38 protein-coding genes and 5 pseudogenes are annotated in these 43,594 nt (G+C 65.4%); 11 read left to right on the forward strand and 32 right to left on the reverse strand.

Annotated features, from left to right (window positions below):
• Positions 1–440: 440 nt before the first annotated feature.
• From QM806_RS41950 to QM806_RS41955, 4 genes and pseudogenes are all read left to right on the forward strand, one after another.
• Positions 441–527, forward strand: a pseudogene (locus QM806_RS41950) (DUF2510 domain-containing protein); the annotation flags it as partial.
• 117 nt (positions 528–644) lie between these two features.
• Positions 645–1,706, forward strand: a complete 1,062-nt coding sequence (locus QM806_RS38460; protein ID WP_283294877.1) for a hypothetical protein — start codon at positions 645–647, stop codon at positions 1,704–1,706.
• Between the two features lie 1,998 nt (positions 1,707–3,704).
• On the forward strand, positions 3,705–4,694 hold the full coding sequence (locus QM806_RS38465; RefSeq protein ID WP_283294878.1) for a hypothetical protein: 990 nt from the start codon (positions 3,705–3,707) through the stop codon (positions 4,692–4,694).
• A 323-nt stretch (positions 4,695–5,017) separates the two neighbouring features.
• Positions 5,018–7,306, forward strand: coding sequence for a zinc-ribbon domain-containing protein (locus QM806_RS41955; RefSeq protein WP_502943954.1), 2,289 nt, complete (start codon positions 5,018–5,020; stop codon positions 7,304–7,306).
• A 62-nt stretch (positions 7,307–7,368) separates the two neighbouring features.
• Here the strand turns inward: QM806_RS41955 and QM806_RS38475 are convergent, their stop codons facing one another.
• The 9 genes and pseudogenes from QM806_RS38475 to QM806_RS41960 form a co-directional block, all read right to left on the reverse strand.
• A complete protein-coding gene (locus QM806_RS38475) occupies positions 7,369–8,901 on the reverse strand; it encodes an ApeA N-terminal domain 1-containing protein (protein WP_349307622.1) in 1,533 nt (510 codons plus the stop codon).
• A 113-nt stretch (positions 8,902–9,014) separates the two neighbouring features.
• Positions 9,015–11,006: a restriction endonuclease FokI C-terminal domain-containing protein gene (locus QM806_RS38480; RefSeq protein ID WP_283294882.1), complete on the reverse strand. Its 1,992-nt coding sequence runs from the start codon at positions 11,004–11,006 to the stop codon at positions 9,015–9,017.
• 256 nt (positions 11,007–11,262) lie between these two features.
• Positions 11,263–12,405 carry a hypothetical protein gene (locus tag QM806_RS38485; protein WP_283294883.1) on the reverse strand — a complete coding sequence of 381 codons (1,143 nt, stop codon included), beginning with the start codon at positions 12,403–12,405 and terminating at the stop codon, positions 11,263–11,265.
• A 5-nt stretch (positions 12,406–12,410) separates the two neighbouring features.
• Entirely contained in the window at positions 12,411–13,496 is a 1,086-nt protein-coding gene (locus QM806_RS38490) for a hypothetical protein (RefSeq protein ID WP_283294884.1), read from the reverse strand.
• A gap of 353 nt (positions 13,497–13,849) precedes the next feature.
• The gene (locus QM806_RS38495; RefSeq protein ID WP_283294885.1) at positions 13,850–14,443 is read right to left on the reverse strand and encodes a hypothetical protein; all 594 of its coding nucleotides are present in this window, start codon (positions 14,441–14,443) and stop codon (positions 13,850–13,852) included.
• Positions 14,444–14,707: 264 nt separating this feature from the next.
• Positions 14,708–16,540: a sacsin N-terminal ATP-binding-like domain-containing protein gene (locus QM806_RS38500; protein ID WP_283294886.1), complete on the reverse strand. Its 1,833-nt coding sequence runs from the start codon at positions 16,538–16,540 to the stop codon at positions 14,708–14,710.
• Positions 16,531–17,001, reverse strand: coding sequence for a hypothetical protein (locus QM806_RS38505; protein WP_283294887.1), 471 nt, complete (start codon positions 16,999–17,001; stop codon positions 16,531–16,533). Before QM806_RS38505 ends, QM806_RS38500 begins: the two co-directional genes overlap by 10 nt.
• Positions 16,983–17,474 (reverse strand): hypothetical protein, encoded by a 492-nt coding sequence (locus QM806_RS38510; protein ID WP_283294888.1) that lies wholly within the window; start codon positions 17,472–17,474, stop codon positions 16,983–16,985. The genes QM806_RS38505 and QM806_RS38510 overlap by 19 nt, the downstream gene beginning before the upstream one ends.
• Positions 17,475–17,663: 189 nt before the next feature.
• A pseudogene (locus QM806_RS41960) lies at positions 17,664–17,765 on the reverse strand (DUF2510 domain-containing protein); the annotation flags it as partial.
• Positions 17,766–18,026: 261 nt separating this feature from the next.
• Here QM806_RS41960 and QM806_RS38515 point away from each other — a divergent pair.
• Both QM806_RS38515 and QM806_RS38520 read left to right on the forward strand, forming a co-directional pair.
• The gene (locus QM806_RS38515) at positions 18,027–18,200 is read left to right on the forward strand and encodes a hypothetical protein (RefSeq protein WP_283294889.1); all 174 of its coding nucleotides are present in this window, start codon (positions 18,027–18,029) and stop codon (positions 18,198–18,200) included.
• A gap of 9 nt (positions 18,201–18,209) precedes the next feature.
• Positions 18,210–18,524 carry a hypothetical protein gene (locus QM806_RS38520; protein ID WP_283294890.1) on the forward strand — a complete coding sequence of 105 codons (315 nt, stop codon included), beginning with the start codon at positions 18,210–18,212 and terminating at the stop codon, positions 18,522–18,524.
• A 17-nt stretch (positions 18,525–18,541) separates the two neighbouring features.
• Here QM806_RS38520 and QM806_RS41965 read toward each other — a convergent pair.
• Positions 18,542–18,637: pseudogene (locus QM806_RS41965) on the reverse strand (DUF2510 domain-containing protein); the annotation flags it as partial.
• A gap of 407 nt (positions 18,638–19,044) precedes the next feature.
• On the opposite strand from QM806_RS41965, the gene QM806_RS38525 reads away from it, so the two are divergent.
• Both QM806_RS38525 and QM806_RS38530 read left to right on the forward strand, forming a co-directional pair.
• Positions 19,045–20,022, forward strand: coding sequence for a Gfo/Idh/MocA family protein (locus QM806_RS38525; RefSeq protein WP_169694963.1), 978 nt, complete (start codon positions 19,045–19,047; stop codon positions 20,020–20,022).
• Between the two features lie 28 nt (positions 20,023–20,050).
• Positions 20,051–20,791 carry an SDR family NAD(P)-dependent oxidoreductase gene (locus QM806_RS38530; RefSeq protein ID WP_169694961.1) on the forward strand — a complete coding sequence of 247 codons (741 nt, stop codon included), beginning with the start codon at positions 20,051–20,053 and terminating at the stop codon, positions 20,789–20,791.
• 84 nt (positions 20,792–20,875) lie between these two features.
• Here QM806_RS38530 and QM806_RS38535 read toward each other — a convergent pair whose 3' ends face one another.
• The 19 genes and pseudogenes from QM806_RS38535 to QM806_RS38625 form a co-directional block, all read right to left on the reverse strand.
• Positions 20,876–21,184, reverse strand: a complete 309-nt coding sequence (locus tag QM806_RS38535; protein ID WP_249344009.1) for an alpha/beta hydrolase family protein — start codon at positions 21,182–21,184, stop codon at positions 20,876–20,878.
• A 145-nt stretch (positions 21,185–21,329) separates the two neighbouring features.
• The gene (locus QM806_RS38540) at positions 21,330–21,947 is read right to left on the reverse strand and encodes a TetR/AcrR family transcriptional regulator (RefSeq protein ID WP_169694959.1); all 618 of its coding nucleotides are present in this window, start codon (positions 21,945–21,947) and stop codon (positions 21,330–21,332) included.
• 178 nt (positions 21,948–22,125) lie between these two features.
• Complete coding sequence (locus QM806_RS38545; protein ID WP_269592818.1) at positions 22,126–22,458, reverse strand: hypothetical protein; 333 nt, start codon at positions 22,456–22,458, stop codon at positions 22,126–22,128.
• Positions 22,455–22,664, reverse strand: a complete 210-nt coding sequence (locus QM806_RS38550; RefSeq protein ID WP_249344008.1) for a hypothetical protein — start codon at positions 22,662–22,664, stop codon at positions 22,455–22,457. The genes QM806_RS38545 and QM806_RS38550 overlap by 4 nt, the downstream gene beginning before the upstream one ends.
• Before the next feature lie 763 nt (positions 22,665–23,427).
• On the reverse strand, positions 23,428–24,846 hold the full coding sequence (pntB, locus tag QM806_RS38555) for a Re/Si-specific NAD(P)(+) transhydrogenase subunit beta (RefSeq protein WP_283294891.1): 1,419 nt from the start codon (positions 24,844–24,846) through the stop codon (positions 23,428–23,430).
• A gap of 5 nt (positions 24,847–24,851) precedes the next feature.
• Positions 24,852–26,372 (reverse strand): Re/Si-specific NAD(P)(+) transhydrogenase subunit alpha, encoded by a 1,521-nt coding sequence (locus QM806_RS38560; protein WP_169694955.1) that lies wholly within the window; start codon positions 26,370–26,372, stop codon positions 24,852–24,854.
• Positions 26,369–26,518 carry an acyl-CoA dehydrogenase gene (locus QM806_RS38565; RefSeq protein WP_169694953.1) on the reverse strand — a complete coding sequence of 50 codons (150 nt, stop codon included), beginning with the start codon at positions 26,516–26,518 and terminating at the stop codon, positions 26,369–26,371. The genes QM806_RS38560 and QM806_RS38565 overlap by 4 nt, the downstream gene beginning before the upstream one ends.
• Positions 26,518–27,546 (reverse strand): phosphotransferase family protein, encoded by a 1,029-nt coding sequence (locus tag QM806_RS38570; protein WP_169694951.1) that lies wholly within the window; start codon positions 27,544–27,546, stop codon positions 26,518–26,520. Before QM806_RS38570 ends, QM806_RS38565 begins: the two co-directional genes overlap by 1 nt.
• Positions 27,546–27,998 (reverse strand): MaoC family dehydratase, encoded by a 453-nt coding sequence (locus tag QM806_RS38575; RefSeq protein WP_269592814.1) that lies wholly within the window; start codon positions 27,996–27,998, stop codon positions 27,546–27,548. Before QM806_RS38575 ends, QM806_RS38570 begins: the two co-directional genes overlap by 1 nt.
• Entirely contained in the window at positions 27,995–28,759 is a 765-nt protein-coding gene (gene fabG / locus QM806_RS38580; RefSeq protein ID WP_283294892.1) for a 3-oxoacyl-ACP reductase FabG, read from the reverse strand. Before fabG ends, QM806_RS38575 begins: the two co-directional genes overlap by 4 nt.
• Complete coding sequence (locus tag QM806_RS38585) at positions 28,756–29,415, reverse strand: HAD family hydrolase (RefSeq protein WP_269592813.1); 660 nt, start codon at positions 29,413–29,415, stop codon at positions 28,756–28,758. The genes fabG and QM806_RS38585 overlap by 4 nt, the downstream gene beginning before the upstream one ends.
• A gap of 4 nt (positions 29,416–29,419) precedes the next feature.
• Positions 29,420–30,178 carry an SDR family oxidoreductase gene (locus tag QM806_RS38590; protein WP_141474185.1) on the reverse strand — a complete coding sequence of 253 codons (759 nt, stop codon included), beginning with the start codon at positions 30,176–30,178 and terminating at the stop codon, positions 29,420–29,422.
• Between the two features lie 11 nt (positions 30,179–30,189).
• Positions 30,190–30,344 (reverse strand): annotated as a pseudogene (locus tag QM806_RS38595) (acetyl-CoA acetyltransferase); the annotation flags it as partial.
• Between the two features lie 12 nt (positions 30,345–30,356).
• Positions 30,357–31,049 (reverse strand): VOC family protein, encoded by a 693-nt coding sequence (locus QM806_RS38600; protein ID WP_269592811.1) that lies wholly within the window; start codon positions 31,047–31,049, stop codon positions 30,357–30,359.
• 293 nt (positions 31,050–31,342) lie between these two features.
• The gene (locus tag QM806_RS38605) at positions 31,343–31,801 is read right to left on the reverse strand and encodes an acyl-CoA thioesterase (protein WP_283294896.1); all 459 of its coding nucleotides are present in this window, start codon (positions 31,799–31,801) and stop codon (positions 31,343–31,345) included.
• Between the two features lie 525 nt (positions 31,802–32,326).
• On the reverse strand, positions 32,327–33,805 hold the full coding sequence (locus tag QM806_RS38610; protein ID WP_269592810.1) for an NAD-dependent succinate-semialdehyde dehydrogenase: 1,479 nt from the start codon (positions 33,803–33,805) through the stop codon (positions 32,327–32,329).
• 8 nt (positions 33,806–33,813) lie between these two features.
• Complete coding sequence (locus tag QM806_RS38615; protein ID WP_269592809.1) at positions 33,814–34,926, reverse strand: alcohol dehydrogenase catalytic domain-containing protein; 1,113 nt, start codon at positions 34,924–34,926, stop codon at positions 33,814–33,816.
• Between the two features lie 507 nt (positions 34,927–35,433).
• Complete coding sequence (locus QM806_RS38620; RefSeq protein WP_169695930.1) at positions 35,434–36,447, reverse strand: NADP-dependent oxidoreductase; 1,014 nt, start codon at positions 36,445–36,447, stop codon at positions 35,434–35,436.
• The gene (locus QM806_RS38625) at positions 36,444–36,869 is read right to left on the reverse strand and encodes a nuclear transport factor 2 family protein (protein ID WP_283294893.1); all 426 of its coding nucleotides are present in this window, start codon (positions 36,867–36,869) and stop codon (positions 36,444–36,446) included. The genes QM806_RS38620 and QM806_RS38625 overlap by 4 nt, the downstream gene beginning before the upstream one ends.
• 398 nt (positions 36,870–37,267) lie before the next feature.
• Between QM806_RS38625 and QM806_RS38630 the strand changes: the two genes are divergently transcribed.
• The 3 genes from QM806_RS38630 to QM806_RS38640 all read left to right on the forward strand — a co-directional run bounded on the left by QM806_RS38630 (position 37,268) and on the right by QM806_RS38640 (position 40,725).
• Positions 37,268–38,272 (forward strand): NAD(P)H-dependent flavin oxidoreductase, encoded by a 1,005-nt coding sequence (locus QM806_RS38630; protein WP_169695808.1) that lies wholly within the window; start codon positions 37,268–37,270, stop codon positions 38,270–38,272.
• 2 nt (positions 38,273–38,274) lie between these two features.
• Positions 38,275–39,183 carry a crotonase/enoyl-CoA hydratase family protein gene (locus QM806_RS38635; RefSeq protein WP_283294894.1) on the forward strand — a complete coding sequence of 303 codons (909 nt, stop codon included), beginning with the start codon at positions 38,275–38,277 and terminating at the stop codon, positions 39,181–39,183.
• Between the two features lie 396 nt (positions 39,184–39,579).
• On the forward strand, positions 39,580–40,725 hold the full coding sequence (locus QM806_RS38640) for an acyl-CoA dehydrogenase family protein (protein WP_169695806.1): 1,146 nt from the start codon (positions 39,580–39,582) through the stop codon (positions 40,723–40,725).
• A gap of 456 nt (positions 40,726–41,181) precedes the next feature.
• On the opposite strand, the gene QM806_RS38645 is transcribed toward QM806_RS38640, so the two are convergent.
• The 3 genes and pseudogenes from QM806_RS38645 to QM806_RS38655 form a co-directional block, all read right to left on the reverse strand.
• Complete coding sequence (locus QM806_RS38645) at positions 41,182–41,637, reverse strand: MaoC family dehydratase (RefSeq protein ID WP_169695805.1); 456 nt, start codon at positions 41,635–41,637, stop codon at positions 41,182–41,184.
• Between the two features lie 43 nt (positions 41,638–41,680).
• Positions 41,681–42,444, reverse strand: a pseudogene (locus QM806_RS38650) (SDR family NAD(P)-dependent oxidoreductase).
• 17 nt (positions 42,445–42,461) lie between these two features.
• The coding region (locus QM806_RS38655; RefSeq protein ID WP_283294895.1) for an acyl-CoA dehydrogenase family protein at positions 42,462–43,594 on the reverse strand (1,133 nt) is incomplete at its 5' end.

The raw sequence follows: 43,594 nt of genomic DNA on the forward strand, positions 1-43,594 counted from the left end.
CTTCGCTGCGCTCGTCATTCATCATCGCGTCCGTAAATAGCAGACACGCTCTAGTCCCTCGGGCCCGGGCCGCCGTCATGCTCGACGTCCCGGGTCCGTCCGACCACTACGCGACGTCGCCGTCGTCGGTGCCTGGCTGAGTGATGCCGGGAAGACTCCACTCGGCGATTGTCCATTCCGTCATGGGCGCCGCCGAATTATCCATCTGGCGTGGCATCGTCGGGTAGAAGTACGGGTCATCCCCCGGTCGAAGGTGGACCTGGAATCCCTCCCCTTGACCCGTGTCCAGCGCCTCGATGGCCTCAACGCCATTCAAGGGAGTGGCTCGGGGTTGGAAGACAACGACCTTCCCTGACTCCCCGAATTTCACCGATCCCATCCGAACCGACACAGCACCGGAACGGTCCACCGCAGAGAACAGAGTGTGCTATGTCATTCCCATGACAACTCCGGGGTGGTACCCGAATCCTGACGGCTCGAACTCCTTCAGGTATTGGGACGGGCAGGCGTGGCAACAGGTTGCGTACCCGACCCAAGCAACGTCCACCCCACCCTCCCAGCCGTCAACACCACCGACGACGACAAAGGGGTGGACACCCGAGCAGAAGCGCACGAACCTCCGCTGGTGGACTGGCCTGACAATCGTGGCGGTCCTCCTCGCGATCGGCGCAGTGGGCAACGCGATCAAAGACTCGAGCTCCGAACCCCAGCGCACTGCATCCTCGGCGGCACCAGAACCCGCACCGACCGAGGCAACCACGCCGGCCCAGGCGACCACGCCGGCCGCGGAGTCCACCTCTGCTGCCGAGCCTGCACCGCTCACCTTCTCCGAGTCGATGGTGCGCGCTCACGGGGTGACAAAGGACGACGAGGGAGGACAGTCGAACGTGCGCTTCGTCGCGGGCACCGAGGATCCGCACCAGGTCGAAGAACTCCAGAGACAGTGCGTGCAGCACTACCTTCACACCACGAAGGCCGCCTACTGCTACGGCTACGCCAACGAGGCGGACTACGCACTGACCACGGTGGAGTGGACGCCGGAGTTCGACGAGAGCATCTACGGCGGCGGCCGGCCCTGCTGGATCGCACACGGTGGTCAACCGCTCGCGGGGCCACCCGGTACCGAGACGACGAAGTCAGCCCACGAATACACAACCCTCGGATGCCCGGGCGGTGCCCGCTTCCCCGACGAGGCACCGCCGGTGCCCGCCCCGCCGGCGGCCACGGTTCCTGCTCACGATCCCTGCGCCCTGCTCGACTCCGACGTCCTGACTGCGGGCGGATTCAGCGACCGGACCGGGCAGGCCCCCGGCTCCCCCGCGACGTCCGCACATGGCGACATCCTCGTCACCTACTCGTGCGGCAACTCCGACGGCAGCGTCGTCGTCGAGGTCGATCTGCACAACAGCCCGCAGGCAGCTCGGGAGGACGCCGACTTCGCCACCAGCGCCGATCAGACGTTTTTGATCGAGGGTGGTACGCGGGTTCCGTTCGACGCCAATCGGGGTGGGGCGAAGATCATCAACACCGAACTCGGTGTCTCGAGGACGAGCTGGTCCAACGGCCCCTATGCAGTCATGCTCGAGGTCATGTCGGACCCGGTAGTTGCCGGACTGACGGCCAATCATCCTCACGAGCGCCTCGACGCCATGATCACCGCGACCGTCGACCACGCCGATGGTCGTCTCACCAACAGCAGTTGGTGAACTGCGAACCAGCGGCTCGGGTGATCACAGGAAGGCCCTGCGATCTGTGTAGCGACACGTCCCCGGACCAGCAATCGCTGCCGGAGCGGCGGTCTACTCCGCCGAGGATCGGATCGGTGCCTGTGATCTCCGCAGCTTCCGTTGTCCGCTGCACGTGAGCCCTGTCCCCCAGGTCACCAGATCATCGGGTGACTCCGTCTGCCCAGACTTCCTCGCGGTCGTGGAAAGGCGATCCATCCGACCGAGGCGCAGTTGTACCCGACGTGAGGACCTCTGCCGCGATCCGTTCGATGGTTGACCAGAGTTCGGGCGGGCTGAGGGCTTCGGCGGACACGGTCTCAGTCCAACCGTCCTCCTCGGCCAAATATGCTGGTAGAGCGAGGTCTACCCGTAGCCATCGCAGGATTCGTTGTTCTACTTCGTAGGCGTCCGCCCCGACGGTGAAGCGTTTCGTGCGATACACACTCCAGCCCTTCTTGGTCCACAGCTCGACCCTGTTGGAGTGAAGGCCGCCGATTCCGATCTTGTGCACGCCACGGAACGTGTCGGTGATCAGGTACACCTCGGCGGGTAGCGCCGGCTTGAAACCGCTGACCGCACAGTGCGGACAAATTGCACCCATCGAATCACTTGGTGGAAGGTCGGATTGACATCCAGTCCGCACACCCGATGCCTGGCGTGCCACTTGGCACTACTGCCGGGATACGGGACCAGAGGTTCAAGTCCGAGCTCTCGCATCAGTTCGGCACATTCGTCGGCATCCCGACGCCGGCCCAGTCCGCGTTTGCGTGCCGCGCAGACCCGACATCCACCATCGTCATTCTTGACAGTGTTGTAGCGGGGACTGACGAGCGAGTCACAGGTCAGACACCGACACCGCCACGGCTTGTTGCTTCCCGGATACGGATCCAAACGCTCGAGGCCGACCGCGTGCATCGCCGCGACGACATCCACCTCGGTGACCGCCCGTCTCGCACAAAACTTGCAGCCCGGGATCCCGTTCTTGACGTCATTCCACCGCTTGGTGGTCTCGCGTCCACATCGCAGACAGAGACAGCGCCACGGAACCTGGACACCGGGATAGCGCTCGAGTGGTTCGAGACCGTGCTGGCGCAGCAGCGACTCGGCCGCCAGTTCGTCGACGATGTGCCCCGAACAGTACTTACATCCAGTTTGGCTTTGCTGGACGTTGTTGTAGCGGGGCGCGATGTCGTTACCGCAGCGCCTGCAACGGCACAGCCACGCGTTCTTACTCCCTGGGTACGGGACCAACGGCTCCAGGCCCGCCGCTCGCATCACCTCGACGGCGGTGACGGGGTCCACGGCCTTCCCCGAGCAGTAGGCACACGGCCCGTTGCCCTTCGTCAGGCTATGGAGACTGGGGGTGATGGTGCGTCCGCAACGCGCACACGTACAGCGCCACGGGCGCCCCGCACCGGGATACGGATCCAGCGGCTCAGCACCCGCCGCACGCATCCGCTCTGTCGCTTCCACATCCGTCAGTCGCCGGGGCACGAACAAACAACCTAGCCGCCCACGGCCGTGCAGGTAGACACCGGGCGCTCGGTCAGAATAGAGAAACATGACATACCGACGCGGACGGGCGACTAGCTGTACTGACCACGGAGGTTGTGAACGGCGCGGCGTGAGAATGTAGGTGATTGGCCCACAACCGTGCCGGCGCGGCGCGTGATCTCTACAAGAACGCCCGATCCGCACCCTCGGGGAGTATCGCAGCACAAGCGCGGATTCGCCACGGTCGCCGCCGTCGGCGCGGATCGTGCCCTGCGCAAGAATTCGACAGCCGCGCAACACTACTGTTGGTGCGTGCGGGGAGTCGATCGTGCGCTCACATCACCTAAGCGCACCCATTCGCCGTTGCACGGCGTGGAACGATGCACGGCCGGGGCTTCGGATCTGCCACCAAACACGATGTGACGTCGACGTCGGCTAGCACACAGCCAGTACCATCACCCCATCGGGGACGAGGGAGTCGCAGTGGGATTTTGGTGGGCAAGCCAGGGGAAGAACTACCCCATTGCGATCCGTCAGGGCTCGCTATGGACGTGCCGGCGCATCGACGGGACGCTCCCCACCGATCGTGCGCTGCTCAAGCAGGTAAGCCGCGGGGACATCGTCTTTCACCACTACGACCGCTACATGCGTGCAGTGAGTGTCGTCACCGCGCCCTGGCGCGACGCGAACAGGCCGACGGGTTACCCCACTGTCTACGAGGACCTCAACGACGGGTGGCTGGTCACCGTCGACCCGATAGTAACCGGGCTCGCCATCCACTTTGAACGAGTCGCCGAACTGCTCCCTCACGGCTCCCCAGGGCCGCTCGACAAGAACGGCCGCCCGCTTCAGAAATACCTCTCAAGGCTCGCTCCCGATTGCGGATTGCGGCTTCTCGCCGAAGTCGGGCTCATCGACAACCCCCGCGAGGACACCGCCCAGCCAACACCGGCGTGGACGATCCGTGGCGCCACCGACGTCCAAGGGTCGGTGGCTCGGCGTCTCGAACAAACTGCACTCCGTGCCTACCTCCTCGAAGGCAACCCCGACGGCTGCTGCGGGCTGTGTGGCCGTACCCTGCCGGCGACACTGCTCGTAGCCGGCCACATCAAACCCCGCGCGCAATGCACCGACACCGAACGGTGGGACTTTCCGTCAGTCGCGATGCTCGTCTGCACACTCGGTTGCGACACCCTCTTCGAGCAGGGATACCTCACCGTCGATCGGACCGGCACCATCATCGGCGGCAGGACCCCGTCACACCCAGCGCTAGTCGATGTCGTCAACACTTTCGTGGGCCGACCCTGCGCGGCCTATACCGACGCCCGGGCCGACGCGTTCCGTTCACACCACGACACAACCCTCACCATCCGCAATGCTCGGGCAAGCTCCGGCCCCGGTGGAGTGATGCCCTCAACTGCTCCCGATTTCGGTCACCGCTGGACAGACTTCGGGCGCGAGTCCCAAACCTAAGTGCCGACCAACGCTGCATTCACTCGCACGGAAACGACACGCCTAGGAGGGTGCCGTTAGCGTGTGGATTGATCGGCCTGCCGGGGCCGTGTCCAGCACGAGTGCGCCCCACACGTGACCGCGGCGAATGACGAAGTCGCCGATGCCCAAGATGCTGACCTCGCCGACCTTCGGATCCGCCGCCGAAGGACCCGAACGGCGGTGGGGTCACCCACAGGCCTTCCCTCGATCGCCTTCAGTACGCCATGGAGGGTCCCGCCGAGACGGCCACTGAATCACGGCCGCTGACCCAGACTGTCGGACGTACCGCCCATACTTTCTCTATGCCCGGACCTGACCCACGTTCCTTTCTACGGGATACCTATTCGAAGGTCTTCGGTGAAGCCGTTGAGGTCGTCGGGCGACCCGACGTCGGTCTGGTCACCCTGGGCACCCACAGCAACCTGGCGGTCCTGTGGCGCTGCGCAACCTGTGGCCATCAATGGGAGGCGCCGCCGGCTGCGCGAGCGGCCGGCCGCGGCTGCCCTGAGTGCGCGAAGGCAATACGCGCACGCTCACGCGCCCAGGCGCCGCCGGGGCAGAGCCTGGCCGACCTCGATTCGACCGTCGCCGCCGAGTTCGTGCAGAACCTCACCAGACCCGACATGACACCCGCGGATCTGCGCCCAAGCTCGCAACAGCGGTGCCGCTGGCAGTGCGCTACGTGCTCTCACGAATGGGACGCGACTGTCGCCAACCGCGTCAACGGGCGCGGATGCCCGCTCTGCGCGAATGGACGCAGGAGCGAAGGACGCCGGCGGCCCACCGCCCGCACCGGCACGGCGGCGGACCACGCATCATTTCCATTGTCCGAGCTCGTCGTGAACCAGACGCACGCGGGCCGCAGCCTCGCTGACCTTCGCCCCAATTCGACAGACCGTTGCCTGTGGCGATGCACCCAGTGCCGACACGTATGGGAGGCCACCGTCGTCAACCGAGTGGTGAAACGCAGCGGGTGTCCTCGGTGCAGCATTATCCGCAGCGCTGCGACACGGGCCACCGCGCCGCGGAACCGCTCACTGCAAGTGATGTATCCCGAGATCGCCGCCGAGTTCGTCACGAGCCACCGAGCCAGCGAACATTTGCCCGATACGATCCGGCCCGGATCGAACGCGTTGTGCACCTGGCGGTGTTCTCGCGGACACGAGTGGATCACGACCGTGGCAGCGCGCGTGGCTGGCAGTGGATGCGCCCGATGCGGCGCTCGTGGTCAGTCCCGGCTGGAGTTCGAGGTGGCAGCCGTTCTCCGCGCCGCCACCGGTACAAATGTCGAACTGGATGTGCCGATTCGCGCGGCGTCGCGTACTTGGCGTGTCGATCTCGCGATCCCTCAGGTCGATTTGTACGTCGATCTCGATCCCGCCCGCTGGCATGCGAACACCGCTCGCGATCAGCGGAAGGCAGACGCCATGGAAGAACACCACTACGTGCGGATCAGGCCTGAGTCTCTCCCCCAGCTCGACAACGTCGTTACCGCCGTCGTGCGGGACAAGTCCTTCGATGCACACGAATGGGCGCTCTCACTTCAGCCCCTCTTGACTGAGCTCGGCGTGACCTGGTCGAACCTCACGGCTGATCAGATCGGCGCAGCACTAGCCGAAGCAGCCGACCGCTGGAACCAGACGCTACGGGGAAGGCCGAAGAATTCAGCCCTGGACGCGGCACCCCAGCTCCAGGACGAGTTCTTGCGCAACGAATCCAGGCCCGGGATCGACCTCGGCTGGCTCCCGCCGAGCGCAAAAGACCAGTGCTGGTGGCGCTGCACCGCCTGCGCAAACGAATGGCGCACCAGCGTGCACTCGCGAGCAGGGCTACGGTCAGGCTGCCCCACGTGTAGCATCGATCGACAGGCTCGCAATCGATCGCTCGCCCCACACGGCGAATCCCTGCTCGCACTCCACCCCTCACTTGCGGCGGAGTTTGTGCGCTGCGAGCGACAGCCCGACCGCACGCCGGGTGATCTCCGCCCCGCGAGCAACCTGCTGTGCATCTGGCGCTGCAGCTGCGGTCACGAGTACCGGGCATCGCCTGCCTCTCGCACCCGAGGGCGCGGCTGTGCACATTGCAGTCGGGTAGCCGGGGGCGACGCTCGCAGCCGCGTTCACCGCGAGGACAGTCTCGCCGCGTTCCATCCGTCACTGGCGTCGGAACTGATCGAACTCGACGACCGCCCGAACCGCACCGCGGAGGACATCGCACCCGGTTCGAACTTCCGGGCCCAGTGGCGATGCACAACCTGCAGTCACATGTGGAGTGCGACAGTCAGTTCACGCGCCCTCGGTGGCGCCGGTTGCCCAGCCTGCGGACGCCTCAAGACCGCCGCTGCCAGATCCACACCCAAGCCTGGTGAATCCGTTGCCGAGCTGCACCCAGCCATAGCGGCAGAGCTCGTCGAGAACCTCACCCACCCAGGCCGCTGCCCCGAGCAACTGCGGACAGGAAGCCACGACCGGTGCCAGTGGCGCTGCAGCCAGTGCGACCACGAATGGCGAACCACGGTGAAGAACCGAACCCGGAACCACACGGGATGCCCTGCTTGCCAACGAACTCGGTCGAGACAGGTCGAGCGCTGACGGCCCCGCCTGCGGCCATCGTCGGACGAGGCCGTGGACGGGGCTGCTCACTGTCTGTCGGGTTACCCCTGTCCTTTGTACAAGTGCGTCAGATACTGATTGGCATCGACGGCACGATCTAGAACAGGTTCAGGCAGGCCGAGTTCGGTCATAAGAACCAGACAGATCAGATACTGGGTGCGCTGCAGAAGAAGGAAGAGGTTCTCGGGCTCGCTGTAGCTCTGGTCGAGGCCGTGGGCGAGGCCGTTCCGTACATTCGTGAGCTCCTGTGCCCAGGCTTCGACGTCGGGAATGATTTTGGCGACGACTGCTTGTGGCGGCATCGACGCGACGTCATTCAACCTGTCCCGGTATTTGCACTCGTTTCGCAAGAAGCCTTCGAATCGCTTGCGGTCGTCCTCGGGCATTCTGTCGATGGCGATCCGAAGCTCACGAACCATGTATTCGAAGTCGGGGGTGGCCATCGGCACGGCTTTAGGGTCGGTGAGGCATCGGCTCAAGGTCTCTGCGGAAACGGCGGCCGTCAGAACCTGCGTCTGCAAGAACCCAGGCTTCGAGTACTTCAAGCTGAACAGCATGTTCGTCGCGCGCACGATCCGCTTTCTCAAGTCAAGCCAGCGGACGACGAGTTCTTCGAAGGGCATGTCCTGGCACGTGAACAAGAAGTCGTGGTGGTGGAGCTCTTTCTCGTCGGGGATGGCGGTGACCGTCCGACGTGCGTACACCGCGGCTTCGGGTGACTCCTCAACAATCTGTGTGCCGATCGTGCCATCCTCGTTCACGTCGGGGTATGAGACCGGTTGGGGTTGGCCAACGAGCCGTTGATTGATGACACCACATGCCCGATCGCTGGCCAGGGTCAGCAGATCGACAATCGCCATGGTGACTTCATGGAATCCCCGGTAAGACCGCGGAGTATCCGCAGTAATGGTGAGGGTCACGGCCCCCCTCGAACTGAACGTTGCTTCGTCTCGGGTGGCGGCGTAGTTGAACGGCGTTGCGGACATGTCTGCCTTGATCGTGAAGTCTTCCCACTTCACCGTAACCGGCTCGGGCGTCGTCACCGTGGCGGATAGTTCTCGGCCGTCCTCTTCATGGGTGGTCTTGTACTCGCCGATCGCCATCCACGTGCGAAGGTTCTCGAGACGGAGACGGCAGCTATCGAACACCTCCGCGTCGGCGTCCTCCAGATGGAGGCCCACGAGCGCGTACCGTGCCGAGAGCCGCTGCTCGGTAGGGGTGCCGAGGCCCATGTTGTAACGCCGGATAAGGCAGTCCAGCAAGGTTATTTCCTTGCCGGCCGTTGTCGCACCGTGAATGACATCGATACGGGTACGGCCCTCTCCGATACCGATGGAACCGTCGGGCAGCGAGGTGTACTGCTGCAGATCGAAACCTTCGATCAATTGCAGTGCCACTGTCCCGTCTGACGCGATGGTCAGTGTCCCTGGCTGCCTATTGTCTCGGTCGTCACTACACCACCAGTATCCGGAGAATGTCTGCGAGTTCATGGAATGAGAATTGCACGTGAGCATTTCGACCGATCGATTAGATCGTGTGAATGACATAACGTGCTGCCGCAGTCCGGACCACATCTGGCAAGAGTGCGTGGATGGCAAGGAGAGGAAGATGACCCTTTCGCCTCCTACCCAGCACGACAGGCGTGCGCACTCTCCCGCCTCTACGCAATCAAAGACTCGGGGCAGTCCTACTCCGCGTCGTCTCGACCGATACTCCTTGCCAGGGCCGCGATCTTCTCTGTAATCAGGGTTTTCGAGTCCACGAGATGGTAACTGGTCGTTTTCCCGCTTCCGACGGCGATTTGCTGAACGGATTCGATGAGTGGATGTTCCAGCAAGCTCAGAACACTCTCAATATCTTTTGGCGACGGGCGAGGGTCAATCTCGTCTCGGACGATCAAGTAGATCTGGTCTGCGGACAGAGCGCCGTGAGTAACCTCATCAGCTTGGCGTGCTTCTTGATCGAGGACGGCTACGACGTGAGTCAACAACTCAACACGGCGTTCGGCCTGGGACCATCCGTTCTCCAAGGCCTTCTTTGCCGTCGCGCTTGGATCGACCAGGCCGAGGTAGGTGCTGGCCGATCGCGGCGTCTTGGCATGGCGGCGTAGGACCTGGGCGAGCCGATCTGTAGTAATCAGCTCGACTCCTGCCGATTCTGCGCGGCTGCGGACTCTGCCAGACTCGAAACTCGGCCCAACGAGGGCCACGAAGTTCGCCTCGTGGCTCTTCTTGTGCTCTGCGAGAGTGTCGAAGGACACCGCGTTCTCGTTCACGAGTCCGCTGCGTGCGGCTTTGGCATCGATGATGACCCGTACCGGCTTGAGGTCAGGTCCGTTGACTGTGGCAATGACGTCGGTCTTTCCTCCCCCACCGATATGCCGCGTGTCGAAGCCCAGGGCGGCGAAGGCATCCGCGACAGCCTTTTCCAGCCGGACCGGGGTGTCAGCGGCAAGTGCTGCCTCGTGTAGTTCCTGACACAGGATGTCGGTCTGTGAGGTTGCGTCATCGGAGTCGCCTGGAACGTCAGCGACCGCGACATCGGCGTCGTACGGTTCCTGCAACGCGACGTCGTGGACAAGTCGTTCGCCGAGTGGTGTCGCCTGGTATCGCCAGTTTGCTCGCTCATAGATCAGACCTGCGGCTTTGAGGATCTGGAGACGGGTTCGTATGCCTCCGACATCGACACGGCCGAACCCATAGTGCTGGTGTGCCGCTCTGGCGAGATCGGGAGCCTTGTCGAATTCCGATAGAAGCGGGATGATTTCGAGAACGAATAGATACCTGGCATGAAAGATCAATGCGAGGTTCAGAGCGGTCGGCTCCTCGAGCCACGCCGAACCCTCCGGTGTCGGAGAGTAGATGTTGAAGCCGCTCTGCTCGACGAGCCCGGACATCGTCAGAGTTGTCAGCACCGAGCCGAAGGAGCTTTCGGCCACTGCGAACTTCTGCTGGGCAAACGACATGAGGTCATGTCGCGTGATGGTTGGCGAGCAGGCGTTTACCAGCAGTGTCAGTGATTGGACGATGTCGATATCGGTGGCGCCACGTGGCACGTATCCGAGTACGGCGCGTCGAGCGGAGAGCGCTGCGGGGGTGAGCTCGTCAACAATCGCAGCGATGGCCGCAGGCAATTCCGGTGCGTCGACCTCGACGGCCTGCGTCGCGGTGGGCGTCTCAGGGCCACCGAGGGCGAAGCGATCGAGCTGGTGGCGGCCAGTGTCGGTGAGCCAGACCTGCGTGTTCGTCTTGTACTCGACCATGCCTGCACCGATGAACCAGCCCAGACGGCGCCGAACCTGGTCGAGGGTTGTCCAGGGGAGCTGGTACTTCTCAGCTGCGACCTCGGTCAGCTCTCGTACGGTTCTCGGGCCGTCCGAAAGCTCGTATAGGAGTTCCCCTATCAGCCTGATGTGTCGGTGGAAGATTTTGATTAGGTCTGTGGGGTCTCCGCTTTGTCGCCAGGCACGGGCTTCCTCCGAGACGACGTACTGATCCCGGTCTGCTCGGGTCAGGAGCCCTGAGGCGGTCAGGTTTCGTACTACTTCTCGAATCGGTCGCTCGACTCCGTCTCCGCGGTCGATGAGCGCTGCTGCGTGTCCCCCGTTGGCGTCGATCTGTTCGAGAAGGTGGTCCAGCAGTTCCACTTGGCGGCCGCTGCCGCCGGGCAGATAGGGCATGGCTGAGCTCCGGGACGCCCATGGAAGTGGAACTACCTGCTCGCCTGCGTGTTGGTCCATTCTTGCCCCTTGGATGTTCGTCGCGTCACGCGATTTGGATTGTGCGGTGGAGTTATCTGCTGCCGTCTCGGTCGTTGTGGCACTGAATTGACCAGGCGACTCGTTGATTGGTGCCGGCCCGGGAATCGGGCACCGCGGAGGCCTTGTGGTCGCGGCTTCAGCGAACAGAGACAACTTCGCTTGAGGTGGCACGGCGCTAATCCACAAGGTCCGCGGACAAGGCGTCCCAGTCCTGAGTCACCGCACGACCTCGTGTCCGCCGATCGTGCACGACCTCGACTGACAGACATCCCAAGCGGAGCAGAACAGGCACGTTCACGTGCCGCAGCGCCATACCCTTCCGATCATCGAGCACGATCATCCGCGCCAACGTCTTCCCCACCGACGCGAGCCCTACCAGCGAATGGGCAGCGAGGAGCAACTCGTTTCGCAGCGCCTGTTCCCGCTCATCCAGGCGAGCGCTGCCGGTGATCACGTATGCCCGGGCATGCACATGGGTCCGGAGAATGATCTCGGTGGTGATCACGCTCAGTGAGGGGGTGAGGATTCCGGATCGCACGTTCAGCCCGTTGCCCGCCGAGGTACCCAGGTAGACCTCGTGCGCAAACGTACGGAGTGCGCGGTTGTCGAGTTCGTTCAGCCAGGAGGAGCCGGGTATCGGCAGGCTCATCGGGGTCACCAGGTCCGCCGCCAGGTGCTGTGCCCAGAGGACGAGTGCCTCGGCGAGGGAGTCGGCCTCCCGAAACCGGCCCCCGACGGTGATGTCGTGTTTGTCGCCGTAATCCCAGCGGACACCGCGGAACTCGCCCGCACGGATCTGCCGCAGCGCCTCGAACGGGCGGCCCAGATCATGTCCCGGGGAGCGGACCCGATGGGCGCGGCCGCCGAACCCTGGGCCGGTGTAGTCGATCGGCAACCTCGTGCCGGCCCGCTCCCACCCGCGCATCCAGCCGGTCTTCCTGGTGGCACCGAACCCCTGGGCGACGGCGCCGTCGATGGCAGTGTCGTACCAGAGGGCCGCCACCCCCAGCACGGTCGCGAACCCGACCGCGAGGACGTCGTCGCGGTCCCACGGGATGCGTTGCCGGGCCCGCCACCGTTCGAAACCGGCCCGCTGCTCGGGGGTGAGCGCATCGTCGAGGTCGATGTCGGTCCAGCCGCGCTGGGTGCGGAGCCGGTCATTGGTGGCGGTCAGCTCCGCATACGAGAGGTGCTCGGCGGTGTCGCTTTCCGGCAGCCGGTCCGGGACCCTACCGGCGAGGGCGGTGTGGGTGGCCGATTCCAGCTCGGCGAGCCGGCGGCTGATGGTGTCGAGGTTCCGGTCGACGGTGTCGTCCATGCTGCTCATAGCGCGGCGGTTTCCGGGAGACGGTCCAAAATGACCTCGAGTGCTCCCTCGGCCCGTTTCGCGTCCGCGTGCTGCCTGCGCAGTTCCTCGCGCAGTTCCTTGTTTTCCGCGGTCAGGCGTGCGTTCTCACGTGAGAGTTCGCGGATCCGGTCCAGGAGTCGTTCACCGTCGGCGACGACCTTCTCGAGCCGTTCCTGCAAGCTCTGGACGACGCGGCGTTGCTTCTCGTCCCGGTTCTCCGCCTCGATCAGCACACATCGTGCTATCAGATCCAGGCGCATCGCGTCCGCCACCACCTGACCGGTCGTCCACGGTGTCCAGCGGGCACCGGCCGCGGCGACGCTGGCTCCGGCGATGCCACCGAGCCCGGTCACCAGGGCGGTGCCTCCGGCAATGCCGAAACCGCCGGCGGCGATCGCGCCGCCACCGAGGGTTGCCAACCCGGCGGAGGTCGCTGCCGCCCCGGTCAATCCGGCGGCGCTGCCGATCGCGGCGCCGATCACCGGTGCCGCCCAACCACCGGTGGCCACTCCTGCCGCCAGTCCTGCCGCACCGATGAAGGCCACCTTCCCCCAGTGCACACTCTTACGCCTCAACCGGCGGAGCAGAAGCGTGTGCTCGTCTCGCATCCGATCCAGATCGGTCCGGTCGAGGTGGGGGAAGTCGTCCACCAGTGCTTCGAGGGCGGTGCGGCGGGTGGCGGCGTGCCAGGAGGCTTTCGCCGGCCAGGGGTCGAACAAGATGAGGTTGACCAGCACCAGCAACGACCGCTCCCGCGAGCCGAAAAGCCGAGGAAGGCGCCGGCCTTGGTCGGCAATGGCGTCCGCGGCGGCCGCCGTTTCCTGGGTATCCATCTCCCCCACCAGTGTCGTCAGCCATTCCGGGCGGTCCGGCCGACCCTCCGCCGCCACCCGGCGGAATCCCTCCACTGCATCACCCAGCACCGCATCCTTGACGGCCCCGGACTTGCCCGACGTCGTCGCATCGAGATCCGACTGCATCAACGACACCTGCATCGCCGCCAACGCCACCGACTCCGACCACTCCAGCACGCCGACCGGATCACCATCACTCGTGGACATGACCGCCCCCTTCCCACCCATCCAGAAAGCCCAGTATCACCGACCGGTCCGACACCGCGGCTCGAACGCCCGGGACCACGGTGATGTTTTCAGTCTCTCTGCGCCTCAGCGTCATTCACGTGAATGACACCTGGCAGAGGACTGCACGACAAATGGCATCGACGGCCTCCACTCGGCGCCACTCCGGCAGAAGCCCGCGGTGCCGCCGCCTTCCCTGAACGCGGTAGCGGTCGTCTTCACGGACCCGCCCCGTCCGGGGTTGGGCACCCGCTGCCATAACCGCAACTCGGGTTACGCCGCTCCCGGACGAACGTCGCTCTTTTCGCGGTGCAGGTGGGCACCTCACCTCAGTTCTAGTTCGGGCACCGATCGACGTCTTCGCCGTCGACATTCACCGTGGCCCGCCAGTGCCACTCGCTGCCGAGAGCGGCCACCGCCGCGGAGGGCAGTACCGCCGTCACCTGACCGGGCACGCTGATATCCGGTGCACCCGACAGATTCTGCTGCTTCGCGCCGGCGAAGGTGAAGTAGGCGATCTGGTTGCCGTCGAGGGTCTTGTAGCCGAGCTGAACAGCATTGCTCCCGCCCCGATCAGCCGCCGACAGCGACCACAGCACCGTACCCGTGGCCGGGAGCTCGCCCTGATAACTCCACATCACCCGCGCGGCCGTACCGGCATACCCGGGCACCCCGAGGTGCACCGACACCTCCGTCAGATCGATCGGTGCACCCACCCCGGCACTGGCACACGAGCTGTCGACACCACGAACCACCACCTGCCCAGGCACATCCGGTGCGGGCTGCGCCACCACCGACGTCGCCGAGGTCGTCGACGCCGGCGGCACCGGCGCGCGCGTCGACGAGGAAGGTTCACCGGTCTCGGAGTCCGCGTTGCCGCAGCCGGCAAGCACGAGGACAGCGAGCAAGACCGAAGCTGCACGTTTCATGGGCAATACATACCAGCAATCTCAACCGCCCGAGTTTCATCCACACCGAACCCGGCGCGGATCGTGATCACCGCGGCCGCCGCACCAGCATGACCCCACTCCGCCGATCGGCACGAAGACCGCTCCCTGTGTATATCGAGTGAATGACACAGTGGCTCAAGGTATCGCCCACTACGGCCTGCGCAGGAAGCGCCGCTGGTCGATACCGTTGTTGGGCCCATTGAACTTCGCGAGCGCCTCCGTCATGCCGGTCTGCGTGGCACACTATCCGTCCACGAATTGGCCGTACTCGGCCCAGGCGGTGAATTGCCATTCCCAGGCGCGACAGACCCGTTCCCGTGGAAGCGCGCGGTCTTTCGGGTCGAGGAGCATCAGCCGGGCGTAGCGGCCGTCACCGATGACGATCGCAAGTAGGTACTGACCGGGCTCGGCCTCGATTGCGCCCATCTCGTTGTTGGTCATCGAGAACCTGGCGTCGGGTCTGTCGACCTTCTTCACCTCGAGCATGACGGCGATTCCGGTGTTGTCGACGCCAACAAGGTCGTAGCCGAGGTTCTGTTTGCTGACATCTTTCAGGTCCCAGCCGCGGGCGTTGAGCCAGTCCATCACCGCGATCTCGGCGGTGCGCCACCGCTGGATGACATCTGCAAATCCTTCGCGCGGCGCGACCTGCCGAGGTGGCGCCGGTTCGGCTCTTTCGGCCGCGCGGTGCCCGAGTTCGGCTGGGGCAGAGTTCTGGACGGTGTCGAGCACCTTCTGTTCGATTGGAGTTGCGGACCGTCCGAGGGCTCGGAGGTGCTCGGTGACGTACTGGGCAGCAGCAGTCTGGGTGGCCGGGGACAGGGAAGTCACGACCTGTCCGAGGGTGGGTCCCACGTCGAGGTTCGGTAGTCCGAACGCGACGCGCAGTGCGCGCGCGGTGCCGATGTTGGTGTGGTCGTACAGTGCGCGTGGCGCTCCGGCCGGAAAGATGATGGTCAGGTCTTGGTCCGGAACTGCGAAGGGTGCGACCGCGAACGGGATGGCAGCGTGGCGCAGTTCCTCACGCAGTGCGGTCAGGAAGCTCTGCTCTGCTGAGATGCCGCCGGTTGCGAGCAGCGATCGCGGATCTTCCATGATGGTCATGAGCTCCCACGCCCGTTCGAACCAGGCTGATGCCGGATTGCGAAGCTCGTTGGCCAGGATGGCGGCGGCGTCCTGCAAGACTGCGGTGGTGCTCGGGTCCGCGACCGTTGCGTGGGTTCGGGAGGGGTCTGTCAGAAGATCGCCGGAGACCACGAGGGGGGCGCCGATCCGGTCGTTGAGCGGAAGGAAGCAGGCCAGTCGTCCACGGGCGGTGCACAGCGACACCGCCTGCGCGTTCAGGGGCAGCGCCACCGTCGCAGAACGACCGGTGAGGACGACGAAGTGCGCGACTCGGTCGTCCCAGTGCAGTTCGAGTTGTTGTCCGTTGCGCACGGCGCGGTACTGGTGTGTGCGGCCGTCGGCGTGGACGGTCACTGTCTCGATGGTGCGGAGGAAGAGCAGCGCGATCGGGTCGATCGGTCCGAGTACCGGAGTTTGCGGGTTGAGGGGATCGATGGTGAACGTGACACCGGTCCCGGACGGATTGGGGGTGCTCGTAACGGCGGTGGGGAGGCGGACCAGTGGAACGTCGTGAATTCCGGGGTGGTGGCCTGCGGTGGAGAGTAGCTCTGCGGCGGCCTGCCGATCGAAGGTGAACGCGCATCCGGCTGTCGCGACGGTGATTCGGGAGGCGACGGCGGCGAGGGACTTGAATCCGATGCCTCGGTATCCGATCGTGTCGCCGCGGGTTTTCGTCGAACTGGCGCTGCGGCACAGAGCAGATGCGTCGTCTCCGGTCATCGGACGGCCGTCGTTGCGCCAGACCACGGGTCCCGACGACGACACCTCGATCTCGACGGATCGGGACCCGGCATCCTCGGAATTCTGCAGCAGCTCGTACTGCACGCGGTCTCGGTATGTTTCGGCGAGCAGTGCCTCGATCCTGGCCAGTTCACCGAACATGCCGGCGGCCTGCCGGTACTCAGCGACGAGGTCATCCTGCAGCCCGAGGACGGCGTCGACTAACTCCACGAAGTGTCCTCGATCCGCATAATCACCTTTGCCGCGGGCTCGGAGAAGTCATCCGGGCTGAAGTCCTCATCGATCCGCCACTGCGCTACCCGGCCAGGGATCCGCCCGTCGTCGACGACCGGAACCTGGAGGTCGAGGTGCACGCTGACTTGTTCCAGGAGAAATCCTGACTGGTCGAGAAAGTCGAACGTCAGTTGCGGGGCGGAGCACTCGAATGGTGTGAGATCAGTCAGCTTCGCATCGTCGTCGATCCACGACTCTTGTGCTCGATGCTGGGCTACCAGTTCTTCGGTCGTTCCGGCGATCATTCGACCAGTCGCCTGGATGAGTCCGTAGGTCAGGCCGTCATCGTGGCGGGTGAAGACGTGAACTTCGGTGGCGACTAGCTTGCTGCCTTGCCGGGTTGTCTCGTCGACGACTTCGAGTGGGATCGATTGCACGCCTACAGGTATGTAGGGCATGTGTCCGCTGCCCTCGTACCCATCGTAGGCGGTGACCGTACGGTGATGTCGTCGTGATCGATCGCGTCGTCGGTGTGAACGAACCAGTCGTTCTCGGAGAACCGGACTGGGCGATTCGCCTCCTTCGCCGAAACGTAGATCGGCCGAAAGGTTGCTTCGAATTCGGATAACTTGGCGGATCGGAGCACAATCACCACCGGTGGCGGATAGTCGCGGCTGTGGCCGAAACTGTCGGTCCAATCGTCCGAGTTGAAACGGAGCACACCGGATACCGCCACCTTGTGGAAGTGGTCGCCGTCGCGGTATCTGTCTGTGGACACGCGTGCGCGAATATCCTGGATTTCCCAGCCACGGACGGCCAGTCCGAGTTCGTCGACGGACACGTCGACTTCCGTTGTGACGCGCGTTTTGTTGTCCGTCGTGACGACGGTGCGGCGGCTCTTCTCGGTCGGCGGCGCAGCGTCGCCGGTCACCGCCGCCGCTTGCGTGGTCGGTGTCGCACTCGCCGTCGGCCGTGAAACTACGTTCCGCGGCTGCGCAGCGGGTCCTGCCGGCGATGCACTGTGGTTGGTCCTGGGCGCAGGTTCCGGGACTGGTTGGACCGCCGGTTGCACAGCCACGGGGTGCCCCGCCTGCGGGGGCGGCGGAGTGTGCTGGGGTGGTGCGACCCACTGGGTGTGTGGCGTCCACACGTATCCATCCCACCAACGCAACATGCCAGGAACGGTCTGATCCCAATACCAGCCGGGTCCCGGAGATGTCACGACTGCGACCCTTGCAGGAAGTCGTCGTGGGAGTTCTGAGGGTTCCGCGGTACCCAGAAGGTGGAATGGCTATCTCGTGCAGTCACGCCCTGATTAAAGCCTATTAATCGGACATCCGTACGTCGGTCCGACCACTGCGTCCTGAGAAATTTCGACAAGTTCGTACTCCTACGTGCCCCTGCCAGCGGGTCTGTCGAGCTCCTGGTTATCGCGTTATCGCGCCGCATCCCATGGCGCTAGTTCGCCGATTGCCAGCGCAACTTGCCGTCTTTCGCTGTCGCGCACACCATCGGCTTGCCGGTGCTGGAGACGCCGGTTCCGCCGGAGCAGAACGATCCCGGGTGTACCGTCGCCGGCCCCAAGGATGCCGGCGGGGTGTACGCCGGCGGCGGTGGTACATACGCCGGTGTGGTCACCACCGGTGGCGGTACGTAGGCCGGCGTCGTGGCCGGCGGCGGGACGTACGCCGGTGTCGTGGTCGCGCCGGCCGGTGTGGTTCTGGGTGCGGTCGGGGCAAGGTCCACCGACGACGTCGCCGACGCAGCCGCCGAGGTCGAGACGGACGTCGTCACCCGAGCCGTGCTGGTTGCCGCGGTCGTGCTGGTCGCGACGACACTAGCTGGTGCCGGCTTTGCCTGCTCATTGTTGTTGGTGAACGCGCCAACCGCGATCACACCCACAACTGCCGCACCGGCGACCCAGGGCCACTTTCTCCGCTTCGACCCGCTACCGGCCGGCCCAGGAAGCACCGCGGTCTGATCGCCCGTCGGGACGCGAGGCTGGGTATGCCCGGTCCACTGCGCACCGTCCCAGTAGCGCAGCGAGTTCTGTGGATCCTCCGGATCAGGCTGCCAGGACGCGGGAGTTGCCATAGGGGCAATTGATAGCAGACGAACCAGACACCTACAGCACCGACGCCTACCATGTCATTCACCTGAATGACACTGCCAACAAATGGTATTGATCTACCCGATGACACCAACATCCGGGTTCAAGAGCTGCCTTCAGGCGTTTCACAATCAACGTGGGTGCTAATAGTGCCATCGCCCCTACCGTCCAGACGGCCGGTCCGCGCAAGCGCGAAGAGACTGCTGGCGCGGAAGTATCAAATCCTTCCCGGAGAAGGGAACCTGTGCCCAGTAGATACGGTCGATCAACCGACAGCGCAGGATCTTGACGAGCCGGAGGTGGGTTTTCGACGTAGTGCTCAACACCTTCGCTCGCTGCTCGCAGAGTGCGACGCCGACACGAGCGGCCGCACCGTCGGAGTGGCCTTGTGATGCCTCTACGGGTCGGTGTCATTGGCGCCGGCCACATCGCGACCATCGCCCAGCTACCGACACTTGTCCAGCGCGACGACGTGGAACTACGGGCGCTCGTCTCGCGGCGTGAGGATCCGAGTTCGCTGCAGCGGCGGTGGGGATTCAAGCACGTCTACCGAACAGTCGAGGAGATGTTGGACGGCGACAGCCTCGACGCTGTGTTCGTTCTGACACCGCGGGGGGAGCACGTCGAGGCCGTCGAGCGCGCGCTCTCTGCAGGCGTGGACGTGTTCTGCGAGAAGCCACTGGCGACCGCGACCGCGGACGCCGTTCGTCTCGCCGAGATGGCGGAAGAGCGTGGTCGGGTGCTGATGGTCGGTTTCAACCGCCGTTTCGCTCCTACCTACGTGGCAGCCCGTGAAGCGTTCGGTGCGACCGGCGCTGCGTTCTGCGTGGCTCAGAAGAATCGGGCTGGTTCGGAGTACCGTGCGACGTTCGAGAATGCGATCCACATGGTCGATCTCTTGCGATGGTTCTGCGGCGGCGAGGTGGTCCACGTGGCCGCAGCTGCGGCTGGGTCGGATTTATGGGAAGAGGACGGTAGCGCTGCTCTCATTCGCTTTTCAACCGGAAACACGGGCGTCCTCGTCGCGGCGCGGACCGCGGGAGCGTGGAGTGAAAAGCTCGACGCGCACGGACAGATGCGGTCCGCGGAAGTGATCGCCCCCGATTCCGTCGCAATTACCGACCAAGGTGTCCGCACCATTCGCACGATGAGCCCCGAGAAGTTCGGCTGGGCAACCGCTACCGAGACGTTCGGCTTCGCCGACGCAGTACATCACTTCCTCGACCGCATTCGAGATCGGCAAGAACCGCTCACCTCTGGTTGGGAAGCAGCGAAAACACAGCGGCTACTCGACCAGATCCTCCAGGCCGCCGGGCTCCCCATCGAAGAGCAAGCAGGGCGGGAATGGTCGAGCAAGGCCGTTCAATGATGCCCTCGACGATTGGAACGAAGATAAAATGACAGAGCAAGTGGTTCTGGTGACGGGATCAAGTGGGGGTATTGGTGCTGCGATCGTCGACGCTCTGGTGAACCGTGGAGATGTCGTGGTCGGTGCCGACCGCACTCCCCGCAACGACCAAAATCTCGCCTCGTTCCTCAACCTGGATGTCACCGACGAAAAGCAATCCAAGGACGCGGTTCACACTGTGATCGGTCGTCATGGCCGCATCGACGCCCTGATCCACACCGCCGGAGTCCTAGGCGAGACGGCAGACCCGCTCACGACGACAACTGAAGAGTTCGAACGCATCATGCGGATCAACGCCACAGGCACGTTCACCATCGCGCGGGAGACCGCCAACGCGATGCGCTCAGCCGGAACAGCCGGCACGATCCTTCTCTTTTCGTCGGTCGCCGCCAAGGAAGCACGAATCGACTATCTGCCATACAACGCGAGCAAAATCGCCGTGCTGCACATTATGTGGTCGATGGCGAAGATCCTCGGTCCAAGCGGCATCTCCGTCAACGCGGTCAGCCCAGGACCGGTAAATACCGAGATGTGGACCCAACTCGCGGCACAGTCAGGCTCTGCGCAGGCTGCGCGAAACGCTCGCGCACGGGAGTTGCCGATGCAGCGGTTCGCGGAACCCGATGAGGTGGCGCGAACGGTTGCATTTTTGACAGCTAGTGAAAATCGATATCTGACCGGACTGTCCGTGGACGTCGCAGGCGGCGCGCATCTCGGCATGGGCACCTGACAGGGCACCGCCATAACCTTGCTTCCGTGCAAGTCGCAGTGTGGACGCAACCCACGTGGGCACCGCATCCAGTGGGTGCGGTCCTCATTCAGGTCGCCGATCAACCCCCGTGCGGTGGCCCGTTACCACGAACGCCACGGACAAGCCGACGGCAAGTCCGATCCGGGTGACGCCGCGTGCCGCCTGCCAGAACTCCTTCGGAACGTTCGCCTCGAAGGTGCGCCGCCCTGCGACCGCCGGCACCTGACCGCACACGGCCTTCACGCGCCGGTCGATCGCCGCGACGACGAACGCGTTGCCGCCCGCGTAGCTCGAACTCCAAACCCCGATCCGTGAGGCGTCGACATCGGCCCGGCCCTGCGCGTAGGTGATCGCGTGCTGGTTGGTCGACACCGAGCCGACCCCCGCGCCCTTCGCGGCGCACGCAACATCCCCTGCCCGACCCGGGGCCAGTACGCCGCGAGGGCGAACGTGCCCCGCTGCTGACGCGCCGGTGCGCACCAGTACGAAGTGCCCGGCGACTACCTCCTGCTCCGGATCAGTCCGCTACCGCAGGGTCGCGTACGTCGTCGCCGGTCGAGGCGGCCGCCAGCGCGGCGTCGACCAGGGCCTCGGCAGCCGAGCGGGCGTACGTGGCACCCGAGGAATCCTGATACAGGGCCGCGGCCGCGGCCGCGCCGTCCAGCAGCACCGTCAACTGGATAGCGAGTCCGGCCGGGTCAGGCACCCCGGCCTCGGCCGCGAACTCGGCGAGCCATTGCCGCCCGGCCTCCTTGTAGCGGCGCGCGATCTTCGCGACCTCGTGGTCCGGTGACGCCATCTCGACGGTCGCGTTGATGAATGCACAGCCCCGGAACTCTCCCTTCTCGAGCCCTTCGGCGATGATGTCGAAGGTCGCCAGCATCTTCTCCCGCGGCGAGGACGCACGTCGCGCGACCTCGTTGGCAACCTCCTCGGCATTACGCTCGCCGCGACGCTCGAGGTATGCCGCGGCCAGCCCATCTTTCGACCCGAAGTGGCGGTACAGCGTCATGATCGGCGTTTGCGCCTCGTCCAGGATGCGGTTGATCCCCACAGCGCGGATGCCCTCCTTGAAGAAGAGATCATCCGCGGCCTTCAGGAGGCGATCGCGCGGGGAGATTTTCGTTGCTGTCATGCCACCATCATAGCGAGCGAGCACTATCTCACACATGAAAGCGAGCGCTATATCACACATCGAATGTGTGAGGCGCACGTGTCGGGGCCCGTTGCGGTGGGGGGCCGGACCGCCCCGGGCGGTCTGGCTGATGGATTGGGCAGTCGCTCCACGCTCTTGCCCTGCCTCGTGGTAGAGATTACTCCCTCTTGGACGGCCGTCGCCGACGCCACGCCCCCCGCGACGACGCGCTGCCCAACACCACCGAGGAGCTTCCCAGAGCACGGCCCAGCGCCTCCGCGGCGCCCATCAGGATGGCGGCCCGTCGTGCACTGTCCTCGGTACCGGCGATCCACGCCAGAACCTCCAGGGGCATCGCGGCAGTGAACGGATCGTGCACCAACCGGGTCAGTCGCAGGCACCGTTTCAGCAAGTCCGCCGCCTGAACGCCATCGCCCTGCTGCAGGGCGGCCACCCCCAGCGCCCACAGTGAGTACGACCGGTACACCGATTCACCGCGTGATTCCGTCATGTACAGAACCTGCCGATGGCAGCCGACTGCCCGGGGAACATCCCCTGCAATTCGGGCACCAGCCCGAGGATCATCAGCATCCACACCCGCGATGCCAGGTCGCCGCGGGCGCCGAACACCTCCAAGGCTTCTTCCATAGGGGTGCGGGCGCGGGGAAGATCGCCGCTGACGAGCCCCACGAGACCGTCCGCATGGGTGATGCGCACGCGTGAGTAGCCGAACTACTCGATGACGACGTGGGGACGGTGCCAATGGCCTCTACGCCAGCTAGACATCCGGGCTTTAAGTCGTCAAGCGGCTTGGGTGGTGCGTCGGTGGTCGCTCGGATCAACCGGCTCCGCCACGTACACCGTCGACGGCACCCGCTGTGAGGACTTCGGTGAGTAATCTGCCCCTCGACCTCACCAGCTTCGTTGGGCGACGCTATGAGTCTACCGAGGCGAAGCAGCTGCTGTCGGCCTCTCGTCTGGTGACGTTGACCGGGACCGGTGGTAGCAGCGAATCCAGTTAAGGCACTGCCCAATCGTCGGCGCCCGGTAGCAACGTCGTGGGGCCGCCCCACGACCGGCGCCGCGGACAAGGCGCCCCCATTCCACGCCCACGGCTGACATTCTCGGCATACCCGGTGCTCATGGGGTCAGCCCAGCGAGTCACTTCAGGGCGTCAGCCGTGACGGCTGCCCGGAGCGCGGCTACTCGAGGAGACCAGCCAGCGCATGTGGGACACTGTCCGACTTCCCATCAACACCGCCGGGATCACCAATCCGCTCGCCAGCGCGCTTCCCGACCGACAATGCGACCACCATGCGTGATCACATCGTGAAGACCATCGACGTGATCGACGCCGAACGAAACTCCGAGTCCGCCTCAGACACAAACATTCGATGCAACTGGTCGACTCGAGCGTGAGCGCCCATTGCAGGCCCACATTCACCCGATCGGTTCGGCGGCGTCTACACGTCCCCGAAGGTCACAACACACTGAGGATGTCGTCGACCCGCTGCTTCGCATCACCGAACAGCATCTGACTGTTGTCGCGAAAGAACAGGGGGTTCTGCACCCCCGCGTAGCCTGCTGCCATCGAACGCTTGAACACGATGACATCCTTGGCATTCCACACCTCGAGCACCGGCATCCCGGCGATCGGTGACAACGGGTCCTCGGCCGCGGATGGGTTGACGGTGTCGTTCGCGCCGATGACGAGAACCACGTCGGTCTCGGAGAAGTCGTCGTTGATCTCGTCCATCTCCAGGACGATGTCGTAGGGCACCTTCGCCTCGGCCAGCAGCACGTTCATATGACCGGGTAGGCGCCCCGCGACCGGATGGATGCCGAAGCGCACGTCGACACCCCTCGCCCGCAACTTCGCGGTGAGATCGGCAACCGGGTACTGCGCCTGCGCGACCGCCATGCCGTAGCCCGGGGTGATCACGACCGACTTCGCGCCGGCGAGCAGCTCCGCCACGGCGTCCGCCAGGATCTCGCGGTGCTCGCCGTAGTCGATGTCGTCCGCCGGTCCGGCCACCACGCCGAACCCGCCGGCGATCACCGAGATGAAGGAGCGGTTCATCGCCTTGCACATGATGTAGGACAGGTAGGCACCGGAGGAGCCGACCAGTGCGCCGACGATGATCAACAGGTTGTTGTTGAGCAGGAAACCGGAAGCCGCTGCCGCCCAACCGGAGTAGCTATTGAGCATCGAGACGACGACCGGCATGTCGCCGCCGCCGATGGACGCGACCAGGTGCCAGCCCAGGGCGAGCGCGAGGACCGTGATCACGATCAGAAGCCACAGCTGCGGGTCGATGACGAACCACACGGTCAGGGCCGCGAAGACCACGAGCGCGCCGAGGTTGATCACATTCTTGCCCGGCAGTACCAGCGGCGCCGACTTGATCCTCGCCGAAAGCTTGAGGTAGGCGACGATCGAGCCCGTGAAGGTGACCGCGCCGATGAACACGCCGATGAACACTTCGGCGCTGTGGATGCCGAGCAGTCCGGCGGCATCGAGCACCGCCGACTCGTGGCCGCCAGGATGGTTCTCGACGTGCAGGTAGCCGTTCCAGCCGACGAGCACGGCGGCCAGGCCGACGAAACTGTGCAACAGCGCGATCAGCTCCGGCATGCCCGTCATCTCGACCTTGCGGGCCAACGTGAGGCCGATGGTGGCGCCGAGGATGACCGCGACCACGAGCAGTACGGCACCGAGGCCGTCGACACCGCCGTCGAAGGCCAGCGCGGTGGTCGCGACCAGAGCGACCGCCATGCCGAGGATGCCGAAATAGTTGCCGAGCTTGGCGGACTCGTGCCGAGCGAGCCCTGCGAGCGTGAGCACGAAGAGGAGGGCGGCGACGAGGAAGGCCGCCACGGATGCAGAAGGTATGTCCATGCCGGTCAGCTCCTGGAGAACATGGCGAGCATGCGACGCGTGACCGCGAACCCGCCGAAGATGTTGATGCAGGCCAACAGGACTGCTACGAACGAGATCACCGTGATCGCGGTGTCGCCCTTGCCAATCTGCAGCAGGGCGCCGACGACGATGATCCCGGAGATCGCATTGGTCACCGACATGAGCGGGGTGTGCAGCGCGTGGTGCACGTGCCCGATCACGTAGTAGCCGATCACGATGGCCAGCGCGAACACAGTCAGGTTCAGCTGGAGCTGCGCGGGTGCGACGCCGATCAGCAGGAACAGGACCGCAGCCGCGGCCGCGACGACGCCGAGCCGCTTGCCCGGGCTCATCGGCGTCTTCGGTTCGGCGGCGGGGGCGGTTGCCGCGGCGGGCGTGCGGGGTGCGGCCGAGACCTGCACGGGCGGCGGCGGCCAGGTCGATTTGCCGTCCCGCACGACGGTGATGCCGCGCTGCACGACGTCATCGAAGTCGAGGACGAGCTCCCCGTCCTTACTGGGCGTGAGCAGCTTGAGCAGGTTGACGATGTTGGTGCCGTACAACTGTGACGCCTGGGCGGCGAGTCGGCCTGCCAAATCGGTGTAGCCGAGGATCCTCACGCCGTTGTCGGTGACGATGCGCTCATCGGTCTTCGTCAGCGCGGCGTTGCCTCCGTTGGCCGCAGCCATGTCGACGATCACCGAGCCGTTGCGCATGGCGGCGATGGTCTCCTCGGTGATCAGCTTCGGGGCGGGGCGACCCGGGATCAGCGCGGTGGTGATGACGATGTCGGCCGCACGGGCCTCCTCGTCGTACATTGCCGCGGTGGCGATCTCCTGCTCGGCGGTCATCTCCTTGGCGTAACCGTCGGCGCTGACCTCGGCCTCGAAGTCGATCTCGACGAATTCCGCGCCCATCGACGCGACCTGCTCGGCCACCTCGGGGCGCACGTCGAAAGCACGGACGATCGCGCCCATGGCGGACGCCGCTCCGATCGCGGCGAGTCCGGCGACGCCCGCTCCGACGACGAAGACCCGTGCGGGCGGGATCTTGCCGGCCGCGGTGACCTGCCCGGTGAACATCCGGCCGAATTCGTGGGCGGCCTCCACCACGGCGCGGTAGCCCGCGACGTTCGCCATCGAGGACAGCACGTCCATCGACTGTGCGCGTGAGATCCGCGGCACGGCGTCCATCGACAGCGCCGTGATGGGGCGCTGCGCCAGGTCCGCGACGATTCCGTCGTCGAGCCGCGGGTTGAGCATCGCGATCAGCGTGGCTCCCGGCTGCAACCGGTCCCGCTGCGCGAGGGTCGGTGGGTTCACTCCGATGACCACGTCGGCCGCGAGCGGGTCCCTCAGCTCGGCGCCCGCCTCGGCGTACGCGCCGTTGGTGAAGCCGGCGGGTTCGCCGGCGCCGGGCTCGACCACTACCTGGTAGCCGAGCTTCTGCAGCGCGGCGACGGTCGTCGGCGTTGCCGCGACCCGAGTCTCGCCGGCACGCGCCTCCTTCAGCACTCCGATAATCATCGCGTCTCCCCCACCGGGAGGTCGACGAGGCCGGCGCGGTGTGCGCCTGCGGTGCCGACCGCGACCTGGTCGGCCTTCGCCTTCTTCAGGTACAGGTGCGTCGGGTGTTCCCACGTCAAGCGGTGCTCGAGATCCTGGAAGCCCATCAGGGGTTCTCCTTCAGTGCGTTGAGTCCTGCGTCGAGCAGCAGGTGGACCGCTTCGCCGACCCCGTCGAAGCCGTCGCCGACGGTCTGGCCATGCAGGTGGCGGTAGTGGATGCCCTCCAGGATCGCGGCGAGCTTGAAGGCCGCGAGGCCGAGGTAGAAGCCGAACCCGGAGAGGTCGCGGTCACTGCCGCGCGAGTACCGCTCGATCACCGCACGCTCGTCGAGGAACCCGGGCGCAGTCGACACGTTGCCCGCCGAGTCGCTGCCGGTATCTGCATCGAGTCGGAAATAGACGAGCATCAACGCCAGATCTGTCAGCGGGTCACCGAGGGTGGCCATCTCCCAGTCGAGGACGGCGGCCACCTGGTCGGTGTCGTCTACCAGGACGTTGTCGAGCCGGTAGTCGCCGTGCACGATGCCGGCGGCGGACTCGTTCGGCACCGACTCCGCGAGTCTGCGGTGTAGCTCGTCGGCGGCGGGCAGGTCACGGGTGTAGGACGCGTCGAGCTGTTTCTTCCAGCGGGCGACCTGGCGGCCGAGGAACCCCTGCGGGCGCCCGAAGTCACCGAGCCCGACCGACGTCGGCTCGACCGCGTGCAGCGCGGCGAGCGTGTCCACGAGGCGTTCGGAAATAGTGCGAGTTCGCTCGGTGCCGAGCAGTTCGAGCTCGGCCGCGGTCCGGTACGGCGTACCGGCGCACCGCTCCATGACATAGAAGTCCGCGCCCAGCACCGCAGGATCGGTGCACAACGCGAAGGTCCGTGGGACCGGTACCCCGGTGTTCTGGAGCGCCGACATGACCCGGTACTCGCGGTTCATGTCGTGGGCGGTCGCGAGCACGTGACCGAGCGGTGGCCGACGGACGATCCATTCCTGCCGGCCGTCGGTCACGATGTAGGTCAGATTGGACCTGCCGCCGGCGATCAGGGTCGCTTGCAGATCGCTGCCGGAGCCCGGGATTTCGGACGCGAACCACGCGCCGAGGACGTCGAGATCGAGGCCGAGGGGCGTTTGTGCGGTTGCCATCAGGGCACCACGACCGCGAGCGTGTCGACGACGCAGGCCGGATTGTCGCCGCCGTCCCGTTCGATCGTCACCCGGGTGGCGACCTGGTAGCCCAGCTTGTTCGGCGTGACCGAGGTCAGCTCCACGCCCGCCCGGACGCGGGAGCCGACCGGCACCGGCGAGGGGAAGCGGAGCTTGTCGGCGCCGTAGTTGACGCTCATCGTGACGCCCTCGACCTTGTACACCTGCCAGGTGAGCATCGGCACCAGGCTCAGTGTGAGGAAGCCGTGCGCGACGGTCGATCCGAACGGCCCCTCGGCCGCCTTCGGCGGGTCGACGTGGATCCATTGGTGGTCGCCCGTTGCCGCCGCGAAGGCGTCGATCTGGTCCTGGTTGACTGTGTGCCACTCGGAGTGACCGAGGTGCGTGCCCGCGGCCTTCTCGAGGTCGGCGATGCCGTCGAAGACTCTCATGACTTCAGTCCGCCCGCGAGGTAAAGCACCTGACCGGACACGAAGCCGGCGCCCTCGCTGGCGAAGAACGAGACCGCGTGGGCGACGTCGGCGGGCTGGCCGGCGCGCCCGACCGGGATCTCCTTGACCAAGACGGTCCTGAAGTCGTCGAACGGCACGCCTATCCGCTCCGCGGTGGCCTTGGTCATCTCGGTCTCGATGAATCCCGGCGCGATGGCGTTGGCGGTCACGCCGTACTTGCCGAGCTCGATGGCCAGTGTCTTGGTGAAGCCCTGGATTCCGGCTTTCGCTGCGGCGTAGTTGGCCTGGCCGCGGTTGCCGAGCGCGGAGGTGCTCGACAGGTTGACCACGCGACCCCAGTTCGCCTTGGTCATGTAGGTCTGCACGGCACGGGTCATGAGGAAGGCGCCGCGCAGGTGGACGTTCATCACCGCGTCCCAGTCGGTGGTGGTCATCTTGAAGAGCAGGTTGTCCCGGAGGATGCCGGCGTTGTTGACCAGCACGGTCGGCTCGCCCAGTTCGGCGGCGACCCGCTCGACCGCGGCCTGGACCGCCTCCTCGTCGGCGACGTCGACGCCGACCGCAAGTGCCCGGCCCCCGGTCGTCTCGATCTCGGTCACAACGGATTTACAGGCGGTCTCGTCGAGGTCGAGGACGGCAACGGCGAGGCCGTCGGCGGCGAGGCGCTTCGCGACGCCGGCTCCGATGCCGCGGGCGGCTCCGGTCACGATGGCGGTCCGGGTCGTGGTGGGTGTGGTCATGCGGTGACTCCTGTGGGGTGGGGTGTGAGGCCTGGCACCAGTTCGGCCAGGGCGGCGCGCGTCGACGCGTGGTCGATGTGCAGCATGGATTGGAGGCCGGCTGCCCGCGCACCGACCACGTTGGGCTCGGCGTCGTCGATGAAGAGCACCCGGTCGGCGGGTACGCCGAGTTCGTCGAGGGCCAGTTCATAGATGGCGGCGTGGGGTTTGCGGAGTCCCACCTCGCAGGAGATCACGACCGGATCGAACAGTTCGTCGATCCGTGCCCGCGGGTAGGTGTTGCCCCAGCTGTTGGAGAGAAGGCCGACCTCGAGACCGGTTTCGCGCAGGTCTTCGACCAGTTCGAACATCGCCGAGTCGGCCTGCATACCCGCGAACAGCCGGCTGAGCATCCCGTCCGGCGTGACTACGCGCCCGTCAGTGGTCTGCAACTCTGCCGCGAGCAACGCCTCGAAAGCCGCAACCGGGAGCACCCCGGTCTCCAGCCGATGGACCGGCGTACCGTCTGCGGCATCACGGGACATCCAGGCACGCAACGTACGTGAGAACGACTCGGGCTCGATTCCATCCGCTGCCAGCCAGCCGGTGATCGAGTGCTTTACCGGACCGGTGAGCACGCCGCCGTAGTCGAAGAGGACCGCATCGATTTCTCGCACCGGCTCACTCACCCATGCTCTGGAGGCTGACGCCGCCATCGACGACGACGGTTTGTCCGGTGACCCATGCGGCATCGTCGGAGAGCAGGAAGGAGACGACGCTGCCGATGTCCTCCGGTACGCCGAGCCGCTTGAGAGGGTACGCCGCGGTGACCGCGTCTTCGCGGCCCTCGTACAGCTTCGTGGCGAACCGCGTCTTCACGACCGCCGGAGCGACGCCGTTGATCCGGATGTCCGGGCCGAGTTCGACTGCCATCAATTCGGTGAGCGAGTTCAGCATGGCTTTGCTGGCGCCGTAGAACCCGATCCCGGGCGCCGTACGAATGCTGGAGAGCGACGACACGTTGACGATCGCGCCGCCGTTGTCCTTCATCCAGGCCTTGTGCACCTGCTGGACCCAGGAGACCGCGGCGATGCAGTTGACCTCGACGATCTTCCGGGCAGCCGCCAAGTCGAGGTCGACGAGCGAACCGTAGACGGGGTTGATCCCGGTGTTGTTGACCAGGAAGTCGATGCTGCCGAAGGTTTCGACCGCCTGCCGCACCGCGTCGCCCTGGTGGTCCGCGTCGTCGGCGCGGCCCGCGACGGCGAGCGCGACATCCGGACCGCCGAGGTGGGTCACGGCCTCGTCCAGGGCCTCTTTCTTGCGCGCCGTGATGACGACGCGGGCGCCGTCGGCGACCAGCCGCTCGGCGATGGCGAGGCCGATACCGCGGCTCGCTCCGGTGACGATCGCGGTCTTACCCTCGAAACGGTTGTTCATGTCAGTTCCTCTTACTTCAGACGTTCGATGACCATGGCCATGCCCATACCGTTACCGGCACACATGGATTCGACGCCGAAGCGCTTGGCGTGTACTGCAGGGAATTGATGAGCGTGGTGGCGATGCGGGCTCCGGTCATGCCGAACGGGTGGCCGACGGCGATTGCGCGCGGCCGGGTTCACACGTACACGAAGCGGAAGTCGCCGATCGAGGCGTCGGCAGTCACTCCGGCGATGTGGAAGGCGGCGATCCCGTCGCGCTCGCCCTGGACGAAGCGGAGCTCGCCGCCGTCGAGCGCGATCCGGTCACCAACGGCGTCCACGCCGAGGACGGCTGCCCATGTCTTCGCGAGCGCAGCGGGCTCGCGGGCGGTCACCGTCGCTCCGGTCACGCGGCCCGGGCCGAGCTCGGCCGGTGCCGTTGCGATCCATTTCGGGCCGGCCCAGCGCCACGACTCCGGCAACTTCATCGAGTCGATCGCCACGATCGCGCCCGGCACGTCGCCGGGATGGAGATGAATGTCGGTGTCGCCGTCGCGTTCCAGGTCGTAGACGGTGCGCAGGCCGAGCTGGTCGATTCGTGTGCGGGCGGCGGCGATGTCGTCGACCTGGAACATGACCATGTAGGGGCCGTCACCGCCGAGCCGATCGAGATGGCGGCCTGCCGCGGTCCCCTCCTCAAACGGCGAGATCACCTCGACGAACGTGTCACCGAGCGGCATGACCGCGTTGCCGACTCCGAACTGTTCGACCTCGGGATCGTTGAACGGGTCACCGAGTGGGAGCTGAGCCCGCAGCGCCTTGACGGCAGCTTCGCGGTCACGTGCAACAAGTACGGCCTGACGGATTCGAGGCAGGGGGGAGGTAGCCATCATCACACTATAGCAAGCGCTCTCTATCGCCGGAAGGGGGTTGTCCGCGGGCTCGACCCGTCGGGATCGGCACGACAGCGGCCGATGACTGAAATTCGCAGCACCGCAACGTGTCTCCGGCGCGCGAACCGGCTCCTTCGCAGGCGAAGCAAACCCGACCCCGTCAGGGCAACTCCCTCACCGGACTGCGAGTGCGCTCCCAGGTCAGACTCGGGGCGGAGGAATTCTGAGGACAAGGTTTCGCGGCTGCGGCAATTGCCATGGCCACGAAACCATCTCTGGGATCGCCGCGGCTATCCGGTGGCCGATTCGAACAGCCGCCGCAGCACGTCAGGGATCGGCACCGGGCGCCGGGTGTCGCGGTCGACATAGACGTGCACCCACCGGCCCCGCGCGGCGACCGCCGCCGTCCCGGCCAGCCCTGCCGGAAAGAGCCCGAGGTCATAGGTGACGCTCGTGCGGCCCACCCTGGCGACACGGATTCCCACCTCCAGGGCCTGCGGGAACTCCAGCTGCTCGAAATACCGGCATCCGGACTCGGCGACGACGCCTACGGCCGGAGCCGTGATCGGGTTGAGGCCGGAATGCTCGATGATCCAGCCGTTGATCGCTGCATCGAAGAGCTGGTAATACACGGCATTGTTCAGGTGACCGTACATGTCGTTGTCGGACCACCGCGTGGTAGCCGCACGGCGCACCGTGAAATCTTTCACGGTAGGACTTTCGCGTACATCGACTGCCTCAGCGCTCATCTGCATTTCTCCGGTCATGTCGGTCCGCAAGAGTTGCGGACGGGTGGGGGAATCAAAGTGTGTTGCGTAGAAAGCGATTGAACAGCGATCTTCCAAAGCCTTGTCACCAAGGATCTCAATCAAGTGTCAGAAGCCCCCGTTCTCGCTCCTGGCCCGCTCCCCACTGCCCGACGATTCCCGCACTGGCTGAGTCGCAGCGGCCCAACATGTCTCAGATGACGACGATGACGACGCTACCGCTGAACTTGCAGAGGGACGCTCAGGTTGTTGCCGGGTGTACGAGAGTCTGGGAAGAAGTAGTTGGCGGCGCCAAGAATGTCGATTTCAGAAGTTGGCCGCACGGCCAGCAGGGTCTCCCCCAACTGTGCATCAGACTCTCGACTTGCGCTGTGTCAGGAGAAAGCGCCGGCCCATGGCGGACCGTTTCCATTGCACACGTCGGGTGCTCGCCGCGGTCGAGCACGAAGCCGGCCGCCGCACGCTGACCGTTCGGTGGCGGTGACCGGCTTCCTGGTGCGTGCCGGGTCAGGCGTAGGGGTCTGCGAGCCCGACGTACCGGATGTCGAGGTATTCGTCGATTCCTTCGATGCCGCCCTCGCGGCCGAGACCCGACTGTTTGACCCCGCCGAAGGGTGCGGCCGGGTTGGACACGACGCCGACGTTGATACCCAGCATCCCGGATTCGAGTTCCTCGCTCATGCGGAGGGTGCGCGCGGTATCGCGGGTGTAAACGTAGGCGACCAGTCCGTATTCGGTGTCGTTGGCGACCTGGACGGCGTGCTCCTCGTCCTGGAAGGTCGTGATCGGGGCCACGGGTCCGAAGACCTCTTCGCGGAGGATGCGCGCATCGGTTGTGACGCCGGTCAGCACCGTCGGGGAGTAGAAGTAGCCGTCGCCCGGCACCGGCCGACCGCCGGTGACAATCGCGGCGCCGTGTGCGACGGCGTCCTGGACCAGGTCGTGAACCTTGGCCCGGGACTCCTCGTCGATCAGCGGGCCGAGCTGGGAATCCACCTCGATACCGGGCCCGACGACCAGGCGTGCCATCTTGTCGGCGAGCTTGGTCGCGAACTCCTCCGCGACGGACTCGTGCACGATGAACCGATTCGCCGCCGTGCAGGCTTCCCCCATGTTGCGCAGCTTGGCGACCATGGCGCCGTCGACAGCTGCGTCGATGTCGGCATCGGCGAACACGAGGAAGGGCGCGTTGCCGCCGAGCTCCATGGAGGTCCGCAGCACCTGCTGTGCCGAGTCCGCGAGCAGCCGCCGGCCGACTTCGGTCGATCCGGTGAACGAGAGCTTCCGCAGCCGGGGGTCGGCGATGAGCGGTCCGGTGACCGCTCCGGCGCGCGAGGTAGGAATGACGTTCAGCACGCCGGCCGGCAGCCCGACCTCTTCGAGGACCTGCGCGAACAGCAGGGTGGTCAGGGGCGTGAGCGTGGCGGGCTTGACGACCATCGTGCAGCCGGCGGCGATCGCGGGGGCGATCTTGCGGGTCGCCATGGCCAGCGGGAAGTTCCACGGGGTGATGAACAGGCAGGGGCCCACTGGCTGTTTGTGGACCAGCAGCCGGGTCTTCCCGTCGGGTGCCGCTGCGTATCGGCCTGACACGCGGACGGCCTCTTCGGAGAACCACCGGAGGAACTCGGCGCCGTAGGTCACTTCGCCGCGCGCCTCGGCGAGCGGTTTGCCCATTTCCAGGGTCATCAGCATCGCGAAGTCGTCGGATCGGGCGATCACGGCGTCGAACGCCGCCCGCAGAAGTTCGGCACGCTCGCGGGGAGCTGTTCGTGCCCAGGCCTTCTGAGCGGTGGCCGCGGCGTCGAGGGCGGCGGCTCCGTCGGCGACGGTGGCGTCGGCGACGACGGCGAGTTCTCGACCAGTCGCCGGATCGTGCACGGGGAAGGTGTTCCCCGTGTCGGACGGGCGCCACTGCCCGCAGATGTACAGTCCGGTCGGGACGGTCTCGAGTAGCGCCTGCTGGGAGGTCTGGGTGCTGGTCAAGTGCTTCCTCACTTCTCGTCGAAGATGATGACTTGCCGGATGGCGTTGCCGTCGGCGAGTTGGTCCATGGCGGAGTTGATGTCCGACAGCGCGATCCGGGACGAGATCAGCTTCTCGACCGGGAGTTTTCCGTCGCGCCACAGCTGCGCAAAGACCGGAATGTCGCGGGACGGTACCGCGGAGCCGAGGTAGCTGCCGATGATGGTCCGCGCGCCGGCCACCAGAGCGAGCGGTGAGATCGAGGACCGGGCGTCCGGGGCCGGGAGGCCGACGGTGACGGTGGTGCCGCCGGGGGCGGTGGCGGCGAGGGCGGTCTCGAAGGCGCGTGGGTGCCCTGCCGCCTCGATGACGATCGGGGCCTGAATGTTCCGTTCCGTGACTTCTTGGGGGGTGTAGGTAGAGGTGGCGCCCAACTTTGTTGCCTGGGTGAGCTTGTCAAGATTCGAGTCGACGCCGATCACCCCACCTTGACCGAGGGATAGCGCGGTGATCAGTGCTGCCATGCCGACGCCGCCGAGCCCGACGACCATGACTGCTTGCCCCGGGGTCGGGCGGCCTGCGTTGATGACCGCCCCGCCACCGGTGAGGACGGCGCACCCGAGTACGGCGGCGATGTCGGGTGGGACGTCGTCTCCGACGGGTACGACCGAATGCTGGTCGACGACGGCGTGCGTGGCGAAACCGGAGACGCCGAGGTGATGTTTGATGTCAGTATCATCGCGGTGCAAGCGGATGTCCCCGCCGAGGAGGGTGCCCGCGTTGTTCGCCGCGCTGCCGGGACTGCAGGGCAGTTTGCCGTCGGTTCGGCATTCGGCGCAATTGTTGCAGCGCGGCAGGAACGCCATGACTACCCGCTGACCGACGACCAAATCGGATACACCGGCGCCGAGCTGTTCGACCCGGCCTGCCGCCTCGTGACCGAGCAGCATCGGGACCGGTCGCGACCGGTTGCCGTCGACGACCGACAGGTCGGAATGGCAAATTCCCGCCGCCTCGATCCGGACGAGGACCTCACCGGGTCCCGGCGAATCGAGTTCGAGCTCGGCGATCGAAATGGGTGTCGATTCCGCGTACGGCCGTGGACGGCCGCTCGCCTCGAGAACGGCTCCGCGAATCTTCATAATGTCGTTCCCTTCTTCGGCGTCTCACAGCACTGACTGCGGACCGCTCTAACGGCAACGCGGATGTGGGGAATGAACGGGACTATTCGGCGACGACGAACGCGATGGGAAGCTCGCCCAGCGCGTCGTGCGGCGCCGTGACGCGTTCAGGCACCTACGGGTAGGGCAGGAGAGATGGTTTCGTCCGAGTCGACCTCGACCCATGTGGCATGTCTCCTCTGACGCCATCTGCGATGCTCGTGTGAATTGAATTAATGGATGGAAACCATCTACTCGGGCCGCGGGAGGCCATTCAATTTGTTTGGTCGCGCCACCGCACGGTGTCAAAGCGGGGGCCCTGAGCGGTTTCGAGCCGGGCGCAAACGTTCGGTGCCGACTACCGGCTGGTCAAGACACCGCGGCGGACTGGCTCGGTCCCGACGCCAGTCCGCCGCGGCGTTTCAGCGTCGCGAAGCTCGCGGTGCTCAACCACCGCTCGATCGTGTCGCCGATGCCGCCTGCTCGAAGTCAGGACGGGTCGGCCACGTGAATCATGCGCTTGCCGACATTGTTCCCGTTGAGAAGCCCGATGAGGCCTTCCGGAGCCTTCTCGAGTCCCTCGAGGGTGTCCTCGCGGACCTTCAGTGAACCGTCGTCAAGCCACCCCTCCAGCACCTTCAGCCCCTCGTCCCACCGATCGGCGAAGTCTGTCATCACGAGGAATCCGCGCATCGTGATGCTCTTGATGATCAGCACGCCGGGGACGCCCCGCGCACCGCGCACGGGAGTGGTGGTGTCGTACTGCGAGACGACGCCGCAGCAGACGACGCGACCGCGGTACGCCATGGACCCGAGAACGGTGTCGAGCGTCGTGCCACCGACGTTGTCGAAGAAGACGTCGATGCCGTCGGGACATGCTTCGCGCAGTGATTTCCGGAACGATTCGTCACGGTAGCTCACCGCCGCGTCGAATCCGAGTTCCGACGTGAGCCACTCCTGCTTCTCAGGGCTCCCGCAGATGCCGACCACACGACACCCCTGCAGCTTCGCGATCTGCCCGACGAGGGTGCCCGTTGCGCCGGCGGCCCCGGAGACCACGACGGTCTCCCCCGGCTTTGCCGCGCCTATGTCGAGCAGGCCGAAGTAGGCGGTCAGGCCGGTGATTCCCAAGACGCTGAGGTAGTTGGACAGCGGCCGGTTCGGAACGATCCGACGCAGGCCGCTCGGCTCGGCGACGACGTAGTCCTGCCATGCAAGATCACCGGCGACGATATCGCCGACCGCGAAATCATCGCAGCGGCTCTCCACCACCTGGGCGAGCGAAAACCCGGGCATGGCATCGCCGACCTGGATCGCAGCACGATAGGTGGCCGCCTGGAACCACGCGCGTTGCGCCGCGTCCATGGAGATCCACAGCACCCGACACAACACCTGCCCGTCGCCTGCCTCGGGCCGGTCCGCGGTCTCGAACGAGAAGTGGGAAGTCTCCAAATGTTCGCTGGGCATGCCCGCGACGCGCCACGTCCGGTTCAACACACTCATGAGACGACGACCCCCGAGATACGCGGAAGGAAGGTTCGCAGTCCCTCGTAGTGCATGACCTTGAGCGTATCGAGATGCTCGACGACCTCGGTGATCTTGCCGTCACGCCCACGCACGAAGAGCACGTACTCGTTCACGTATTCCTCATCGGTCGCCGAGACGGTCGAGCGGCAGGTGTAGCGGGCCACGCTGAACTCGCCGTCACCGAACTCGTGATGAATGTCGACCTTGAAGCCCGCAGACTTGCTGTACGGCCCCAGGGCGATCTTGTTGAACTCGAGGACGGCGTCCTTGCCCTCGTGGGTACCGCCGATCCGACCCAGGGTGACAGGCAGTGTCCAGCTGATGTCGTCGGCATACAGGTCCTGCATCGCCTCGACATTGCCCAGCGCGCGCGCCAGGTCTCCTGCAAGCGTGCTCATGTGGTGCTCTCCTTCAGACGAGGCTGGATTCGCGGGCCGACCCAGTGCTCGTCACGCAGGTTGCACCGGGGCACCCCGCAATTCGGTCGGCGATACAAACGATAGAGAGCGTTCCCTTTCACGTCAATGATGCGACATCGCCCGGCATGCGCTCAGCAAGACGCATCCTTGACGTGATAGTACTCACTCTCTATCGTATGAGAGCGTCGGAGGCATGGAGAGCGAAAATGGCGACTTCCCCATGACGCCGGTCGGTTCCAACGTGTCTCGCACACCCATCTCGTACTGCACCTGTCGGTGCATCGAATGCTCGGGTGGCTCTGCCGGGTGGGCTGATCAGTTCTTTGACGCGAAAACGCACGAGCCCGGCCTGGCTCGTCACGAATGAAAGGACGCGGATGCTTTCGACACGGTTCACCGAGGAATTCGGGATCGAGCACCCCATCGTGTGCGGTGGAATGACCGCCGTCGGCACCGCCGACCTGATCGCGCCGGTGGCCAACGCCGGAGCCCTCGGGTTCCTCACGGCGCTCACCCAACCGACTCCGGAAGCCCTGGCCAAGGAGATCGCGCGCTGCCGAACCATGACCGACCGCCCGTTCGGCGTCAACCTCACGATCCTTCCGACGCTCACCCCCGTCCCCTACGACGAGTACCGCGAAGCGATCATCGACAGCGGCATCACCATTGTCGAGACGGCCGGCGCCAACCCCGCCGAGCATGTCGCCGCGTTCAAGAAAGCGGGCATCAAAGTCATCCACAAGGCGGTGGCCGTGCGGCACGCCCTCAAAGCGGAAGCGATCGGCGTCGACGCCATCAGCATCGACGGCTTCGAGTGCGCCGGCCACCCAGGCAACGACGACATCCCCGGCCTCGTCCTCATCCCCGCAGCCGCCCGCAAGGTTCAGATCCCCTTGATCGCCAGCGGCGGCTTCGCCACCGGCAGCGGCCTGGTCGCCGCCCTCGCCCTGGGCGCATCCGCAGTCAACATGGGCACCCGCTTCGTGGCCTCCACCGAAGCCCCCGTCCACCAAAACGTGAAAGACCAAATCGTCGCCAACGACGAACGCGCGACCCAACTGGTATTCCGCGAGTTCAACAACACCGCCCGGGTGGCCCGCAACACGATCTCGGAGGAAATCGCCCGCCTCTCCGCACAACCCGACGCCACCTTCGCCGACGTGGCCGACCTCGCCTCAGGAGCACGTGGACGCGATCGCGTCCTCACCCACGGCGACATGCACGACGGCATGTGGTGGGCCGGCCAGGCCCAGGGGCTGATCGATTCCGTGCAGAGCTGCCAGGACATCGTCGACGGCATCATCGACGAGGCCGATCGCATCATCGCCGGCCTCGGCCACTCCTTCTCAGCAGCCGGCTCGACCGCATCCCAGGCGGTCTGACCATGGACTTCCAGACAATCCGGCACGACGTCAACGACGGCATCCTGACGATCACCCTGAACCGACCCGAACACCTCAACGCCTTCACCGTCACGATGGCCGAGGAACTCGAGCACTCGTTCCGCGCCGTCAACGACGACGACTCCGTCCGCGCCGTCATCGTCACCGGCGCCGGTCGGGCGTTCTGCGCCGGCATGGACCTCAGTCGCGAGGGCAACGTGTTCGGCCTCGACGAGCAACGCACGCCAGGCCTGAGTGACATGGCCGACCTCGACGATCCGGCCATCGCCGCGGTCCGCGATACGGGCGGCCGCTGCACACTCGCCATCCACGACTGCCGCAAACCCGTCATCGCCGCCCTCAACGGTGCCGCCGTGGGCATCGGCGCCACGATGACACTGGCGATGGACCGCCGGCTGATGTCCACCTCCGCCCGCATCGGGCTCGTCTTCGGCCGCATCGGCATCGTGCCCGAGGCCTGCTCGACCTGGTACCTACCCCGACTCGTCGGCCCCTCCGCGGCGCTCGACCTGGTCCTGCGCGCCGACATCCTCGACGCCGAAACCGCTCTGGGAGTCGGACTCGTCGACGAAATCCACCCCGGCGAGGACCTGCTGACCCGGGCCGTCTCGGTCGCCGACGCCTGGACCCGGGACCGCTCCCCCGTCGCCGTGGCCCTGAGCCGGCAAATGGTACGACGCAACGCCACCTTGACGCACCCCGACCAGGCCCACCGAATCGACTCACTCGCCATGTTCTGGACCAGCATCGGCGACGGCAAGGAAGGCGTCGCCGCCTTCCTCGAGAAACGCAAACCCGACTTCCACGGGTGCGCCTCCAAGATGCCGCAGTTCTACAACGACTGGATCGCCGACCAGACCTCTGCTTCAGCGCCTGCGCACCCGAAGTGATGCGGTCGCGACCGCTCGAAGGTGAGATTCGCTCCGCGTCACTGTGATACACACCGAATTCGTGTGGCGCACGTGTCGGGGCCGTTGCCGTGCGGGGCCCGGACCGCCCGGGGCGGTCCGGCTAATGGATGGGGCAGTCGCACCACACTCTTGCCCTACCTTTGATAGAGAGTACTATCTATTACAGCGTGCTGACATGTGATCGTGGCAAGCCCGACGGCGTGTCGAGACGGTGGTCGGTCTGACTCCGTCCATGGGCGGCAGTTCGCCGTGCCCTCGGGGTGGCGGCCCCACCCGCGAATCGTTTATGTCCGCCGACCTGCGCAACGCCGTGCGCAGCTTACTTACCGACGGTCCGGCGCATGACTGTCAACCACGCCTGAAAGGTACTTCCATATGCGGCGCAGTTTGTTCGATTCCGATCATGATGCGTTCCGGGATTCGGTACGGGAGTTCGTCAACCGTCATCTGGTGCCCAACGAGGAGAAGTTCATCGAGCAGCGCTACATCGATCGCGAGATTTGGCTCGAGGCTGGCGCCAACGGCTACCTGGGTTTGGAGGTCCCCGAACAGTACGGCGGCAGCGCCGCTGGCGACTACCGGTTCAATGCCGTACTCGGTGAAGAGCTAGCCCGCTCCAGCGCCGCGGCCGCATCGTCGTTTGGTATCCAATTCGACGTCGTCGCACCATATCTGGTTTCCCTGACCACCGAAGAACAACGACAACGCTGGCTACCGAAATTCTGCGCCGGCGAACTCATCACCGCCATCGCCATGACTGAACCATCGGCCGGCTCGGACCTGGCCGCGTTGAAGACCACCGCCGTCAGAGACGGCGCAACCTGGGTTATCAACGGCTCTAAGACTTTCATCACCAACGGCACCCAAGCTGATCTGATCATCGTGGCTACCCGCACCACACGGGAAAAGGGCTCCAAGGGCATCACCTTGTTTGCCGTGGACGCCGATACTGCCGGCTTCACCCGCGGCCGCAAACTCGACAAGGTCGGCCAACCCGAATCCGACACCGCCGAATTGTTCTTCGAAGACGTCCGCGTCGACGACACGGCCATTATCGGCGAACTCGACCGCGGATTCATCCACATGATGAACCTGCTCCCCCAGGAACGCATCAGCGGCGCAGTCGCCTACCTCGCCCACACTCGCCGCATCCTCGAAGAAACCGTTACCTACGCCCAGGAACGCAAGGCGTTCGGTAAGACCATCGGCTCCATGCAATGGAATAAATTTCTGCTCGCCGAACTGGTTACCAAACTCGACGTCGCCCAGGCTCACGTCGACGCCTGCGTGGCCGCCCACATCGCCGGCGAACTAACCGCCGTCGACGCCGCCAAGGCCAAGTGGTGGAGCTCCACCGTCCAAAACGAGATCCTCGACCACTGCGTACAAATCCACGGCGGCTACGGCTACATGAACGAATATCGCGTCGCGCGTGCTTGGAAAGACGCCCGCGTCACCAAGATCTGGGCGGGATCCAACGAAATCATGCGCGAAGTCATCGGCCGCGATCTCGGCCTCTAAAAGGAAGCACGACCGTAAGGGTCCGAATTATCCCGGCCACGTTCAACACTCGGTGGTGTTCCCGCAGCAATACCGCGCCCACCGAGTGGCGGGTCTGATGGTTGGTTTCTGTCGGGCCGCTTTCACGTCTCGTCTGGAACTCGCCGAAGACGGGCCACCGTCAGGGTATTCGGCCAGCGTCGTCAGAGCACTAGCGCACCCGACTTCGACGGTGATGGTGGCGAGGTCGTCGCTTGAGTTCGGCCGCGGATGACGATGGCGGCGGGCTTGCCGTGTGTGACTGCAAGTCGCGCGAAACCCAGGCCCGCCATGACCGTCAGGAATGTCCTGCCGCCACGAGGGTGTCCCGGGAACACCCCCGAGGGATGATAGTGACCGGGTAACCGCGGACGATCATGCCGAGTGCGCTGAACAACACTCGGCATGATCGGCAACGGCACTCATTGCAGCATGGGTCTAACGGTAGTATCGGAAGAGCGGTTCGGCGACGCAGACGGGTTTGTCGGTGGCGCTGCATGCGACGGTGGCTGCGACCACGATCTGCACCCCGCCGCTGATGTCCTGGGCCGAAATTATCTCGGCCTCGAGCCGGACCTTCGATCCCGCGGGGACGGGTGCCGGAAACCGGACCTTGTTCAGGCCGTAGTTTACCGCCAGGGACGTGCCCTGAACTTCGAGAACCTGCGCGAACATGACGCTGAGCAACGACAGGGTGAGGTAACCGTGGGCGATGGTACGGCGAAACGGACTTTCCTTGCGGGCCCGTTCCGGGTCGAGATGGATCCATTGGTGATCGTCGGTGGCGTCGGCGAAGGTGGCGATTCGGCCTTGGGTGATCTCGAACCAGTCACTGGGGTCCAGTGTGGTGCCGACGAGGCTCTTCAACCCGTCGACTGTGGTGGTGGTGCGCATGGTGGTTACTTTCGACGCGATGGGCTTGCGGGGTGTGGTGCGGTCAGGTGATGGTGATGCCGCCATCGACGGCGAGTGTTTGTCCGGTGACGTAGCCGGCTGCGTCGGAGGCGAGCCAGATAAGGGTGGCGGCGAGTTCGGTGGCATCGCCGGTGCGCCCGAGCACCATCCGTGACGCGAGGCTGTCAAGGTAGCCGTCGTGATATTGGTCGGTCATCTCGGAGGCGAAGAAGCCCGGGGCGAGCGCGTTGACACGAATTCCCTTGCGGGTGCCCCATATTGTTGGGCGAGGTCTCGGGTCAGACCAATGATTGCGGCTTTGCTGGCGCTGTAGGCGGCCTGGGGCAGACCGGCGGTGGTGAGCCCGAGGACGCTGGAAATGTTGACGATGGAACTGCCGGGTTGCATGACCTTCCCGCACGCCTGGGCGGTCCAGTAGGAGCCGCCCAGGTTGATGTCGATCACCGAGCGGAACTGGTCGGGGGTTTCGCGGGTGGCGGGGTGGGCGCTGGCGACGCCGGCGTTGTTGACGAGAACGTCGACGCGGCCGAACTCTGTCATTGCCGCGTCGACCAGAGCGGCGCACTGATCCGGATCAGCGATGTCGGTAGCCACGGGCAGGGCCCGCCGGCCGGTGGCACGGACAAGTGCGGCGGTGTCGCCGAGTTTGTCGACGCGACGCGCCGCGAGGACGATGTCCGCGCCGGCCTCGGCGAGGGCCTGAGCGAAGGCCACACCGAGACCGGACGAGGCGCCGGTGACGATGGCGACGCGGCCGTCGAGGCGGAATTTGTCGAGCACACTCATGTGTGATGCCTCCTGGGTCAGAACCAGCTGGGGTTCATGTCGAGAGTTGTCCGGTCTCCGCTGGCCAAGAGATCGAGTTGCGGGCCGACCTTGGGTAGCTCGTGGGTGTAAAAGTAGCGGGCGGCCATGCGCTTTCCGTCGTAGAAGTCACCACTCTTACCCTCGGTGGCGATGAGCTGTTCGAGCCACATCCACGCGATGACCGTGTGTCCGAACGCTTCCAAATAGACCGATGAGTTCGCCAACGCGGTCGTCGCGTCACCGGCCGCCCACAAGGCGGCGGTGATGTCGACGATCCGGTTCCAGACGGTGTCGAGGGCGTCGGCGTAACCGGTGGCGTCGCCACCGAGGGACCGAGCCCGCGCGATGGTCGCGGCGATCTTCGATCCGAGTAACCTCAGCCCTGCACCGTCTTGCATGGTGACCTTGCGGCCCAGCAGATCCAGCCCCTGGATCCCGTGCGTGCCCTCGTGGATCGGATTCAATCGGTTGTCGCGGTAGTACTGTTCGACGTCGTAGTCGCGGGTGTAGCCGTAACCGCCGTGCACCTGGATCGCGAGGCTGTTGGCTTCGAGGCACCACTGCGAGGGCCAGCTCTTCGCGATCGGGGTCAGGACGTCGAGGAGCAACGTCGCCTGGTCGCCGGTGGCCGCATCGTCGGCCGTGTCGTGTTCGTCCACCAACTGTGAGCAGTAGAGGCCGAGCGCGAGAGCGCCTTCGACGTAGGACTTCTGGGCCAGCAGCATGCGGCGGACATCGGCGTGTTCGATGATCGGAACCGGCGGCGCGGACGGATCCTTGGCTCCGAGAGGGCGGCCCTGGGTTCGGATCGTCGCGTAGTCGAGCGACTTGCGGTATCCCACGTAGCCGAGGGCGATCGCGAGGAAGCCGACACCGATCCGGGCTTCGTTCATCATGTGGAACATGTAGGACAGGCCGCGGTGTTCCTCGCCGACCAGGAAACCGACAGCACCCGAATTCCCACCCGGGGTGTGGGTGCCGTCGCCGAAAGCGAGCAGGGTGTTGGTGGTGCCGCGGTTGCCCATCTTGTGGTTGAGGCCCACCAAGGTGACGTCGTTGCGTTCGCCGGCGGCACCGTCGGCGCCGGGAAGGTATTTCGGGACGATGAACAGCGAGATGCCCTTGACAC

Origin of the sequence: Rhodococcus sp. IEGM 1351 (assembly GCF_030056875.1) — a bacterium.
Taxonomy (GTDB): domain Bacteria; phylum Actinomycetota; class Actinomycetes; order Mycobacteriales; family Mycobacteriaceae; genus Rhodococcus_F; species Rhodococcus_F opacus.

What these genes read in the sequence shown, in the direction of transcription:
- QM806_RS38635 (WP_283294894.1), top strand. Translation starts at nt 38,275, where the DNA reads ATGGACTTCCAGACAATCCGGCACGACGTCAACGACGGCATCCTGACG.
- QM806_RS38480 (WP_283294882.1), bottom strand. Translation starts at nt 11,006, where the DNA reads ATGCCCTATCTGCCCGGCGGCAGCGGCCGCCAAGTGGAACTGCTGGAC.
- QM806_RS38565 (WP_169694953.1), bottom strand. Translation starts at nt 26,518, where the DNA reads ATGGGCTTCCAGGATCTCGAGCACCGCTTGACGTGGGAACACCCGACG.
- QM806_RS38645 (WP_169695805.1), bottom strand. Translation starts at nt 41,637, where the DNA reads ATGCGCACCACCACCACAGTCGACGGGTTGAAGAGCCTCGTCGGCACC.
- pntB (WP_283294891.1), bottom strand. Translation starts at nt 24,846, where the DNA reads ATGGACATACCTTCTGCATCCGTGGCGGCCTTCCTCGTCGCCGCCCTC.
- QM806_RS38505 (WP_283294887.1), bottom strand. Translation starts at nt 17,001, where the DNA reads ATGCCCTACATACCTGTAGGCGTGCAATCGATCCCACTCGAAGTCGTC.
- QM806_RS38495 (WP_283294885.1), bottom strand. Translation starts at nt 14,443, where the DNA reads ATGAAACGTGCAGCTTCGGTCTTGCTCGCTGTCCTCGTGCTTGCCGGC.
- QM806_RS38630 (WP_169695808.1), top strand. Translation starts at nt 37,268, where the DNA reads ATGCTTTCGACACGGTTCACCGAGGAATTCGGGATCGAGCACCCCATC.
- QM806_RS38530 (WP_169694961.1), top strand. Translation starts at nt 20,051, where the DNA reads ATGACAGAGCAAGTGGTTCTGGTGACGGGATCAAGTGGGGGTATTGGT.
- QM806_RS41955 (WP_502943954.1), top strand. Translation starts at nt 5,018, where the DNA reads ATGCCCGGACCTGACCCACGTTCCTTTCTACGGGATACCTATTCGAAG.
- QM806_RS38485 (WP_283294883.1), bottom strand. Translation starts at nt 12,405, where the DNA reads ATGGACGACACCGTCGACCGGAACCTCGACACCATCAGCCGCCGGCTC.
- QM806_RS38600 (WP_269592811.1), bottom strand. Translation starts at nt 31,049, where the DNA reads ATGGCTACCTCCCCCCTGCCTCGAATCCGTCAGGCCGTACTTGTTGCA.
- QM806_RS38570 (WP_169694951.1), bottom strand. Translation starts at nt 27,546, where the DNA reads ATGGCAACCGCACAAACGCCCCTCGGCCTCGATCTCGACGTCCTCGGC.
- QM806_RS38540 (WP_169694959.1), bottom strand. Translation starts at nt 21,947, where the DNA reads ATGACAGCAACGAAAATCTCCCCGCGCGATCGCCTCCTGAAGGCCGCG.
- QM806_RS38620 (WP_169695930.1), bottom strand. Translation starts at nt 36,447, where the DNA reads ATGAGTGTGTTGAACCGGACGTGGCGCGTCGCGGGCATGCCCAGCGAA.
- QM806_RS38490 (WP_283294884.1), bottom strand. Translation starts at nt 13,496, where the DNA reads ATGTCCACGAGTGATGGTGATCCGGTCGGCGTGCTGGAGTGGTCGGAG.
- QM806_RS38560 (WP_169694955.1), bottom strand. Translation starts at nt 26,372, where the DNA reads ATGATTATCGGAGTGCTGAAGGAGGCGCGTGCCGGCGAGACTCGGGTC.
- QM806_RS38475 (WP_349307622.1), bottom strand. Translation starts at nt 8,901, where the DNA reads ATGTGGTCCGGACTGCGGCAGCACGTTATGTCATTCACACGATCTAAT.
- QM806_RS38615 (WP_269592809.1), bottom strand. Translation starts at nt 34,926, where the DNA reads ATGAAGATTCGCGGAGCCGTTCTCGAGGCGAGCGGCCGTCCACGGCCG.
- QM806_RS38640 (WP_169695806.1), top strand. Translation starts at nt 39,580, where the DNA reads ATGCGGCGCAGTTTGTTCGATTCCGATCATGATGCGTTCCGGGATTCG.
- QM806_RS38545 (WP_269592818.1), bottom strand. Translation starts at nt 22,458, where the DNA reads ATGACGGAATCACGCGGTGAATCGGTGTACCGGTCGTACTCACTGTGG.
- QM806_RS38605 (WP_283294896.1), bottom strand. Translation starts at nt 31,801, where the DNA reads ATGAGCGCTGAGGCAGTCGATGTACGCGAAAGTCCTACCGTGAAAGAT.
- QM806_RS38625 (WP_283294893.1), bottom strand. Translation starts at nt 36,869, where the DNA reads ATGAGCACGCTTGCAGGAGACCTGGCGCGCGCGCTGGGCAATGTCGAG.
- QM806_RS38590 (WP_141474185.1), bottom strand. Translation starts at nt 30,178, where the DNA reads ATGAACAACCGTTTCGAGGGTAAGACCGCGATCGTCACCGGAGCGAGC.
- fabG (WP_283294892.1), bottom strand. Translation starts at nt 28,759, where the DNA reads ATGACCACACCCACCACGACCCGGACCGCCATCGTGACCGGAGCCGCC.
- QM806_RS38525 (WP_169694963.1), top strand. Translation starts at nt 19,045, where the DNA reads ATGCCTCTACGGGTCGGTGTCATTGGCGCCGGCCACATCGCGACCATC.
- QM806_RS38575 (WP_269592814.1), bottom strand. Translation starts at nt 27,998, where the DNA reads ATGAGAGTCTTCGACGGCATCGCCGACCTCGAGAAGGCCGCGGGCACG.